This is a genomic window from Pseudomonas moorei (assembly GCF_008801475.1).
Lineage (GTDB): Bacteria > Pseudomonadota > Gammaproteobacteria > Pseudomonadales > Pseudomonadaceae > Aquipseudomonas > Aquipseudomonas moorei.
In genome coordinates this window covers 1-57,671 of record NZ_VZPP01000015.1, presented here as the reverse complement: position 1 = coordinate 57,671, position 57,671 = coordinate 1, and the positions used below count along the sequence as shown (strand labels likewise).

Sequence of the window (57,671 nt, the reverse complement as noted above, 5' to 3'; positions counted from 1 at the left end):
GAGCCCAGCATGCCTGGCGTGCGCACCACGCCAGGCGCGACGTTCCCCTTCATCCTGCGGTAGCGCCTGGCGCGGATGTGCTTCACGAATCCGCAGACAATGGAGAACCCCATGAACCAACCCGTAGACCTGCCCCTGCCCGTCGGCCATTACGCGACCCTGCCCAACGGCCTGCGCCTGCACTATCTGGATGAGGGCGCAGGCCCCGTGGTGCTGTGGCTACACGGCAGCGGGCCGGGCGCCAGTGGCTTCAGCAACTTCAAGGGCAACTACCCACAGCTTGTCGCCGCGGGCTATCGCAACCTCGTGCTTGACCTGCCGGGCTTCGGTCGCTCGGACAAACCCGAGGACGTCCAGTACAACCTGGATTTCTTCGTCGACTGCGTGGCGGCGTTCCTCGAGTCCGTTGGCGTGCAGCGCTGCACGGTGCTGGGTAACTCGCTGGGTGGCGCAATTGCCCTGGGTCTGGCCCTGCGCCTGCCGCAACTGCCCCAGAGCCTGATCCTGCTGGCACCGGGCGGTGTCGAGGAGCGGGAAACCTACTTCAAGATGGAAGGCATCGTGCGCATGGTCAGCCTGTTCAACGCAGGCCCCATCGGCATGCAAGAGATGCGCAGCATGATGAGCCTGCAGTTGTTCGATGATTCGATCCTGCCGCAAAGCCTGCTGCAAGAACGCGTGGCGGTGGCCGTAACGCAACCGAAGAGCCTGTTCAGCACAATGATGGTGCCGAACATGGAAGCGCGCCTGGGTGAAATCCAGTGCCCGATCCTCGGCTTCTGGGGCAACAACGATCACTTCAACCCGATCAGCGGCGCCCAGCGCATCATCGACGGCGCACCGAATGCCCGCTTCATCGTGCTCAACCGCTGCGGACATTGGGTTCAGGTGGAACACCGCGAACTGTTCAACCGCAGCTGCATCGAGTTCCTGCAGCACGGCTAACCCTCAAACTGTCGGAACGAGCTTGCTCGCGAAGGACTCAAAGACAACGCGTTCATCCAGCAACCACGCGTTATCGTTAACGACCTTCGCGAGCAAGCTCGCTCTTGCAGGGGATGATGGAGGTTAGCGATCTGCCGCCTTCTGGCTGTTCAACATGGCATCGCCGGGCTGCCCCAGGACGCAGGAGGTACCGCCGGGCGTGTACATCATGGCCACGCAACGGTTGCAGGCAGTACAGATCGAGTCGCGACTGACGCCGCTGGCGAGTTTGTTGACGTAGTCATTTTCGGCCAGCAACACCCGGCCCAAGGCAACCAGGTCAAAGCCCTCAGCCATGATCTGCTCGATGCTCGCCAGGCTCTTGGCACCGCCCAGGTAAGCCAAAGGCATTTTCACCGCCGCACGCACCTTGCGCGCGTGTTCCAGCAAATACAGCTCACGGAATTCCACAGTCGGTTCTTTGCGCCGTTGAATGGCCATCGCCAGGGCGATGATCCGGTTCTTCTGCTGCACGCGGTTTTCCTTGGGAAACGAGGAGCCGAACATGGTGGTGATCGACTCGGCATTCATACCGGCGCTGAGCACCAGCAGGTGCGCCCCCTCCTCTTCCAGCATGCGGGCTATCTTCGCTCCGTCTTCAGCGCTGTTACCGGCTCTCACGCCTTCCGTAACGCTGTATTTGCAGATCACCGCCATCTCCTGGCCAACCGCATCGAGCACCGCACGCAGTACCCGACGCGGAAAGCGCAAGCGATTTTCCAGGCTGCCGCCGTACTGGTCGCGGCGCTTGTTGTACATCGGCGAAATGAACTGGCTGAGCAAGTAACCGTGGCCCATGTGGATTTCCACGGCATCGAAACCGGCCTGGCGCGCCAGACGCGCGCCTTGAGCGAAATCTCGCACCACCTGCTGCATATCGCCTTCGTTCATCGCCTGCTTTAGGAACATGCCGCTCATCAAGCCGATTTTGTTGAAGCCGCCGCTGGCCGACAGCGGACGCTTGGTCGAGCGCTCGCGGATAAAAGTAAAGCAGCCACCATGAGTGATCTGCGCGCTGGCCAGGCCACCGCACTGGTGCACTGCGTCGGTCAGGGCCTTGAAATGTGGCAGGCTGGATGGGCTCAGGGTCAACTGGTTGGGCAAGGTGCGGCCATCGCTGCTGATTGCGCAATAGGCCACCGTGGTCAGGGCGGTGCCGCCCTCGGCCAGGGCTGCATGCAGCTTGACCAGTTGTTTGGAAGGTACGCCTTGGGCACTCATACCCTCGTTGGTGGCGGATTTGATAAAGCGGTTCTTCAGGGTCAGTGGGCCAATCGCGATAGGGCTGAACGGTGATGGGGTCGAACGAGGGTTCATGACGGGCCTCTCTTTATTTTTATCAGGCTGCAAATGAAGGCCGCGTCGCCTTGTCGCGACGCAGCCATGATCATCAGAAGGTGTATTTGGCGTTGAACGACAGGTAATCGCGGTCAGCCAGCAACCGGCCCTGGGCAACATCCGGCGAACTCAAGTAGGCGACATAGGTCATGCCGACCTGGAAGTTGCCCAGGTACTTGAAGTCGCCGCCCACGGTCAGACGCTTCTCGTCGCGGCCCATGCCCTGATAGGCACTGCCGTCGACATTCTGCGTCCACACCACTTTGGTGCTCAGGTCCAGGCCGGTGGCAACGGACGGGTAGTCCATGTAGGCGCCGATACCCAGCAGGGTCGAGCCCCGGGTCTGTATCGCCGATTCGAACTTGTTGAACGTACCGTCCACGCCAGGCCCACCACCGGTGATCGTCAGGCTGTCCACCCCGGCGATGTACTGATGCACGACTTCGCCCATGAACGTGGTCTGCTGGGCGAGCATGCTTGGACCGAGGATGTACGAAGCGTTGAGGTTGCCTTGCCAGATCTGTCCGGTGGTCGGCGCGCCGTTGTTCAGGTAGACAGAAGCGCCATCGCGGTAGCTCAGGTCACCGGCGTACTGCACCGAATCGCCAACCTTGGAGCTGAAACTGATGCCTGTCAGCTTGACGTCTTCGAAGTAGCCGAGGCGATAGACCGGCGCGCTTCCGTCATGGCCGATGCTCTTGAGCGAGGAGTATTGGGTGGTGCCGGTGAAGTCGAAAAACAACGAGCCGACGCGCTCGTTATAGCGGTAATGGAACAACCCGACTTCAGTGTTCTCGGTGATCCGGTAGCGCACGCCAAGGCCCCATTGGCCGCTGTCGCTGGGGTCTTTGGCACCGCCATAACCGACCGCCACGCCGCTGGGCAAGTTGTTGACCTGTCCACGGCCCAGGCGAAAGAACTCGGCACCGGGACCAAACGTATCGCTGCCGAAATAGTCACCTACCGGGTTGAGCTCGGTCTTTTCCCACTCGTACTGGTAGTAGCCCACCAGCGCCAGGTCTTCATTGAGCGACCACGACCCGGACACCTGCCCTACCGGCAGGTACGAGTCCTTGGCCTCGGTCCCCGGCACGTTGAACTTGGTGGCATCCACCGGCGCCTGGCCCTGGCTGATGTTGGACCAGAACAGGCTCTCGCCCCAGGCCACCAGATGCCGCCCGGCCTTGAGCGACAGGTACTGCGTGTCGCCAATATCAAAGTTGCCGTACACATACGCATCGAGCAGGCGCGCGGTGCTGCCGCTCAGCCGTCGGGTTTCGTCACTGAAGCTATCGTTGCGCCCTAACTTGTTCACTGTATCCGGTGAGTCGTTGGCGTTGCGCTGGTGGTAGACATCGTCATAAAAATCACTGCCGCGCAGCACCGCGCCGAGGTTGTCGTGTTTGAGCTGCAACTCGCCGAACAGACTCAGGCGGTTGTTGATCAATGAACCACGCTTGAAGTTGCGTGTGCCATCGTCGTTGTTCGGATCATTGAGGTATTGGCTGGCCTGCCTGGCGGTACGCATGGAGGTTGTGTAGTTGACCGTAAGCGACGAATCCAGGGTGGTGTTCTCCCCCAGTTCGATGGTCGGCGCAGCATTGGCCGTGGCACTGGCAACCGTGACGACCGTAGCCAACAGGCCGCGCCCCCCCAACAGATTCCCCGGACGGCGCGCAACAATGTTTCGCATAAACTTGCTCCTCTCCTTGTTGTTGTTTTTACTGGTGCGACCACAGCATGAAAAAAACCGCTGCGGCGCACATCGTCCATTTGGCGAGATGAGCGCTCCTCATGCCGGAGCGCTGTTGGCGACCATTGCACGCAGTTCGTTCTTCACGACCTTGCTCGACGGGTTAAGTGGCAAGGCGCTGAAGAAGCGCACCTGACGCGGCACCTTGTAATTGGCCATTTGTTCACGGCTCCAGCCGATCAGTTGAGCCTCGTCGAGTTCCTTACCCGGGCGCAGCACCACGCAAGCGCATCCGACCTCGCCCATGCGTTCGTCAGCGATGCCGATCACCGCCACCTGTGCAATCGCCGGATGCTTGATCAACGCCGCTTCGATCTCCGCCGGGTAGCAGTTGAAACCGCCGACGATGAACATGTCCTTCAGGCGGTCGGTGATGATCAGGTTGCCCGCCTCATCCAGGCGCCCGACGTCGCCGGTGTGCAGCCAGCCTTCGACGTCGATGGTTTCGTGGGTCGCTTGCGGGTTCTGGAAATAGCCCTGCATGACGTGGAAGCCACGCAGACAGATCTCGCCGGTTTGTCCTGCGCCCAGCGCCTGGTTGTGCGGGTCGCGGATGCTCACTTCAGTGCCGGCAATCGGCCGTCCGCTGGTGCCGGCGATCACCTGTGCCGAATCTTGTGGATTACAGATTGTTGCCAGCCCGCCGCACTCGGTCAGACCATAGGCCGTGGTGACCACGGCAAACCCCAACTCGCTGCGCATGCGTTCGATCAGGCTCGGCGGAATGCTCGCCGACCCTGTCACAGCGATGCGCAGGCTCGACAGGTCAGTCTGTTTGAGCAACGGATGGGCCAGCAGCGACAGGTACAGGGTCGGTGCGCCGGGCAGCACGCTGATGCGCTCACAAGCGATGCGCTGGAACACCTGTTCTGCGTCGAACACCGCATGTGGCAGGATGGTCGCCCCGCCGATCAGGCAGGTCAGCCAGCCGGCCTTGTAGCCGAAGGCATGAAAGAACGGGTTGACAATCAGATAGCGGTCGCCCGGCACCAGGCCGATGACCTTGACGTATTCGGTGAAGGCCCGCAGGTTTTGACCATGGCCGCTCATCACGCCCTTGGGTTTGCCGGTGGTGCCGGAAGTAAATAACAGGTCGCACATGGCGTCAGGACCAACCGCCAATGCCCTGCGCCTGGCGCTATCGACATCAATGGTTGCCGCGCCCACCAGGAATTGCGCAAGCGTCAGGTCCGCCGACAACTCAGGCGTGTCGCCATCGACAATCACCAGATGTTCGAGACTGGCTGGCCGGTGGGGGGCGAGTAGCGCCGGGTAGTCAACGTCGAGAAAGCGCTGCTGGACAAACAACAGTCGACAGCCGCTACGCTCCAGTACATCGGCAGCCTCCAGGCCCTTCATGCGCGTGTTGATCGGCACCAGCACCGCACCGGCGCAATGAATACCCAGCGCCGCGAGGATCCAGTCACCACTGTTCGGCGCCCAGATACCGACCCGGTCGCCGGTCTGGATCCCCAGGGCCATCAAGCCCCGGGTAAAAGCCATGACGCGCTCGGGCAACTCGGCGTAGTCGATGCATTGGCCGTTGTCCTCGATGGCCGTGCGTCCGGCAAAACGCTCGGCACTGCTGAAGACCAACTGGGCAAGGGTGGCAGGGGCTGCGCTCGCGGGCGCGGCAAGGTTCAGGCTCTGATTCATCGTGGGCTCGGGTTCATCAATCGGGAAAGCGGATACGCAGTTGTGCGCTGGTGGGCACCGCCTGACAGGCAAGAATCCAGCCCTCGGCCAGGTCGCCTGCATCCAGTGCATCGTTGTGCAACAACTCGACGTCGCCGCTTTCCAGCGTGCACATGCATGAGGCGCAGCCGCCGACACGACAGGCGCTGGGTGGATTGAGGCCGGCACGCTCCATGGCGGCCAGTACGGTCTCGCCGCTGTCGCAGGCCAGGTGGTGGTCCGCGCCATCCAGGCGCACCGCCAACTGCGCGGCCACCGCAGCTTCGCTGCTGACGGTCAGAGGCAGTTCGCCTTCACCGGGTAGCGAGACGAAGCGCTCGACATGCACCCGGCGATCCGGCATGCCCAGGCCCTTGAGCGCGTTGACGGCCGCATCCATGAATGGCCCCGGACCACAAATGAATGCCTGGGCATCGATAAATGGCCGCGCCAGTTCGGCCAGTTGTCCGACGCTCGGGATGCCCTGCACCGAGTCAAGCCAATGGACGATCTGCAGGCGCTGTGGATGAACGCTGGCCAGGGCCTTGAGTTCATCCTTGAAAATCACCGAGGTCTCATCGCGATTGGCATAGATCAGCAGGATCCGGCCTGTGCCCGCGAGCAACGCCGAGCGCAGGATCGACAGCACCGGGGTCACGCCGCTGCCGCCACCGAACAACAGCAAGTCACCGTCGAGGCTACGGGGCACAAACACCCCGGCCGGAGGCAACACCTCCAGGGTCTGCCCGGCCTGCAACTCGCCGCACAACCAGTTCGAGGCGCGCCCCTCTTGCACGCGCTTGACCGTGACCCGCAACGGCTCATCCAGCAACGGCGTGCTGGACAATGAATAACAACGGGGCAGCCAGCCATCCTCGAAGGGCACGCGCAAGGTCAGGAACTGGCCGGGTTGATAGCGAAATCGTTCGCCCAGATGCTCCGGCACGTCGAACACCAGGGAACGCGCATCGGCGGTTTCCTCGATCACTCGCGCCACGCGCAGGGCAAGATAATTGTTCATAGGTCAGGTACTCATGACCACCTGCCCGCGTATTGCGGACAGGTGTAAACCCAGGGGGCGAAACAGGGTGGGACGGCCTCAGACGTAGGGATCCGGGTTGGGCAGGCCCAGCATCACCGCGCCATAGCTGCGTCCGTAGGCCAGGTAGTTGTTGGCGATGTGTCCGCGCGCCTGGTGCAGGTCACGGAACAGCCGCGCCACCGGGTTGGTGTTGTACAAGCCCGAGGCCGCCATGCTGCGCAGCAGGTCGTTGGCCCGTTCGGCGCAGATGTTGGTCACATAGGCCGACTGGTAGCGATACAGCAGACGAGTCTCGGTGTCCGGGTATTGGCCGGCACGAGCCAGACTCATCAGATGTTCGTAGTTGCGCTCCAGCACCAGACGCAAGCTGTCGACGGTGATCATTGCTTCGGCAATCGCGGTTTGCGCCACCGGATCGTCAGCGGTGCGGGCACCGTGCTTGCCGATGTGCCTGGCGGCGTTATCGCGGAACTCGTTGATCGCGCCTTGCAAGGCGCCGATGGCTGAAGTCGATACCGCACGGGAGAACACTTGGGCGAAGGGGATCGCATAGATCGGGTTGGTGTTGACCTGGCGCCCGGGCGTTGCTTCGAGGGTCCAGTTATTGGTGCGTTGCACGCGATGGGCCGGGACAAATACATCGTCGACCACGATGTCGTGACTTCCGGTGCCGCGCAGGCCCATCACGTCCCAGTTACGTTCGATCTGATAGTCGTGACGCGGCAGCAGGAAGGTGCCGTGCTCGGCGGCCAGTTCGCCATCGGGTGGCAGTATGCCGCCGAGAAACACCCATTGGCAGTGCTCACTGCCGCTGGAGAAACCCCAACGTCCGCTGATGCGGTAACCGCCCTCGACCACCGTGACCCTGGCCGCCGGCATATAGGTCGAACAGATCAGCGCACCGTGGTCATCCGCCCAGACTTCGCGCTGCGCTTCGATCGGATAACGGGCCAGTTGCCAAGGGTGAACGCCCATCACTCCGTAGATCCAGGCCGTTGACATGCAACCCTCGGCAAGAATGGTCTGGATTTCGAAGAAGGTGCGCGGGTCCACTTCATAACCACCGAACGCCCGTGGCTGCAACGCCCGCAGCAAGCCGGCGGACTGCAGTTCGGCGATGGTCTCCTGAGGCACCTTCAAGTCCTTGTCGGCCTGCGCCGTACGTGCCTTGAGTACCGGTACCAGGCGCCGTGCACGTTCAAGCAGATCACGTTCGTCCTGGGTCTTTTCTCGCATGCTGTGCATCACTCAATTCTCCCGATCTCACTGCGCCACTGCGCGAGTTGTGATGGATCATCGGATCGAGCGGACAATCCTTCATCGTCAATGCGGACTAGGGGCAAGCGATTGCTTTTGCAGGGATCACGGCCTCGGGCGGCGACGGCAAGACCGTTTTATGTTCAGCCCCTCAGCGGTGCAGCAACCCTCCAAACGGACGATGTCGCGGTCCCGCGCGTTGCCAGGTTCAAGGACAAAACAAGAGAGGGGCAATCTGCGGGTCGAGGCCAGCGATTCGGTGGTTGAGAGCCATCGTCGCGGTTCGCTAGTCCAATGAGACGATGCCCACCCACGCGACGCCAGCGATAGTGGACTCATCAGCAATCAACCCCACGGAGCAAGGGTCCATGAGTATTTTGCAACGTTTCTACATGCACGGCAGCGTCGCCATTGTCACTGGCAGCGGCCGCGGCATTGGTCGGGCGATTGCCCTGGCGTATGCCGAAGCCGGCGCTGATGTCGTGTGCTCGTCACGCTCGCTGGACGAAGTCCAGGCAGTGGCCGAAGAGGTTCGAGGCCTGGGCCGGCGCGCCCTGGCTTTTACCTGTGACGTCAACGATGCCGAGCAACGCCAGGCGCTGGTGCGTCAAAGCGTTGAACAAATGGGCCGGATCACTCATCTGGTGAACAACGTTGGCGGTGGCGGACCGAGCGATGCATTGATCACGACACCTGAACAGTTCGCCCAGATGCTGGATTTCAACGTCACCACCAGCTATGCCTTCTGTCAGTTGTGCGTGCCGCTCATGCGCGACGCCGGCGGCGGCAACATCATCAATGTCAGCTCGGTGGCCGCACGCTATGCCCAGCGCCACTTCAGCGCCTACGGCACGGCCAAGGCCGCCCTCAGCCATCTGACCCGCTTGCTGGCCCAGGACTTCGCGCCACAGATCCGGGTCAACGCCGTGGCGCCCGGCCCTACCCTGACCGAAGCGCTGAACGGCGTAATGCCTGCAGCCATGCGCGAGGTGATGGAGGCCAACACCCCACTCAAGTGCCTGGGTACCCCGCAAGACATCGCCGCCGCCGCGCTGTACCTGGCCAGCCCCGCTTCGGCCTGGGTGACCGGCAAGATCATTGATGTCGATGGCGGTGCCGAGACATCGGTCTGGCCCGGCTGACCGACTCCTTTGGGCCCGCCCCTGATGACGTTGGGGCGGGTCTTTTTTTTCTCCCCCATCTGGAGCCCTCGCCATGGATGCTCATTTGATCAACGCGCTCGGTGACGAGCTGTTCAATGCCCTGCGCAACCGTAAGACCCTGGCCCCCCTGACCCAGCGTTATCCGCAGATCACACTGGAGCAGGCCTATCGGATTTCCCTGCACTTGCTGCAACGCCGCGAGGCCCTGGGCGAGCGGGTGATTGGCAAGAAAATCGGGGTCACCAGCCGCGCGGTGCAGGAAATGCTTGATGTCCATCAACCGGACTTCGGTTTCCTCACCAATTCCATGCAGGTCGAGGACGGCAGCGATGTCAGCCTGGCCCGTTACAACCTGATCCAGCCCCGGGCCGAAGGCGAAATAGCCTTTATCCTCGGTGAAGACTTGCAAGGCCCGGGCATCAGTGCCGAGGACGTGCTGGCCGCCAGCCAATGGGTGGCGCCGTGCTTCGAAATCGTTGATTCGCGGATCGACGACTGGCAGATCCGCATACAGGACACCGTGGCCGACAACGCTTCCTGCGGCGTGTTTGCCCTCGGCACCCAGCGTATCGATCCGCGCTCGCTGGACCTGGCCGCCGTGCACATGCAAATGCTGAAAAACGACCAACCCGCCGGCACGGGCCTGGGCTCGGCGGTGCAAGGCCATCCTTGTGCGGCAGTGGCCTGGCTGGCCAATACCCTGGGCGAGTTGGGCATTCCGTTTCGTCGCGGCGAAATCATTCTCTCCGGTGCCCTGGCGCCGCTGGTGCCGGTGGTTGCCGGCGATCGCATCAGCCTGTCAATGACCGGGCTCGGCGAAACCAGCCTGCGCTTTGTCCCTTGATTTCCCCTTACCTCCCCAGGAGCCAAAGACCATGAGCAAAAAGATCAAATGCGCGCTGATCGGGCCGGGCAACATCGGCACCGATCTGCTGTACAAGCTGATGCGCAGCGAGGTGCTGGAACCGGTGTGGATGGTGGGCATCGACGCCACTTCCGAAGGCCTGTCGCGGGCTCGCGAGCTTGGCCTGAAAACCACCGCCAATGGCGTCGACGGCCTGCTGCCCCATGTCCTCGACGATCAGATCCAGATCGCCTTCGACGCCACCTCGGCCTACGTGCACGCGCAGAACTCGCGCAAGCTCAATGCCCTGGGCGTGTTGATGATCGACCTGACGCCGGCAGCCATCGGGCCGTATTGCGTCCCTCCGGTCAACCTCAAGGCTCAGTTGGGCCTGGGTGTGATGAACGTCAATATGGTCACCTGCGGCGGCCAGGCCACCATTCCACTGGTGGCCGCGGTGTCCAGTGTGCAGGCGGTGGAATATGCCGAAATTATCGCCACCGCCGCTTCAAAATCGGTGGGTCCCGGTACCCGGAAAAACATCGATGAGTTCACCCGCACTACTTCCAGTGCAGTGGAAAAGGTCGGCGGCGCGAAGAAAGGCAAGGCGATCATCATCATCAACCCCGCCGAGCCACCGCTGATCATGCGTGACACCGTGCATTGCCTGACCGCCAGCGAGCCCGACCAGCCGGCGATCACGGCGGCCATCGAGGCCATGATCAAGCAAGTGCAGCGCTACGTGCCCGGCTACAAGCTGGTCAACGGTCCGGTGTTCGACGGTAACCGGGTGTCGATCTTCATGGAAGTCGAAGGCCTGGGCGACTACCTGCCCAAGTACGCCGGCAACCTCGACATCATGACCGCCGCCGCCGCGCGCACCGCCGAGATGTTCGCCGAGGAAATCCTCAAGGGCGAGCTGGTGCTGAAAGCTTCCGTCCAAACCGCCCACGCATAAGGAGCCGACCATGGATCTTCGCGGCAAAAGCATCACCGTTCACGACATGTGCTTGCGCGATGGCATGCACCCCAAGCGTCACCAGATCAGCCTGCAACAGATGAAGGACATCGCCTGTGGCCTTGATGCGGCCGGCGTGCCACTGATTGAAGTCACCCACGGCGACGGCCTGGGCGGTAGCTCAGTGAACTACGGCTTCCCGGCACACACCGACGAAGAGTATCTGTCGGCGGTGATCCCGCTGATGAAAAAGGCCAAGGTCTCGGCCCTGCTGCTGCCGGGCATCGGCACCGTCGATCACCTGAAAATGGCCCATGAACTAGGGGTCAACACCATTCGCGTGGCAACCCATTGCACCGAAGCCGATGTCAGCGAGCAGCACATCTCCCACGCCCGCGACCTGGGTATGGATACCGTCGGCTTCCTGATGATGGCCCACATGAACAGTCCCGAAGGCCTGGTCAAGCAAGGCTTGCTGATGGAAAGCTACGGCGCCAACTGCATCTACCTGACCGACTCGGCGGGCTACCTGCTGCCCCACGATGTCAGCGCTCGCGTGGCGGCAATGCGCGCAGCCCTCAAGCCGGAGACCGAGATCGGGTTTCATGGTCACCACAATTTGTCGATGGGCGTGTCCAACTCCATCGCCGCGATTGCCGCCGGGGCCAAGCGAATCGACGCTGCCTGCGCCGGCCTCGGTGCCGGTGCCGGCAACACGCCGATGGAAGTGCTGGTGGCGGTGTGCGACCGCATGGGCATTGACACAGGCGTCAGCGTATTTGGCATCCAGGACGTGGCCGAAGATCTGGTGGTGCCAATCATGGACTTCCCGATCCGCAGCGACCGCGACGCCTTAACGATGGGCTACGCCGGGGTCTATGGCTCGTTCCTTTTGTTCGCCAAGCGCGCCGAGAAAAAATACGGCGTGTCGGCCCGGGAGATTCTCGTTGAAATGGGCCGTCGCGGCATGGTCGGTGGTCAGGAAGACATGATCGAAGACACCGCCATGACCCTCGCCCGTCAGCGTCGTCAGGCGTAAGCCCGACACCGCCAGATCCGCTGCTTTCGCGAGCAGGTGGAAGAGACCATGCCAGTCGCCATCAATGGCGACTGGTTCACTTCAGGGGATGTCAGCGCCAGTCGGCGACAATTCCGTGCTCCAGCGCAAAAGGCTGGGCGGCGATGGTCCGGCGTTGAAACTCGGGCGCTTGTTGCGCAGTGGCCAGCCACAGCATCACGGCCGCCGGTACATGGGGTGGGGCGCTGCCGGCGCGCAAGGCGATCAGGCCTTTGTCACCGATGGTGGCCTTGAGGGCTTCGGTGGTGACAACGCCTGGATTGAGGGTATAGGCACGCACGCCGGCCGCGCCCAGTTCCGTGGTCATGACCCCGGACAGACGCGACACCGCCGCCTTGCCCGCGCCATAGGCATAACCCCAGCCCCCCTTGCCCGCTGCCACCGGGGGGTCGCTTTCGCCGGCACCGGAGGTGACATTGATCACCACCCCGCCACCGCGCGCCACCATGTGTTCGGCCACCGCTCGCGTCAACAGGAACGGGGTGAGAATGTAGCCCTGGAACATCCGCTCCAGGGTCTGCGCTTGCAGATCCATGAAACCGGTATTGAGGTCACTGCCCTGATATATCGCATTGTTGATCAATACGTCGATACGCCCGTACTCGGCCAGAACCGCCTGGCAAGCGGCCAGTGCCGAGTCGCTGTCGAGCAGGTCCATCGGTACCACGAGCACCCGACAACCGAGATCGCGCAAGGCCTGCGCAGTACCATTGAGACTGCCGGCCAACGGCGCCCCGGCGGCGTCGCGCAGGGCATGTTCATGCTGTTCGCCCTCATTGAGGGTGCGAGCGCTGATCGCCACATCGAAACCGGCGCGGGCGAATGCCAGAGCCGCCTCGCGACCGATACCACGGCTGGCGCCAGTGATGAATGCCACTTTGTTCATGCTGGTTCCTTTTAGAAGCGCGAGGCGCGGACCATGGCGTCCATACCGCCATCGACGAATACCACGCTGCCATGGACAAACGACGCTTGCGGCGATTGCAGGAAAGCCACCATTGCAGCGATCTCGTCTGGGTGTGCGGAGCGGCCCATGGGTGCGACGAAATCACGGGTCGCCTGACCAAACCGTGCATCGTCCAGCGAAGCCTTGTGCAACGGGGTTTCTACTGCGCCCGGTGCCACCACGTTCAAGCGTATGCCCTGCTTGCCCCAGCTCACCGCCAGGTTGCGGGCATGCCGGCTGATGGCGTTTTTGGAGGCGGCATAGGCGACGTGGGGATGGCCGAGGTTGTTGGCCAACAGCACCGCCTGCTCCTCATCGCCTGCGAGCATAGCCTCAACCAACGGCTGGCCGTCGGGGCCCGAATGAGTCGATGCCACCGAGCCGATCACCAGTGCCGCCGGTTGTTGGCCCTTGGCCAACGCACCTTGCAGACCGTCGAGCAACTGGCTCACGCCAAAGTGATTGACCGCCAGGATCAGACCGCAGGAAGGTGCCGTGACACCAACACCGGCGCAGCAGATCAGCCCATCGAGGACCCCGCCACTGAGTTGAAGTACTTGTGCGATGGCCGCGTCACGCCCCTCTGGAGTGGACAGGTCGGCGATCACTTCGGCGTTGCTGCGATCGATACCGATGACCTGGTGACCAGCGGCGCGCAGGGTGGCGGATACGGCGGCGCCGATTCCCGAGGCACTGCCGGTGATGGCTGTAATAGGCATTGTGATACTCCGTGATTGGTCCACCCAGTATCGACAGGGCGATCACGCGACGGCATCGTCTGTGCGGACTACAAACGGGCTGCCTCAGTTACCGTCACGCCGGGCAACCGATGCCCGGTGGTTGATCTGCAGAATCAGGCGTGGCGATAGATAGGCACCGCCAGTTGCAGTGTCGGCACCTTGATTTTCTCGGTCACTTTCAACGCCAGTTGCGGCTTGCCCAACGCCACCACACTGTTGAGCATGATGCGCACCAGTTCGGTCTGGCGCCGCACACCGGTCTTGGAGAAAATCGAGCGCAAGTGCGCCCGCGCAGTATTACGCCGGATATTCAGGACCTCGGCCGCTTCCTCCAGGGACAAGCCATTGGCGAGTTCCATCGCCAGGGCGGTTTCGGCCTTGGTCAGGTTGAACAGCTGTTTGGTCACCACCTCGCTGGCCAAGGATCTGCTCGACGCATCACGAATGTACACCAGCGCCGCTGGCTGCCCCTTCTCCTCGGCCCAGTCCAGGGACGGAATCGATTCGACCACCACGCCGAGATTGACCAGCCCCGAAGGCCGCGTCACCGACATGGCCTCGGCGCTTTTCGGGGCATCCGGGCAGAATGCGCCGCGAATCAAGCGTTGCAGTTCACGGTTATCGCTGGGGTAAGTCGCCTCCAGGCGCCCGCCCACCAGTTTCAGGCCATCGGAACGGGCCAGGATTTCCTGGGCCACCGGGTTGATTTGCAACACACTGCCACTCTCGTCGAGCACCAGGGTCGCCACCGATAAACGGCTAATGGCCTGGGAGTACAACTCACTCAGCGATTCACTGCGGTCCAAAAGGTTGTGCAACTGTGAGGCACGACGCAGATGTGGCAGGAAACTGGCGCAAAGCGACCGCTCGCTGGCAGAGAAGTTGGGGGCAGTTTCGGGGCGGGTGACGCGAAAACGCAGTTTGCCGCCGTCCGGGGTGGAAATGTCTGCGCACATCACGTGGTACACATCATTGGGGCCGCAGAACGCCTTGAAGTAGGCACTGTGTTCCCATTCCGCGGAGCTCATGATGTCATCGACCGTGAATACACAGTCCAGCGGCTGGTTGGAGAACGGCGAATTGGTTTGCGGGTAAGTCATGTAGCAGACATCACCGGCCCCCTCGATGTCACCGGCGATAATCATCACACCGGTATCGGGCTGATCCGGCACCCGCAGGATCAGGGTGACAAAGTTGGCATCATAGAGCTTGAGAAAGCTTTTGAGTGCGTGGGCCATCAGTTTCGGATCGAGGGCGCCTTCGTAGATTTCGCCCACCAACTGGTTGTAGCGCGTAAGGTCGAGGCCAAGGCTGGCCAGGGCTTCATGGGTCAAGACACCATCTTGCATAGTCCTATCCTCGCTCGGGTAAGGACAAATCCCTTCCCTTGTTATTTTTATAATTTCGGCTGGAGGGAGCTCAGGGCTCCCCCTCTTGACTACTGCTTGCCTGCGAAACATTCACAGGGGCCTGCGCATCAGTTTCCCTATCGCTTGCGAACTCCACAATAGACCCCTCAGGTTTATTTTTGGTTATCGGGAGTCCCGCGCAGCCGGGCTGTTTTTCAGCCGGAACTGACCTTGCGGCGCCGCAGGCTGACGTACCCGTTCGGTGACCAGCGGTCGTCCGCGATTGAACCAGGCCGCCAACGCCGGCAGGAGGAAAATCGCCCCCAACACGTTGACCAGGAACATGAACGACAGCAACACGCCCATGTCAGCCTGGAACTTCAACGGTGCGAACGCCCAGGTACAGACGCCAATGGACATGGTCACGGCGGTGAATACCGCGGCCGTGCCGCGTTGGCACATGGCCTCATAGAACGCTTCACGCAGGTTGGAACCGCGCAGCATTTCGTGCTGGATGCGTTCGTACAGGTAAATGCCGTAGTCGACGCCCACACCTACGCCCAGCGCCATCACCGGCAAGGTGGCGACTTTCAGGCCGATCCCGAGCATGGTCATCAGTGCATTACACAGGATCGCGACAATAGCCAGCGGCACGAGAATGCACAGCACCGCACGGATCGACAGGAAGGTCAGCCAGCAAAACAGCGCCACCGAACCGAACAGCGCCCCCAGCATGATGACTTCAGCGCGCTTGACCGCCTCGTTGGAGGCCGCCATTACCCCAACGTTGCCACCGGCCAGGAGGAACTCGACTTGCGGCGAGCTGACCTGGGTAATAATCCGCTTGGCTTCGGCAATCGCATGACTGACGGTGGAGCCTTCGTGGTCGGCAAGGAACACCAGGATCTGCATCTGCTGGCAGCCGTCGGTGACCATTCCGTCATCCGGCATATAGGCTCGCGCACCCTGACTCAGGCCACGGGGCGACCCTGGAATCGCCGCCCAGCGAGGATTGCCTTCGTTGTTGCCGGCAATCACCCGCTTGCCCATGTCCGCCACGCTCTGGATCGACTGCACGCCCGAGACCGTGCGCATACGGAAATCGAAGGCTTCCACCGCACGCATCACCGTTGGCGACAGGCAACCTTCGTCGACCCCCTTGACCTGGACGAACACCGACATCACATCGAGCCCGATGGAGTAGCTGCTGATGATCTTGCCGTTGTCCGTGTTGTAGCGCGAATCGGCCCGCAGCTCCGGCGCGCCCGCGCCGATATCACCCACGGCCAGGTCACGAGCCTTGTAGGCCCCGGCCAACAGCAACAGCAGACTGACGGCAAATACCCCGAGTGCCGGCCCCGGTTCAGCCAGCGCCGACAGGCGCCACCACAGGCGATGCTTGCCCGCCGGCCGGGTTTGTGCCCGGCGCAACAGCGCGGGTTCCAGGCTGAGGTAGGAAATGATGATCGGCAACATCAGTTTGTTGGTGATGATCATCAACATCACGCCGATGCAGGCAGTCACTCCCAGTTCGTGAACGATCGGAATGTCGATCAGCATGATCACCGCGAACCCCAGTGCGTTCATCAGCAACGCCAGGGAACCGGGGATGAAAATCTTGCAAAATGCCGAGCGCGCCGCTTCCCTGGACGCACTGCCAGCCAACACGTCCTGCTTCCAGGCGTTGGTCATCTGTACCGCATGGGATACACCGATGGAGAAGATCAGGAACGGCACCAGGATCGACATCGGATCAATGCCTAATCCCAGCATTGGCAACAGACCCAGCAACCAGACCACCGGCAACAACGCGACCAGCAGTGCCACCACGGTCAGGCGCAGGGAACGCGAATACAACCACAACAGCAATCCAGTGATCACGAACGCCACGACAAAAAAGCCGATCACCGTGTTCAGCCCTTCGACCACATCGCCCACCAGCTTGGCAAAACCGACGATGTTGATCTCGATATCAGGACTGTCGTACTTGGCGCGGATTTCTTCCAGGCGCTTGGCGATGTCGACATAGGAGACCGGCTGACCGGTCTTGGGGTCGGTGTCCTGCAGGTCGGCGCGGACCATGGCGGACTTCAGGTCGTTGGCCACCAGGCGGCCGACCTGCCCGGAGGCCGCCGTGTTACTGCGCACCTGCGCCAGATCCTCAGGGGTGCCGCTGAAACGCGGTGGCACCACCACGTCGCCAAAGAATCCTTCCTCGGTGATTTCGATGTAGCGCACGTTGGCGGTAAACAGCGACGTCACGCTGGGGCGACTGACCCCGGAGATGAAAAACACGTCGTCGGTGACTTTACGCAGGGTATCAAGGTACTCGGCGTTATAAATGTCACCCTCGCCTTTCCAGCGCACGCTGACCAGGAAACGGTTGGCGCCGGTGAAGTAACGGCTGAACTTGAGAAAATTGATCATGTATTCATGACGCACCGGGATCTGCTTGTTGAATCCCGGATCCAGTTGCGTATGGGTGGCGCTGTAACCCAGGCCCAGTGTCACCAGAACAAACAGCAGCAGCAGTCCTTTGCGCCAGGCCATCAGGTGATCCGCACACGTTTCGACGCAGCGCGTCACCCAGTGTTTTCCTTGATTCATTGCCTGCCTCTCTTTTACTGGGTGACCTGTGTGGTCAATACGGCAGCGACGCTGCCACCTGAACCCTGCAATACCCCACGCTCGCCACCCACCAGCAGACGCGAGCCAACCATCGTCGCCGAGGTCAACGTACCGAGTCCGGCCAGGCGCCCGGTACCGACCAGTGCACCCTGCGCATCCAGACGTACCACTGAACTGCCGGCACCGACGATCACCAGCCCCGAGTGATCGGGCAACAACACATGGCCGTACAGCGGCAATTGATTGCCCACATTGATCTGGGTCCAGCTGTCGCCGAAATCGTGGCTGACGAATACATGCCCGCGCATGCCGTAGGTCACCCAGTTATCCGCACTCAGACGCACGATGCCGAACAGCGAGCCGCTATAGAAGGCCGGCAAGGTCTGCCAGTGCTGGCCGGCGTCAACCGTGCGCAGTACCAGGCCCTGCTCGCCCACCAACATGCGCCGGCCATCATTGCCACCGGCCATGCTGTTCAGGTGCGCGTTATCGATGTCCAGGGGCTGCGCAGTCCAGGTCTGCCCGGCATCGAGGGATTGATAGAACTTGCCGAAGCTGCCGAACGCCATGACGGTGTCGCCACCGCCAGTCCAGATGCCCAGCAGCGGTTCGCCCAGATCGCTGTCGTGGCGCATTTCCTGCCAACTGCTCCCGGCGTCCAGGGACCGCAGGATCCAGCCGTCATGCCCGACGGCCAAAAGGCGTTTGTCATCCAGTGCCACCACGGCAGTCAGGGTGGCATTGCGTTGCATTTCGATGCGGGCAGGCTGCCAGCTAACGCCCTGATCATCACTGAGCAGGATGCTGCCACGCTCGCCCACGGCGACCACACGCGAGCCAAGATTGAGCAGGCCGTTGATCTGCACCCGGTCGGGGCGCGTGGCCAACAGTTCCTCTTGCGGTGGTTTTTTGGGGGAAAACGTGTAGCCAATGGTCAAGGCGACCATCAGGCAGACTGCATAACCGATCATAGAGCGCATAAGGAACACTCCTGATCAAGGCACATATGCATCGGGCAAGTCATAGGGCCAATCCTCTTGTTTTGTCACGCACCAGGGCATGCGAGGCAATCGAGATGGGCGTTGCCTCTGGGGAAATACTCGGCGCAAGGCCGGGGTGACACATCGTCCAAATGGCTTATGCAATGGCACAAATGGCGTGGGGTTGGAGATGGGGGATATTTATGCGCAAACCGATCTGATTGCCGTGGAGCCCTGGAACTGGCTTGCCAGCGAAAGCGGTGAGTCAGCCGATAGATTCGTCGCCTGAATGAACGCCATCGCCGGCAAGCCGGCTCCTGCAAGAGATCTGCGGCAGAAGCAGGATGCCCCGCCATCAGGCGATGTAGAGGATCACCAGATCATTGATCACCGAGGGCCGGTCCTGGCCCACCACATGAATGTTGAGCTCCAGGGTCATCTGGGTGCCACGGGGCAGGATCTCGACTTTTTTCACCCGGGCCCGAGAATGAATGCGTGAGCCGGCCGGCACCGGCGCCGGGAAGCGCAGGCGATCGGAGCCATAGTTGATCTGGGTGGTGAAACCGCTGATTTCAAAGCCCAGCGCCAGCTTCATCCGTGATTGCAGCACCTGTACCAGTGCGCCGTGGGCGATGGTGCCGCCGAACGGACTTTGCAGGCGTGCCCGCTCCGGATCGGTATGGATCCAGTAATCGTCGCCCGACAACCGGGCAAAGGCGTCGATCAGTGCCTGGTCGACCAGTACCACGTTGCTCCAGTCGCTGTACTGTTCGCTGACCAGTGCCTGCAATGCCGGCCCATCGTTGAAATCAATCTGCCGTGCGGGTGCTTGATCCGCTGCCGCAGGCGCCGGTTCACAGTCCTGAGCAGGCAACGACTCAAGGCTCGGCGCATCCTTGTCGACCCCGGTGAAGCGCAGCAAACGATTGCCCTTGGCATCGACTTCGGCAAACACCGGCTGCAACGGCATGCCGATCTCGATTTCGCCCTCGTCCAGGCCGACCAGATTGGTGTTGATGCGCACCCCTTCGGCCAACTCGACCACCGCCAGCTTCTGCGGCATTTCATCAATGAAGTCGGGCAAGGTGGCAATACGTGTCACGGTGTAGCTGTACAGCGTCGCGGCGCCGTCGACTTCGCGCCAGGACAGATCATGTTCCAGGCATACCGGGCAATGCCGGCGCGGGTAGAAGTTCCAGTTTGCACAGGCGTTGCATTGCTGGATCAACAGGCGGCGAGCCTTCAGGCCCTCCCAGAACGGTGCGGAGATCTGCGTCGCGACCGGCATCGGTTTGTTGTTGGACATGTGCTTATGCTCCCTGAAGTATCAATGCGCCCTGCTCGCTCATCACGCCACCGGTGCCGGAGACGTAGACGCTGTCGCAGCGCCCCAGTTGACGCTCACCGGCAGTACCGGCGATCTGCGTCACCGCCTCGATCACCTGGCTCATGCCTCCGGCCGAGGCCGATTGGCCGAAACTGAGTTGACCGCCATGTGTGTTCATCGGGAAGTCTCCACGCCAGGTCAGGTCATGTTCACGGACGAACGCCATGCCCTCGCCCTTGGCGCAGAAGCCGGCATCTTCCAGTGTCAGCAAGGTGGTGATGGTGTAGCAGTCGTAGATCTGCGCGGCGTCGACGTCTTTAGGCTTGAGGCCCGCCATCGCAAAGGCCCGCTCAGAGGCCGGACCAATTGGCGTACGCAGCATGTCCTCGGAATAGGACGGCGACTTGAATGCCAAGTGCTCGCCAAACCCGGTAATAAATGCCGGACGTTTACGCGCCCGCGCCGCCACTTCCTTGTTGGTGATGATCATCGCGGCGCCACCGGCCACCGGCATGACGATTTCCAGGACGTGCAGCGGGTCGGCAACCATTTTGCTGGCCAGCACCTGTTCGATGGTCAATGGCTGGCCGTAGAACATCGCTTGTGGGTTGGCCAGGGCGTTGGTGCGCTGGTCGACGGCGATCTTGGCCATTGCTCGCTGGTCATAATCGTACTGTGCGGCATAACGCTGGGCGATCATCGCGTAGCCGGTGTTCTGGCCCATGTGCCCGTACGGCAGGTCGAACTCGGCTTCGGGCGCGCCGAATGCCGTGCTATGTCCGCCAAAACGCATGGACCGGGCCATCCAGCCTGGATCCTCGTCCGGCCCCAAAGGCGCCATGCGTGCGGGAATGACGCACAGCACTGCCTGACATAGCCCCAGTTCGATCGCGGCGGCGGCGCGCCAGACCATGCCCACCGAGGTGCAGCCGCCCAGGTCCACCACTTCGGCGAAGTTCAGGCGAAGGCCCAGGTACTCGGCGGCCATCGCCGGTACGAACACCGAAGCTTCATGAAAATGCGGACCGTTGATCACTAACCCGTCAAGGTCCGAGGCCTTGAGCCCGGCATCACGCAGCGCCTGGGCCGCCAGGTCGGCGACCTGCTCAAGGTGAAACATCCTCGGCGCAGTCGCGTATTTTTCCGGTTTGTATTGTGCGGTACCGACAATCGCCGCGTGCCCTTTGAGCCCCATAGTGCCTCCATGCCGCAGCGTTACGCTGCGGTCATTTTCAAATAGTTTGACGGGCCGGGCGCGGCAAAGCGCCCCGGTCCTTGAGTGGTCGATCAGAAGGTGTATTTCATCGAGAACGTGGCGTAGTCGCGGTCAGCGAATGGACGATGAATCGGGTCCGGTTCACCCAGGTAGCCGATATAGGTCAGGCCCATTTCCAGGTTGCCCAGGTACTTGAAGGTGGTGCCCACGCTCACGCGTCGGTCGCCCTGCACCCCTGAGATGCTCCCGGCCATGGGCGTCGATCCGCTGAACACGTTGGAGAATCGCACCGGCACTTCCAGATCCCAGCCTTGGAAAACTCCCGGATAACTGAACGATGCCCCCAAGGTGTAGGCGCTGGAAGACTTTGTGCGAAATCCTGCTTCGGTGCTGTAGGTGTAGTCATTGGAAGGCGCCACTAGTGCGGCCACGGAGGGCAGCAGGTTCAGGCCTTGCAGGTTGGGTGCCGCCGAAGTGGATTCGACGCTGTCGACCTGCACGCGGATGATTTCGGCAGTCAGGCTGGTCTGGCTTGCCCAGGGACGGTCGCCCAGGATACGGATCGCCGACAACTGCATTTGCTGGCCCTTGCCCTTGGCCGGCACCGCACCCAGGCCGGTATTGACCATCACCGGCGCACCGTCGCGGTACGACCACTCGGCACCGAACTGAGTGTCGCCGATCTTGGTCGATGCGCTGATGCCGGTCAGCTTGATGTCTTCGAAGTACTTGATCCGATAACCATTGGTGGCCAGGGCGTACCTGCCCCCGCCGACCGGCAACGGGTCATAACCGACCAGCGCGGTGGCCGGGTTCTTGTCGTGGTAGTTGACATGGAACAGTGACAGCTCGACAGCCGGTACCGGGCGATAGCGCACCTGCACGCCCCACTGGCCGCCATCGCGCGGATCGTCAGTGCCAAGGTAGTTGATCTTGCGGCCGTTGGCGTAGATGAATTCGCGCCCCGGTCCCACCACGTCGCTGCTCGACAGGTAGCTGCCCACTGGTGGCAACTCGGTGCCCTTCCATTCGTACTGCACATACGCACCAAAGGTCACACTGGGGTTGAGGCGGAACGAGCCGGAAAACTGGCCCACCGGCAACAATATTTCCTTGACCTCAACACCCGGCTGGGACGCCTTTACCGCATCGGAGGGGTTCTGCACGCCACTCACGCCCGGGTAATACAAACTCTCGCCCCAAGACTCGATGTGTCGCCCGGCCTTGACGTCGAGCAGGGTGTCGTTGTCAAAGCGCCAGCCGCTGAACACATAGGCATCCAGCAGTCTGGAACGACCACCGCTGTAGTAGCGGGTATCGCTGGTGAACTCGTCGTTGCTGCCGTTTTTGTTCACCGTGGCGGGCGAATCGTTGTCGTTTTCCTTGTGATAGACGTCATCGTAGAAGGTACTGGCTCGCACCACGGCGCCGTAGTTGTCCTTGCGCAGGATCATTTCGCCCAGCGCGCCCACGCGGTCGGTGGTCAGGCTGCCACGATCGAAGTTGCGGTTGGCATCGTCGGCGTTGATCGTCATCAGGCGATCGCTTTGGCTGCCAGTGCGTACACCGATGCCGTAGCTGGTGGTCACCGACCAGTCCATGGTTGCCCCATTGTCGAACTCGACCGTGTCACCGGCCCATACCGGCGTGGACACCAGCGCAATGGCAGTCGCCAGGCTGGTGACTTGAAACACGCTCGAAGCCATGACCGTAGAGTTATTTTTGTTTTTCTTGATCACACTGACTCTCCTGAAAGGCAACCGATTGGCTGCCTGGAATGTTCAACATTGCTGCCATGCCGCCCGCTCAAAACACCTTGAGCGAAGGCGCCGCGCACGCTCCCCTTACAGCTACAGCACACCGGTAGCGATATCGCCCCCACTCCTCTTCCCGCTCCAGCGCCCCTTGGGCCACCAGGTAGTTGGCATGGGCCAACGTTTCGCCAAGTGCCATCAGTTCGTCGAAACGACCCGACAACCTGGGAAACAACTCGGCCATCAGTTCGAGCACGGTGCGCGGCTCGTCACAGTTGGCCAGCATCAGCGCCAGGTGCCCGTTGTGATGGGCCTCCAGTTGATCCAGGCGCTCATGCAAATTGAAAAACGGCCGTTCGTGCGCCGGCAGCACCAGCACGCTGTCGGGCAGGCTGCGCAAATGCTCGATGGAATCGAGCCAGTCACGCAGTGGATTGGCCATCGGCTCGGTGGCATGCACACCGACCGTAGACGTGATGCGCGGCAGCACCTGATCGCCGGAAATCAGCAAGCCGTCATCGGCGGCATACAGACAGGCATGCTCCGGCGAGTGGCCGCGACCGATGACGACCTGCCAGGTGCGGCCACCGATATCCAGGACGCTGCCCTCGCGTAAACGGCGGTAATGGTTCAGTGGCGCAGGCAGAAAATGAGCGTTGCTCATCACCGCAAACATCTCGGTGCTTTGCTCGTCAGTCACGCCAGCCTTGCGGTAGAAATCGAGGAAATCCCAGCCCGGCGCCTGATCGGCGGGAAACCTGACATGCAGTGACTGAAACTCGCTGGAGGTCATGTACACCGGGCAATGAAAACGCTCCGAAAGCCATGCGGCCACCCCGGCGTGATCGGAATGAAAGTGAGTGCAGACCACTGCCAGCAGTGGCAGGCCAGCACACACTTCGCTTAGCACCCGCTCCCAGACTTCGCGGGTCTGTTCGGTGTTCATGCCGGTGTCCACCACCACCCAGCCATCGGTATGGCGCAGCAGATAGAGGTTGATGTGGTCGAGGCGAAACGGCAGCGGCATGCGCAGCCACCACACGCCCGCCGCCACTTCGCGCACCTGCCCGGAGTCAGGCGGTTGTGGCCAGGGATAACGCAGACCGCTGCGCAGTTCGTGACCGTTGGCGTCAAGATCAGTCATTGAGAGTCACCGCGAAGGGCGTGAGGCCAACCCGAGTCAGGGCCTCTACCGAATAGGGCACATAGGTGCGGGCTTGTTCATCGCGGATGAACAACGGATCGCTACAACGCGTCGGGCAGTAGCCCTGTCGCTGCAGATCGACCTTGCGCAGCTTGTAGCTGGCGGTCAGGTCTGCCGACTGAGTGACGCGCACGAACACCGGAGCCGCATAGCGGGGAAGACGGGCCTCGGTCAGGGCATACAGGGCCCCTGGATCGAACTCGCGACCGACCTGCATCAACACGGCGGCCATGCCGGCGCGTCCTTCGTGACCCGGCACCAGGACGCCATAGACGTTGATCAGTTCCAGACCCGGCAGATCGCCCAAGGCGTCGGCCACCTCCAGGGTCGAAACGTTCTCGCTCTTCCAGCGATAGGTATCGCCAATGCGGTCGACGAAATAGCAGTAACCGTCGGCGTCTTCGCGCAGCAAGTCGCCGGAACTCCAATAGGCGTCGCCATCGCGAAACACATTACGGCGGATCTTGCTCTCGGTGGCCACGGCGCAGGTGTACCCCTCGAAACGGCCGCCGCCGATGTCCGGGTGATCGACGATAAAGCCCATGGCCTCGCCTGTTTCTCCCACTTTGCAGACTTGATAGAAGCCGTTTTCATCCCGTGGATGGCAGTCGTTCTCGATGTCGTAACGCACCAGCCGCAGGTTGGTTTTATTCCAGTCAGGCACGCGTCCGCAGGAACCGAAATAGTTGTCGACGTTGATCACCGCGGCATTGGCCTCGGTGGCGCCCCAGCCTTCGAACACCTGGATCGGGCCGAAGCGCTCCAGCCAGCGCTGCCAGGAGTCGGGCGACAATCCGGCACCGAGCATGCAACGCAGACTGTGCTCGCGCTCGCCCGTTTGCACTGGCTGGTTGAGCAGGTAGCGGCAGATCTCGCCGATGTACTGGAAGATGCTGATCTGATGACGCGCCACGTCTTTCCAGAACTCACGCACGCTGAACTTGCGACGCACCACGATGGCCGCTCCGGCGCGCAGCGCAGTAGAAGTCACCGAAGTAGCAGCTGCGCCGTGGTATAGCGGCAGGCAGCAATAGAACACATCCTCGCAAGTGACTTGCAGGGTGGCTTCCATCACATCGCCCGAGGACATCCAGCGCATGTGGCTGTAGCGCGCCGCTTTGGGCAAGCCGGTGGTGCCCGAGGTAAAGATCAGCAGAGTTGGCGTCTGCGCCTCGATGTGCGCACGGATATCTCGCGGGAACGGCGTGCGCGGGGCTTTCTCCAGGCGTGCATCGAAATGCCCGTCGACGGCTTTGGGCAGCGGCTCTGTCCACGGGTTTTCCGGGTCGTGAATCAGCCAGCACGGCAGATCCGGAAAACCTTCGGTGACCTGCACATTGGCCAGGCATTCTTCGCCGACCACCAACGCTTTGGCTTCGGTGGTTTGCAATGCGTGCAGCAGTGGCCGGCCACTGACCTGGGTGTTGATAAAGGCCACTACCACCCCGAGCTTGACCATGCCGAACCAGGTGCAGAAGAACGCCGGGCGGTTTTCCATGGCCAGGGCGCAGACATCACCGGCACGCAGGCCATTGGCATAAAAGGTGTGGGCCATTTGATTGGCTCGCGCCTCGACCTCGGAGTAGCTCAAGGTCTGCTCGCCGTAGATCAGGAACGCGCGCTCACCGTGATCACGCGCCTGTTGTTCCAGGCGATCGGCCAAGGTGTAGTGGTCGCCGGGCTTGATCAGCCCGGCGGCGGCCGAGCGTTGGTCGAGCAACGCCTGGGTCTGCTCCCGTGGCACCGGGCGGGTCGGCAAGACGCGGGTCAAGTCATTCAGATTCATTGCGCCACCTCCCGGGCACCGGCCTGCCAGGTGAGGTAATCCGAGTAGCCGGCCGAGCCCGGCGTGTAGAGAGTCTTGCGGTCAAAGCGACTCAGCGGCAGGCCACGCTTCAAGCGCTCCACCAGATCGGGGTTGGCAATAAAGTGACGGCCAAACGAAACGGCGGCACCCTCGCCCGACGCTAGAGCGGCGCTGGCCGAAGGGCCATCAAAACCATCATTGAGAATCAAGGCATGAGGGCTGTGCCGACGCGCCAGCGCAAAGGCATCGAGGTTGGCCAGTGGCGAACGCATGATGTGCAGATAGGCCAGGGACAATGGAGCAACGGCTTCACACAAGGCAGCCGCCGTGGCAGCCGGGTCGTGGTCGTCGATATCGTTGTAGGGGTTAGCGGGGCACAGGCGGAAGCCGACGCGTCCAGCACCGATCGCGCTGGCCATGGCTTCGATCACTTCCTTGGCAAAACGTACACGCCCGGTCACATCGCCGCCGTAGGCGTCGTTGCGCTGATTGCTGCCCGAGGCCATGAACTGCATCGGCAGATAACCACTGGTGCAGTGCAACTCGACACCGTCAAAGCCGGCCTGGCGCGCATTCATTGCGGCCTGGCGATAGTCTTCGATGACGTCCTGAATACCTTGCAAGGTCAGCGCCTGCGGCTCGTCAGTGTCCACCAGGCCCGCAGCGTCACTGAACACCTGGGTGCGCGCTCGGAACGCAGATGGCGCCACAGTGATCGCCCCGGCCGGTTTGTTGTGTTGACTGGCTGCGCGGCCGACATGCATCAACTGCAGGACGATACGCCCACCCTCGGCATGCACCGCCTCGGTGACCCGCCGCCAGCCCGCCATCTGTTCGACGCTATAGATCGCCGGGGTACGGCAATAGCCCAGGCCACTGGCAGACGGCGCAGTACCTTCGGCCACGATCAGCCCGGCACCCGCACGCTGACGGTAATACTCGACCATATCGCTGCCGGGTACCGCATCGGCAAGGGCACGACTGCGGGTCATGGGCGCCATGACAATGCGGTTGGCCAGTTGCAGCTCGCCCAGGGTGACCGGCTCGAACAAGACGCTCATTGCAATTCCTCAGCTTCTTATTGTTTTCTGGCCGTCGGAGGGCTTGCCACAGCTTGTGCAAGCGCTGACATGCCAGCGAATATGGGCTGAATGATTGACTTTGATCACGAGCGAAACATCGTCCGACAAGACTAGTTTCGCTATCGGGCATGGCAGACCGGCTTACGCACCGAAAATGGTCTGAACGGACGATGAGAAAAACCCGTAGCGAGACGAGCATCACGCCAACCAGAACAAAACCGGGAGCACCCGCAGTGAACCAATCCCCTGTGACATGGCGAACGCACTACGCGCTATTCGTGCTTGCCATGATTTATGTCTTCAACTACATCGACCGTCAGTTGATGGCGATTCTGATTGAGCCGGTGAAGCTCGAGTTCGGCATTTCCGATACCGACATCGGCCTGCTTTCGGGGGTGACCTTCGCGGTGTTCTATACGGTGTTCGGCTTCCCGTTGGGACGCCTGTCAGACCGCATCGGGCGCAAACCAGTGATCGCCTTCAGCTGCATCGCCTGGAGCGTGATGACCATGCTCTGCGGCGTGGCCGGCAACTTTCTGACCCTGGTCCTCGCACGCGTTGGCGTCGCTGTCGGAGAGGCCGGCGGCACGGCGCCGTCGGTGGCCATGGTCTCGGATTTGTACCCGGCCAATCGCCGCTCCACGGCCCTGGCATTCCTGATGCTCGGCTCCAGCCTGGGAGCGGTTGTCGGCCTGGGTCTGGGCGGCTGGATCGCCCAACACCACGGCTGGCGCTACGCCTTCTTGTTGATCGGTGCTCCCGGCATTGTCCTCGGCCTGCTACTGCTGCTGACTGTGCGTGCGCCCAAGCGGGTCGTACCACCGGGCAGTGCCGCACTGCAGCATGACGGTTGGCTCAAGACCCTCGTCGAGCTGTTTCGCATGCCGTCGTTTCTGTGGCTGGTGCTCACCGGCGGCGCGGCGGCCATTGCCGGCTACGCCATTGGCACCTGGAGCCCGAGTTTCCTGATCCGCTCCCACGGCCTCAACATGCAACAGGCCGGATTCCTGGTAGGCGTGGTAGGCGGCGGTGGAGCGGCCATTGGCACGCTGATCTGCGGCATGCTCACCGACCGCATGGCGAGACGCAATGTTGGCTGGCAAATCGGTGTGCCGCTGTTGGGCACACTGATCAGCATTCCATTCGCCCTGGCGTATTTCCTCTGGCCTCAAGGCACGGCGTTCCATATCGGCAGCATCGCCGTGCCGCAAGCATTCCTGTTCTACAGCGTGTTTGCGTTCTTTGGTGTGTGGTGGGCAACACCGTGCCTGAGCGCCATTACCCACCTGTTCCCGGCTAAGCGGCTGGCTCAGGCCACGGCCATTTTTGTGATGTCCATGACCCTGCTGGGTGTCGGTGTCGGACCGCTGCTGGTGGGCATGCTCAGTGATTTCTTCAGGTCGACCCTGGGCACCGAATCGCTGCGTTATGCGCTCGCCTCATCGGTGTCGATGCTGGTGCTGGCCAGCGTGTTCCTGACCCTGGCATTGCCACGTTACCGGCAACAGATCAAGAACCCCGCCCCGCTTGTCACACCGGTCCAGGCCGCGACAGCCTGATCTCCTTTCCCCACCTCTCGCAGCTGCAACCCTGTCCGGTTCCAGCGGCTTTTTTTTATGAGGACCACCATGAGCACCAGCGCCATACACATCAGCAACTTGCTCTACCGTTATGCCGAATGCCTGGACGCAGGCCAACTGATCGAGGCCGCCGAGCTGTTTTGTCATGCCCGAATCAAGGTACAAGGCCAGAGCGACTATCTGGATCACACAGCCCTGCTGGGTATCTGGCAGCAACGAATCAGGATTTACCCCTGCGGCACACCCCGGACCAGGCACATCATCAGCAACCCCATCATTGACATCGACGAAGACGCTGGAACCGCAACGATTCGCTCCTGTTACACGGTGCTGCAGGCCACCGCTACCCTCCCCCTGCAATCCATCGCCACCGGGCGTTATATCGACGAGTTCGAGCGTGTCGATGGGGTTTGGCGATTCAGCTTTCGTGACTACTCGCACCTGGAAATGATCGGGGACTTGAGTGAGCATTTGCTGATGCAGGTTCACTGAATGCAAGGAAGCCCAACAATCCCGACATCGAGGTATCAGGTGTTGGGCTTCGCGCTGCTTCACCTCAAACCACGGGACGCTCCCCTGACGAAAACCGGGGAAAATCACCCCACGTTTCACTCACGCGCGGTACTGGCGAACCACCTCATTGATCGCCCGCTGGATGTCACCGCGAACATAACCCAGCAACGCTGTCTCCGAGATGTCTGGCTCGTAGCTCACAGTGCTGCCGCGCCCCGTGTAAATCGCGGAGTCCGGCAACATCGGATGCTCCTGGTCCAAGGCCGGCACTGGCGCCTCGTTGCCAACGGCACGCAGGAAGCTCTGGAAGTATTGGGCGTAGCTGAGGTTTTCGTCCCCCACCAGGTAAGCCTTGCCCGAATCGCCACGCAGCAGCGCACCGAGGATCGCCTGGGACAATGAGCGGGTGGATATGAAGTTACTGCCACCGGCCGGACCGTAATACGGCAAAGGCGCGAACTGACCTTCGGCATAACGGGTATAGGCTTCGAACATCTCCACTTTCAGCCCCGGCACCGCGCCAACCACAAAGGGTGCGTTGATGCTGCACACCTTGAAATCGGCAGTAACCAGGGCGCGCACGCCCTTGTCCGCCAGGTGCCGCGAGCGCACATAAGGTTCGGTTTCAATCAATTGCGGTGCCACTTGCGGGTAGAAGCTGCCCACCAGCACTGCCCGCTTGATGCCCGCATCGCGTGCCAGCTGGAAGAACCGTGGAATGGCCTCGACGTTGTTCCGCTGCCAGTGGGCGTCGACATTGCCATCCTGTGGAATGTGACGGACATCGTTGCCCGCAGCGAACACAAGGGCATCGAAGCCGGCCAGGTCATCCAGAGTGAAAGTACCGGCGACGTAATCGCCCTGCAGTTGCTTCAATTCGGCCAACGCGCTACCAGCGGCAGCCGGCTTGCGTCCAGCAATGGTCACCTCGTGGCCATTGTCCTTGAGATAGAGAGCGGCGTGACCGCCGATCAGGCCAGTCCCCCCAATCACCAGAATATTCATTGAGTGTTTACCCTTGTTTGAACCCGAGCCCGGGCCAATTCGATAGGAGTACCCGGGCGATGCCGGGCGCGAAAAAAAATAATCAGTGCAGCACTTCGCGGTGGTTTTTCAGAAGTTGAAACCGTTGCCGCTCATCACCGGCACATTGGTCCAGGTGCCTTGGGGGTCGCGGTACCAGCCCGCAGCGGCCAGCGCTCCGCCGTCCACGTGCAAAGTGGTACCGGTCACCCAGGCCGCCAACGGACTGGCAAGGAATAGCGCGGCGCCGGCCATGTCCTCGGCCTTGCCGAAGCGACCCAGGGGAATCCAGTGGGGGATTTGCTCCCGGTGCTCTGCACCAATCATCACCGACACCGGCAGTTGTGGTGTTTCGGTGGTCTCGGGGGCAATCTGGTTGACACGGATACCCACGGGGCCCAGCTCCAATGCCAGGCTCTTGGTAAAGCCGCCGATGGCCGACTTGAAGGCGGCGTAGATACTCAAGTTGGGAATGCCCCGGAAGCCTTCGATCGACGAAACGCTGATGATGCTGCCACCGGCACCCTGACGGCGCATCAGCGGCAGCATCGCGCGGGTCACCCGGAAAATATGCTGCAAGTTGACGGCGTACAGACGATCGATATCGTCGTCGCTGTAGCTGTCGAATGGCTTGGCGATCATCAGTGAATCGCCAACGTTATTGACCAGGACATCGAGTCCGCCGAACCGCGACTGGACCTGTTCGGCCAAGGCAGCCACCTGTTCCTTGCAGGTGACGTCGCCCCCGACAACCAAGGACTCGACACCGGCAGTCGCCAACCAGTCGCGCACCTGCGCGGCCCGTTCGGCATCCACTTCAGCTACCACCAGGCGTGCACCCGCGCGGCCAAACGCTTCAACGATTGCCCGCCCTATACCCACGCCACCACCGGTGACCAGAACTGTCTTGCCTGTGAAATCGATCATGCTGCCATCCTTCTTTTTATTGTGTGATTGATAGGCCCGCGGTTGATTCGCAACTCACTCAGATAAAGATTTGGTGCACAGTTGGCATGGAAATACTTGCAGCCACCCGCCAGCCCGGCATCGTCCGACAGGACTACCCCAGAAGGGGAATGAGGCTTTGGAGAAGGTTCGCTGGCGACCGCAGGCCGCCAGCTCATCAGGCTTGAGGGGTAAGCGCGAATGGCTGCAAACCGATTCTGTCCAGCAATTCCTCGGAGTACGGTTGATAGCTGCGGCTGCTTTCATCGCGGATGTACAACGGATCGTTGAAGGCGGTCGGCGCATACCCCTGGCGTTGCAGATCAACCTTGCGCAACTTGAAAGTACTGGTCAAATCGGCCGCGGCGGACACCCGCACGAACACCGGCGCGGCATAGCGTGGCAGGCGCGCTTCAGTCAGTGCGTAGAACGCTTCGGGGTCGAAGTGCCGGCCCTCTTGCATCAGCACCGCTGCCATCCCGGCACGTCCCTCATGCCCGGGAACCTGCACGCCGTAGATATTGATCAGTTCCAGCCCCGGAAAATCGCCCAATGCATCGGCGACCTCCTGAGTTGAAACGTTCTCGCTCTTCCAGCGGTAGGTATCACCGATGCGATCGACAAAATAAAAGTAACCGTTCTCGTCGTAGCGCAGCAGGTCACCCGAGCTCCAATACGCATCGCCCTGGCTGAAGACATTGCGCCGAATCTTGCTTTCGGTGGCCTGCGCCGAGGTGTAACCCTCGAAGCGACCGCCACCGATTTGCGGATGATCGACGATGAGGGCCATGCCCTCACCGACCTCGCCGACCTCGCAGAGTCGATAGAAGCCATGCTCGTCCCGTGGATGGCTGTCGCTTTCAACGTCATAACGAACCAGGCGCATATTGGTTTTGTTCCAGAACGGTACACGACCGCAGGAGCCTGGCTGGTTGTCCAGATTGATCAGGCTGGTGTTGGCCTCGGTGGCGCCCCAACCTTCGAGAATCCGCACCGGACCGAAACGCTCCACCCAGCGCTGCCAGGTCTCCGGAGTCAGGCCCGCGCCCAGCAGGCAGCGCAAGCTGTGTTCACGTTCGCCATCGACCACGGGCTGATTGAGCAGGTAGCGGCAGATTTCTCCGATGTACTGAAAAATGCTGATGCGGTGGTCACGTATGTCCTTCCAGAACTCGCGGACGCTGAACTTGCGGCGGACCACGATGCTCGCGCCGACACGCAGGGCGGTGGCCGTCACGGATGTCGCTGCGGCACCGTGATAGAGCGGCAGGCAACAATAGAACACATCCTCGGTCCCACCCTCGAGGGTCACTTCCATCACGTCGCCGATCGACAACCAACGCATATGGCTATAGATCGCAGCCTTGGGCAAACCGGTAGTGCCAGAGGTGAAAATCAGCATCGCCGGCGACTCGGCCGGCACCTCGGCCCGCAGGTCCCGCGCAAACGCTGTGCGTGGTGCAGCCGCTACCTGTGCGGCGAATCCTGTATCAGCCCTGGCTCGCAATGCTTCACTGGCGGGGTTTTCGGCGTCCGGCATAAGCAACCAGGGCACGTCCGGCAAGCCTTCGGTAGACAGCAGATTGTTCAGGCACTCCTCGCCCACCACCATGGCCTTGGCTGCCGTGGACACCACGGCATGCGCCAATGCCCGGCCGCTCACCTGAGTATTGATAAAGGCCGCTACCACACCCAGCTTGGCCAGGCCAAACCAACTGAAAAAAAACTCCGGACGATTCTCCAGGGCGATGGCGCAGACATCGCCCGGGCGCAAACCGCGGGCGTGGAAAACGTGCGCCATCTGGTTGGCGCGTGCATCCACCTCGGCGTAGCTCAACCGCTGTTCGGCATAAATGAGGAATGGGCGCTGGGCGAAACGCGAGGCTTGCTCTTCCAGCCGGTCGGCGATGGTGTAGCGGTCCGCCGGTTTGATCTGCCCCGCGGCCACTGCCCGCCGATCAAGAAGACGCTGAGTCTGTTCGCGGGACACAGGGCCGTTGTCGAGCATCGTCGGTTGATGCGGTGTATTGAAACCGTTCATTCCTGACTCCGTAGAAAACCTGCCAATAAGTAGCGGCAGATACTTAACGCTGCTCGCCACAACGACATCGTCCGATAAGACTAAAAAGGTTCGGCACAGGACCACGTGGAAACGCCCCCGCCCGCCACCGGTGACTTGTTGCGCCGGGCGGGTGCTGCAAGGCAGTAGTCTGAACGGACGTCGCTGCCCCCCCCGGCCAGGCGGACGATCACGCGTACTAAAACAAGAACCGGAGTACCCGTTGTGATGTCACCCATCCGCACCACCTGGCGCACGCACTACGCATTGTTCGTGCTGGCCTGTATTTATGTCTTCAACCACATCGACCGGCAGTTGATGGCGATCCTGATCGAGCCGGTAAAGGCTGAGTTCGGCATATCCGATACAGAAATCGGCTTGCTTTCCGGCGTGACCTTCGCGGTTTTCTACGGCCTTTTCGGTTTCCCTCTGGGACGTCTGTCCGACCGTATCGGCCGTAAGCCGGTGATCGCCGCCTGTTGCATCGCCTGGAGTGTGATGACCATGGCCTGTGGGATGGTCGGCAGCTTCCTGACACTGGTCCTGGCGCGGATGGGCGTGGCCGTCGGTGAGGCAGGCGGCACTGCGCCTTCGGTGGCCATGGTTTGCGAACTGTATCCGCCTGAGCGCCGCTCAACGGCCCTGTCGATACTGATGGTCGGTTCCGCCCTAGGTACGATTTTCGGTCTTGGCCTGGGTGGCTGGATCGCCCAGCATCACGGCTGGCGCTTCGCCTTTCTAGTGTTCGGTGCACCGGGCATCTTTCTCGGTCTACTGCTCTGGCTGACGGTAAGGACGCCAAAATCCGCCGCTGCAGCGCCAGCACATCTCGCACAGGACATGGGCACCCAGGATGGCTGGGCCAAGACGCTGGCGCGATTATTCCAGACCCCGTCCTTCGTCTGGCTGGTGCTTACCGGAGGCGCCTGGGCGATTGCCGGTTATGCCATCGGCACCTGGAGCCCGAGTTTTCTCATCCGCTCCCACGGTTTGAACCTGCAGGAAGCAGGAGTTCTGGTCGGCGTAGCCGGTGGCATCGGGGCCACTGTCGGCACTTTGACCTGCGGCATGCTGACCGACCGCATGGCCCGGCGTGATCCGGCCTGGCAGATCGGCGTGCCGCTGCTGGCCACCCTGATCTGCATTCCCTCGAGCCTGGCGTTCTTTCTCTGGCCACCCGGCATTGCCTTCCATATTGGCGGCATGCAAGTACCCACAGCTTTCCTTTTCTACAGCGTGTTCAGCTTCTTTGGCACCTGGTGGGCGACACCATGCCTGGGGGCGATCAGCCATTTGTTTGCACCGAAATACCTGGGCCAGGCCTCCTCCATCTTTGTCATGGCAATGACCATGCTTGGCGTCGGTTTCGGTCCGCTGGTCATCGGCATGCTCAGTGACTACTTCGCACCAAGCCTGGGTGGCGAAGCACTGCGTTATGCACTGGCGGCGTCGGTCTCCCTGGTGTTGCTTGCCGCGCTGTTCCTGGCCATGGCCCTGCCCCGCTATCGCGCACAACTGATCCGACCAGGCGAGCTCATCGCCGAGCCGGCGAGCGCTGCCGCCACTGTCTGATTTGCCTGGCCTTCGTTTTTGTAAAATCGCCAGCTCTTTAAACCCAAAAAAAAGCCTGCCTCCATTCCCGGAAGCAGGCCCGCGCACACGCGTGTGGGGTCTACAGGCCGTGAGCATAGAAATGCGGGTTGTCCAGGCCGGGCTTGCCATAACGCAACGCATCGCCGGCAAGGGTGCGAATCTGTCCACCGGCAGCGACAAGCACCGCATGGCCTGCGGCGATATCCCACTCCATGGTGCGCCCCAAGCGCGGATAAAGGTCTGCCTCACCGGCAGCCACCAGACAAATCTTTAGCGATGAGCCGGCGCTTTTCAGTGATCGCACCTGGCGCCCGTCGAGGAATTTATCCAGTGCCGTGGCATCGCCATGGGAACGGCTGGCGACCACGTCCAGGCCCTCTTGCGTCACCGCACGGCAGCGGATGGGCCGACGCTGCCTCGCCTGTTCGATAAAGGCTCCACAACCACGGGCACCGGCGAACAGACGCTCCAGCGCGGGCGCGAGAACCACCCCAAGCACCGGTTCACCGTTATCGATCAGGGCGATATTGACGGTGAACTCGCCATTGCGATTGATGAACTCCTTGGTGCCGTCCAGGGGGTCAACCAGCCAGAAACACTGGCCCACCTCGGGCACCTGGCCGGCGGCAGCGGCCTCTTCCGAAATCACCGGAATCTGCGGCGTACGCGCCGCCAAGGCCTGCAGAATCAAAGCCTCGGCACGCTCGTCAGCTTCGGTCACCGGGGAGGCATCGACTTTCCCCCGCACCTCGAAATCCGAGCGGTACACCTCCAACACCAGTTCGCCTGCTGCGCGGGCAATATCGATGACGTCTTCAAGCAGGACAGTCACTGACTCGTTCATGGGAATTCTCCTGTTTTTGTTCTTCGTATGGTCCATTCGGCCTATGCGCCGTTTTCCGGATCCGGGAACAGTACAGACATCCACACCCGCGCCACTCAGCAAATGGATGTTTAACAGGAGTTCCTGTGTCCCACGGCAACCAGTTATCCGTTGCACAGATCAATAAGCTCCGTCTGCGCGCCGTGCAGTTGCGCATCGCTGGCAGCACGCTCAAAGCCATCAGTCAGGATACCGGGCTCTCATCGCCGACGATCATCTCTGCCTACAAGGCGTGGCAGGCCGGTGGCTGGAATGCCGTGCCCGTAAGGGAGCGCGGGCGTAAGCAAGGTGAAGGCCGCAGTCTGTCTGCCGAGCAGGAACAGAACATCTACCACTTGTTGGTCAGCACGCCGCCGGAACGGCATCAGTTGCCGTTCCGGCTATGGCAACTGGAAGCGATGCAGGCACTGGTCAAGCGTCTGCACGATATCGACTTGCCAGAACGCACCGCCGCCCACTATTTGCAACGCTGGCAGCTCAATGCCGAGCGCCCGGCCAAGCGTGTCGCGAATGCTTCGCTGGCGGTGCAGCGTTGGTATCGCAGCACCTACCTGGACATCCTCGAACAGGCTCGTACGCAGAACGGCGAGATCCACTGGATCGATGACTACGGTGCCCGTAACGATCAGGGCAAACTCAGTTACGGGGTGCTGCGCGCGGTCAGCAATCGCGGCAAGGTGCTCTGGCTGCCATACGAAGACAGCTTGCGCGCCCCGCACCTGGAAGCGTTCTTCGACCGTTTGTATCGCTCGGTCGACCGCAAAGTCTTTGCCCTGCTCTCGGGCATGCACTGGCAACGCGCCGCGACCTTCATCACCTGGGCCGGCGAACGCGCCGAACGCCTGCATCTGTTCCATCTTCCCGAAGCCAGCGCAATGCTCGACGGTGCCCGCGAACTGGCAACCCACATCAGTCAGCAAGCCGTGCGCGTCTGTCCTGAAGATGGGCGCGAACACGCGCCTGCCGTAGTCGCCAACACCCTGCACCGCGATCCCATGCTGCAGATGTTGCACCTGATGTTAAAACATCAAGTCGCGCATAAGTCCGAATCGCAGCAGTTGTACGTTGATAAACGACAACAACAAAAAGCGAGAGGAAAATCTATGACGCTTACCCACCTGCAACGACTGGAAGCCGAAAGCATCCAGGCAATGCGCGAGGTTGTCGCAGATTCCGACAACCCGGTCATGCTCTACTCCATCGGCAAGGACAGTGCGGTCATGCTGCACCTTGCCATGAAGGCCTTCTACCCGGCCAAGCCGCCCTTCCCATTGCTGCATGTCGACACCACCTGGAAGTTCCAGGAGATGTATCGCTTCCGCGATCAGATGGTCGCCAAACTGAACGTCGACCTGCTGACCCATACCAACCCCGAAGGCATTGAAATGGGCATCAGCCCGTTCAAGCACGGGTCGCAGATCCATACCGACATCATGAAAACCGAAGGCCTGAAACAGGCACTCGATCACTACGGTTTTGACGCGGCCTTCGGCGGCGCACGCCGCGACGAAGAAAAATCACGTGCCAAGGAACGGATTTTCTCCTTCCGCTCCGATCAGCACCGCTGGGACCCGAAGAACCAGCGTCCAGAGCTCTGGCACCTGTACAACACGCGTAAACACAAGGGCGAGTCGATCCGCGTGTTCCCTTTGTCCAACTGGACCGAGTTGGACATATGGCAATACATCTATCTGGAAAATATCCCGATCGTACCGCTGTATTTCGCCGCGCCGCGCCCGGTGGTCGAGCGTGACGGGATGCTGATCATGGTCGATGACGCCCGTATGCCACTCAACCCGGGTGAAGTACCGATGATACGCAATGTGCGCTTCCGCACTCTGGGTTGCTACCCGCTCACCGGCGCCGTCGAGTCCAATGCCGACACCCTGCCCAAGATCATTCAGGAAATGCTGCTGACCCGCACGTCCGAGCGTCAAGGGCGAATGATCGACCACGACTCGGCTGCATCGATGGAGAAGAAAAAACAAGAGGGGTATTTCTGATGGCACACGTATCTGACTTGATTGCCGAGGATATCGGGCAATACCTCAAGGCCCACGAGCACAAGAGCCTGCTGCGTTTCATTACCTGTGGCAGCGTGGACGATGGCAAGAGCACGCTGATCGGACGCTTGCTCTACGATTCGAAAATGCTCTTCGAAGACCAGATGGAAGCGCTGGAAGCCGACTCGAAAAAAGACGGCACCCAGGGTGGCGAACTCGACTTCGCGCTGTTGGTGGACGGCCTGGCCGCCGAGCGTGAACAAGGCATTACCATCGACGTGGCCTACCGTTTTTTCTCCACGGAACGGCGCAAGTTTATTGTTGCCGATACACCTGGCCATGAGCAGTACACCCGCAACATGGTCACCGGTGCTTCCACGGCCGACGTGGCCGTGGTGATGATCGACGCCCGACGCGGCGTGCTGACACAGTCCCGGCGCCATAGCTTTCTGGCTTCGCTGATCGGCATTCGCAAGGTGGTCCTGGCCGTCAACAAGATGGACTTGATGGACTACTCGGAGAAAGTCTTCAACGCCATCGTCGATGACTATCGCGCCTTCGCCAAGCAGATCAATCTTCAGGATGTCACCGCCATCCCGATGTCCGCGCTGCGGGGTGAGAACATCACCGAGCAGAGCGAGCACATGCCTTGGTATCGCGGCACCACGCTGATGGGCTACCTGGAAACCGTCGAGATCGACGAGGCGCACCAGCAGAAACTGTCGTTTCGCATGCCGGTGCAGTGGGTCAACCGCCCCAACCTCGATTTCCGTGGTTTCACCGGCACCATCGCCAGCGGGATGATTCGTCCTGGCGACCGGGTACGGGTGTTGCCGGCCGGACAAGAGAGTCGAATCTCGCGCATCGTGACCCTCGATGGTGATCTGCAGCAAGCCGTGGCCGGCCAGTCCATCACCCTGACCCTGACCGACGAAGTCGATTGCAGCCGCGGCGATGTTCTGTCCACTGCAGAAGACCCGGCCAGTGTGGCCGATCAGTTCCAGGTCAGCCTGATCTGGATGCACGAACAGCCTATGCTCGCCGGCCGCCCCTACCTGATGAAGATCGGCGGCAAGACGCTGTCGGTCACCTTGGCAGTGCCCAAGTACAAGGTCAACGTCAACACCATGGAGCACTTGGCGGCCAAGGAACTGGCGTTGAACGAGATCGGCGTGTGCAACCTCTTCACCAGCCAGCCGATCGCTTTCGATCCCTACAAGAGCAACCGTGAAACCGGCAGCTTTATCCTTATTGACCGTCTGTCCAACGCCACCGTCGGCGCCGGCCTGATCGAGTTCTCCCTGCGTCGCTCACAGAACATCCATATGCAGCACGTGGATGTGAACAAGAAGGCACGCGCCGAACAGATGGGCCAGCAGCCGGTACTGCTGTGGTTCACCGGCTTGTCGGGCGCTGGCAAATCGGCTATCGCCAACCTGTTGGAAACCCGCCTGTACGCACGCGGCCGGCACACCTACTTGCTCGACGGCGACAACGTGCGTCACGGTTTGAACCGCGACCTGGGTTTCACTAATGCCGACCGGGTAGAGAACATCCGGCGGGTGGCCGAGGTGTCCAAGTTGTTCGTGGATGCCGGGATGATCGTGTTGACCGCCTTCATCTCGCCGTTCCGCTCCGAGCGCGAGATGGCGCGTGGACTGCTGCAGGACGGCGAGTTCATCGAAATCTTCGTCGACACGCCGCTGGCCGTGGCTGAAGAGCGCGACCCCAAAGGCCTGTACAAGAAAGTCCGCCGTGGCGAGTTGAAAAACTTCACAGGCATTGACTCGCCTTATGAGGTGCCGAGCAAGCCAGATATCCATATCCAGACCAGCAAGCTGACGCCGGAGGGTGCAGTGGATCGGATCATCGCGGTGCTGATCGAGCGCGGCTTCATCAGTAAGGAACTCTAACCCCGGCGCCCGGTTCGCCGGGCATTTGAACGCGCCCTGTCAGGGGCCGATGAATCTGGCTCGGGCGCCTCTGCGGGGGTGCTTTCAGCCCGGATTCGCCTAATCAAGAGAGTCTAACAATGACAATCAGCTCTATTGACGAACAACAGTTGTTGAGTGGCCAGACCTGGGCCATGTTCTGCGATCACCTAAAGCGCTGCGGCGAGCAGATTCTGCGCCCCGAAGCACCCGCCGATGCAGCCACCCGCGCCGAAGGCTTCCGCTACCTCACGCGCTTGCTACGCATTGGCCTGGAGATGCACATCGAATTTGCCGATCCGGCATTTCCCAGTTTCTTCAAGACCTCACACGAGACCGCTAAAATTGGTGCCGACAACCCGGACAACCTCTATGAATACTCGCGCCTGAACGGCACGTTGGACTATCGCATCAAAGGCCAGCGCGGCAGTGTCGCTTACCTGAGCTTTGGTACCCAGAAAGGCGGGTATGAAACCGACGGCACCCTGATCCAGACCGGTTTCATCGACGCCAGCCAGTTACAGGTTGATGCCCAGGGTTACTTCGAAATCACCCTCAGCCGCGAGCCGCAACCTGGCAACTGGCTGAAAATGGAAGACACCACCAACGCACTGATCGTGCGTCAGACGTTTCTTGACCGTGGGATCGAAGTGCCTGCCAAGCTGAGCATTGAACGGATTGGCACCGATGCCAGGCCGCAAGCCCTTGACCCGGCAACTTTTCAGCAAGGCCTGGCTCGGGTCTCCAGCTTCGTGGAGAACACCGCCAGGTTGTTCGCCGACTGGAGCGAAAGCTACCTGCCGCACAGCAATCAACTGCCCCCGGCCAACCAGGCGCTCTGCCAGTCAGTGGGCGGTGATCCGAACATTTTCTACTACCACTCGCACTGGGCGCTGGGCGCCGATGAAGCGCTGGTCATCCATATCGACAAGGTGCCGGAGTGCGACTTCTGGAACTTGCAGATCAATAACTACTGGATGGAATCGCTGGACTACCGCTACCACAAAATCTGCTTCAACAAGCACCAGGCCCGCTACGACGATAACGGTGGAGTGACCCTGGTACTCAGTGAGCTGGACCCCGGGATAAGCAACTGGCTTCAAACCGCCGGCGTACGCCAAGGCACCCTGTGCCTGCGCTGGGTCGGCGCCCAGGAGCAATGCCACCCCACCACCCGGGTTGTAAAAGTGTCTGCAGTCGCGGAGGTCTTATGAGCGCACACGCCCTGATTAACGAGTTGACCGTCGATAACCTGCTGGCCAGCGCGATTTCGCGTACCAATGGCCTGAGCAATTTTGGCGATGACACCTATCGCGAGGCGCTGCAGGCGCTACTCGATGCCCTGGCTGCCGAAGCCGAGCTGTCGAAAACCGGTCTGCATTTGCTGCAGGAAAGACTGGTGGGGCAACTGGTCAACCGTCTGGTAATGGAGGACTACCTGAACCGCCATCCGGAAATAACCCAGATACAGATCGACGATCCGTTGGTCATCCTGGGTCTGCCACGCACCGGCACCACCATGCTGCAGCGCACCCTGGCGGTTGACCCGCGCTTTTACTCGGCTGCCTGGTGGGAGACCCGCTACCCGGCACCGCTGGCAGACGAAACCCTGGCCGCGCCGGCCAAGCGTATCGCCCAGGCCAGGGCCGAGGTCGAGTTGATGGCCCAAGCCATTCCACAGATCCTCGCCATCCATCCGCTCGACGCCATGCTCTGCGATGAGGAGTTCATGCTCATGGAGCATTCCTTCATGTGCGCCATGGACGCATACGTCAACGTACCCAGCTATACCCGCTGGCTGGATCAACAAGATCAGCGACCGGTCTACACCCAGCTGAAAAAAATGCTGCAGTTCCTGCAATGGCAGAAAAACCAGCGGGGTGAACCTGCGCGCCAGCGCTGGCTGCTGAAAGCGCCCCAGCACTTGCACACCTTGCACCTGTTGCTCGATGTTTTCCCCAAGGCGCAGGTCATTTTTACCCATCGCGATCCCACTCAGACGATCCCCTCCATGGCCAGCATGGCCCACACCCTGTGGCAGATGTACAGCGACAACCCGGATCCGAAAGCCGCCGGCGAGCAGTGGAACAGTCGCATGGCACGTGGCATTCGGCACACCATGCAGGTCCGTGAACAACACGCTGCCGAGCGTTTTCTCGACATCAACTTTGCCGACACCGTGACCCAACCAATGCGCGTGCTGGAAAGGGTTTACGCCTTTGCCAATCTGCCGCTTACCGACAAGGCCCGCGCCGACGCTCAGGTCTGGCTTTCACAGAACAGCCGGGAAAAACGTGCCAGCCACGACTACAGCCTGGAACGCTTCGGTCTGAACGAGGCGCAGATGAGCCAGGACTACAGCGAATATCGCGCCCGTCATCTGAGCCTCAATCACTGAACGCAGGCTGGAGAACTCATGGAAAAAATCATGTTGACCTTGTGGAAGCCGCCACAACCCAGCGCCGAGCAATGGCGTTCGGATTTGCTCGGTCTACGCGACACACTGGCTGCAGCCGGTGCAAACAACATTCGCGTCATGCTGGTCGATGAGACTGTGGCCGCCGCTTCCACGCAGCGCATCACCAATAGCGCCGTGCCGTTGGATGGTCTGCTTTCGTTGTGGCTGGACAGTGCCTCGCAATGGCCCGTCATCAAAGCACTCGTGGCGCCGTTGACCAGCCGCCTGGAGGCTTATCTGGTGGTGGAATCCGAGCCTTACCCCGAGGAGCGCCAGGCCCGTGCTGCCCGGTACCGGGTGCCGGTCGGCGAGCGCACGCCTGGCATGAATCAGGTGGCGTTGCTGCACAAGCCAGATCGGATGAGCTACGAGCGTTGGTACGACACCTGGCGCAATGGGCACGGACCCAACGCCTATCCACTGCAATCGATCTTCGGCTACCGACAAAACACCGTGATTCGGGCGCTTTCTTGCGGTGCGCCGGTGCTGCACGCCATCGTCGAAGAAAACTTCCCGCCCGAGGCCATCGGCAATCCGCAAGGATGCTTCGCCGCCCTGGGCGACCCGGAAAAATGCGCGCGGCGTCAGCAGGCCATGTACGAATCGACCAGCAAATTCATCGACTTCGAGAAGATCGACTGCATCCTCACTAGCGAGTACCAGCTCAGTGTCTGAGTGTCCCCCCAGGAGGCTTCACATGTTGGATCTAGAAGCAATCGAGCTGATCAAACAGCTCAAGGCGCGCTATTTCCGCGCCATCGATACCTGCAACCTCGAGATGCTGCAGGGCATGCTCACCGAAGACGTCGCCCTGTCGTTCAAAAGCCCAGCCTACCAATTCCACGTCAACGGCCTAGGAGATGCGCTGGACTTCTACCGAACCTCATTCACCAAGACCCGCCTGGCGAGCCACAACGGTCACACCCCGGAAATCGAAGTCGATCGCGACCAGGCCACCGCCCTCTGGTACCTGAGCTACGTGTTCATCAACCTCGAGGAAAACACCCATATGCACGGCAGTGCGATCTACCAGGATTGCTACATCAAGCGCGGCGAGCGCTGGATGATCGCCGAGACGGGCTATGAAACCCTGCTCGAGACCGTACAGCCCTTGAGTGAACACCTGCAGATCACCTCCAGACCCATCAACTGAATGCACAACAGGAGACAGTCATGGCCAAAGCGGAAAACATAGTGACCTCCCACACGGTGGAAATTAATGCCCCTGCCCGGGTGGTCTGGGAAGTGCTCATCGATCTGGACAATTACCACCAGTGGAACAGCTTCTGTCCGAACATTCGGTGCGGCCTGCAGATCGGCGACGAGGTGCATATGCAGGTCCTTTCCCCCGATACCGGTGAAACCGTTCCGGTCTTCGAATACCTCGTGGCTTGCGACCCCGAGCAGCTGTTGTCCTGGGAGCAGCGTCCCGTCCCGGACAACATGGACGCCGCCCGTCGCGATCAGTACATCCAGGCCATCGATGCCAACCGCTGCCGCTACTTTACGACTGATATTTTCCTGGGCCTGAACCAGGACACCATCATGCGTGAACACGGTGCCTGGGTAAAAGCCGGTTTCGACCAGATGGCCCTGGATCTCAAACGCCGCGCCGAAACACTGCACGCCAGCGGCGTCTGAGCGGCCCATTTCCCACCATAAAAACAAGAAGGTAATTGCCATGTTGCTGAAAGATAAAGTCGTCATCATTTCCGGTATTGGTCCTGGCCTGGGCATCAAGCTGGCCGTGCGTGCCGCCGAGTTCCAGGCCAAAGCCGTGGTGTTGGCCGCGCGGACGCCAGCCAAGCTGGATCAGGCCGAAAAAGCAGTCCGCGACGCTGGCTACAGCACGCCGATCCTGAAAGTCCCTACCGACATTACCCGGCCCGAACAGTGCCAGACGCTCGCCGACCTGACGATCGAGCACTTCGGCCGGATCGACGCACTGATCAACTCCGCCTACGCCCATGGCGCCTGGGGCACCTCTTCCGAGTCGGCAATGGACGACTGGCGCAACGCGATGGACGTCAACCTGTTCGGCACCATGCACATGACCCAAGCCGTGCTGCCGCAGATGAAGAAACAGAAGTCGGGCAGCATCGTCATGATCAACACCATGGCCACTCGCACCCCCAACCAGTTGGAATCCGGCTATGCCGTCTCCAAGGGCGCATTGAAAACCGCCGTGCAATACCTGGCCCAGGATCTCGGCCCGTTCGGTATCCGCGTCAACTCCACCTTCATGGGCTGGATGTGGGGCGCTCCGGTGATCGGTTACTTCAAGAACGAAGCCAAGCGCCTGGGCGTCACGATGGAGTCGCTGAGCGACCAGATCGCCCAACAGATTGCGCTGCGCAAAATCCCCGAAGACGGTGACTGCGCCATGGCCGCCCTGTACCTGGCGAGCGACTACGCCAAGGTCATTACCGGCGCGCAACTGGATGTCAACGGCGGTCACTTTCTGCCTTGCTAAATAGCCCGAGGCGACAGGGATGTCGCCTCATTCAACTACTTACAGAATGGTCGTGTGACCATCACCTCCCCCGGAGATTACTGAAATGATGGATCTCGTTGCCATCGAGCAAATCAAACAGCTCAAGGCCCGTTATTTCCGAAGTATCGATACCTGCAACCTTGACCTGCTGCGCAACATCCTGGCACCTGATGTGAAGATCAGTTTCGACAGCCCGACCTACCAATTCGAACTCAACGGGCTGGAGCAGGCCATTGAGTTCTACCGCTCCAACTTCACCAACCGCCGTTTCGGCATGCACCACGGCCACACCCCTGAAATCGAGGTCAACGGTGACGAAGCGAAAGGGCTTTGGTACCTGAACGACCTGTTCATCAACCTCGATGCACAGACCCTGCTTAACGGCAGCGCAATCTACGAGGATCACTACGTCAAAATGCAAGGTGAGTGGCGCATCCTCCGTACCGGTTACAAAAGGCTGCTGGAGATGATCGGCCCACTGGATGCCCAATGGTCAATCACCTCTCAGCCGATCAACTGACTGACCACCTGACAGTCCAAAAAAAGCCCCATCGGAATCCGACGGGGCTTTTGTCATTGCAACGAAGCAGGGCTTACCGCCCGATAGCCCGCGCCGCATCCGCGGTGTACTGGTCCGGGGTGAATTTGCCTTCGTTGAGGATCGGACCCTTCTTCGACTCGTTAGTCATGCCATAACCGGTGTATTGGCCAGAGTTCAAGTCCATGAAGAACTGTGATCCCGCCTGCCAGCCACTCATGTCAGGGTGGTAGTAGTAGTTGACCATGGCGTGCTTCCACAGTTGCCCACGGGCATCGTAGTTGTCGGACATGACGGCGTTCCAGGTGTCTTCGTCGATGAACATCACGCGCTTGCCATAGACATGGCGATAGCCTTCCTTCAGATCCGCTTCCAGCACCCACACGCGACGCAACTCATAACGCATCAAATCGGGGTTGGGATGGTTGGGCGTCAGCATGTCGGTGTACTTGACGGTCCCGGCATTAGGTTTGAACGCGTTGGCCGGGCTGTAAATCTCGCGCTTGCCGATGAGTTTCCAGGTGAAACGCTCCGGTGAACCGTTGTACAAACGGTCTTCGTCGATGGTCATGGTGCCGTTGGTACCGATCATCGGCTGATCGAAACCATAGCCCGGTAGTTGCCGCACGCGCCGGGTCGATGGGCTGTAGGTCCAGGCCTGGCGCGCATCGGTGCCGAAGTTGTAGGGCTCATGGGAAATGCTGATAGTGCCGTTGTCGCGGGCCGGCTTGAGGGTCATGTTGTTGCTCATGGCCGCAATCTTGTCTTCCGTCCTGGAGTCGGCGATCGGTGAGTTGGCCAGTGCCAGGTTACGTGCGTAGGCTCGCCCCCAACCAATGCTGCCATTGGGCAGGACCGAGGCCAGGTCGGAGGTTTTTTCCTCGGTGTAGGCACGTGCCGGCAGTTGGTGATTCCACAGCAATTCCATGCCGTTCTTGGGGATCGGGAACGGCACTTGGCCTATTCCAGTGAAACCTGCACCGTCGTTGACCAGCTTGGCGTGCAGTGCGTTGTCCATCGCGCGACGGCAGACGTAATCCGGATAGCGGAAATCCCGATGGCCTGGGTAAATGTTCATCTTGTAGGTGGTCGGGTACTTCTTCAGCAGGGCTTTCTGGCCTTCGGTCAGGTGCGACTCGTATTGGCTCATGTTCTGCGCAGTGATCACCAGGATCGGCTTCTCGGCAGCGTAAGGATCAACCGGCTGGTCACCGGAGAACTTCACATGATTCCAGCCCGGCACCTCGCCCAGGTACTTGCCGGTGAAAGGCGGAATGGTGCCCTCGGCGTTACCCGCTTGCTCGGCGCCGACACAGGTCAGCTCCTTGCCCAGTTTGGCGGCTTCCTGCGGTGACACCTCGGCTTGCGCATTACCCATCAGCCCGCTATTGGCTGTGACTGCGACCGCGAGCATGAGACCTGTTCTTGTTATTTTCATGTATTGCCTCCTTCGCTGATAAGGCTTTGTGGAATGGACTCATTGTTCGTGTTCTGCCGGCCCCAACATCGTCCGGAAAGACTAAGGAAGCGTTATGCGCCCAACTTTTCTTGCAGTTGTGCCTTGAGCACCTTGCCCGTGGCATTGCGTGGCAACGGCTCGCGTACCCGATAGACCTGCGTCGGTACTTTGTAGGCAGCCAGGCGCTCGGAAATGAATGCGCAGATCTGCGCTTGCTGAGGCAGCGTCGATGCCTGGCCATGCACGGCCAACCCTACCGTTTCACCCAGCAACGGGTCGGCGATGGCGAATGCCGCCGCTTCGAGGACACCTGGCATATCGAGAATGCAAGTCTCGATTTCAGCGGCGGAAATCTTTTCGCCACCGCGGTTGATCAACTCCTTGACCCGGCCAGTGATATGGAGGAACCCCTCATCGTCGAGGTAGCCGATATCGCCGGTGTCGAGCCAACCGTCGCGCAGGCTTTGTGCGGTGGCTTCGGGCAGATTCCAGTAGGCGCTCATCAAGGTTGGCGAACGCAACCAGATCACCCCGCGAGTGCCCGCCGCCTGTGGCTGGTCAGGGCTTTCACCGATATGTATATCGACTATCGGCAGCGCCCAGCCCGCTGTCGCCGGTTTGTACACGAACGGATCGCCACCGATGGCAGCGCCGATGCCATTGCTTTCGGTCAGGCCGTAGCCGGCACCGCCGATGACGTCGGGCTTGAGCTTGAGCATGTCCTCAAGTACCCCGGCGGACGAAGCAGCACCGCCCAGCCCAAGCCCGAACAGACTGGCAGTGTGCTCGCTGCCAAAACGCGGTGAAGCCAGCAGTTGCTGCATCATCACCGGCGCCCCGTTGAACTGGGTGCAGCGTTCATCGCGAATGAGATCGATGGCGCGCTCGACATCCCACTTGTACATCAGCATCAGGCGTCGGCCGCCGCGCAACGCCGACAGGAACTGCGCATGCAGGCCGCTGACATGAAACAGCGGAACCGCCGCCAGCGTGGTTGGCGGGTAGCCGCTGTTGATGACCACGCCGATACGTTCGGGCGAACTCATGGCGCAAAACGCGCTCTGGAAATCCAGGGCAAACAGCGCCTGGGAGATTGCCCGGTGACTCGACACGGCGCCCTTGGCCCGGCTGGTGGTGCCCGAGGTATAGAGGATCAGCGCTGGCGCGTCGGGGTCGATATCCAGCGCCGGCAACGGCAATGCCGGGGCGCTGATCAAGTCCTCGAAACGCAGGCAGTGCCCGGGCAACGCTGCTTCGTGGGCCCCGACGACAATCGTGGCTCGCTGCTCACGGGCCAGATCTTCGTGCAAGGTATCAAGGCGTGCTTCATCACACAGCAGCACGCGTGAACCGCTGTCTTGCAGCGCGTACTGCAACTCGTCGCGCAGCCCCCAGCTATTGAGCGGCACACACACCGCGCCGCAGCGCACGATCGCGGCGAACGCCACCAGCCACGCCGGCTGGTTGCGCATGGCAATGGCCACCCGCTCCCCCGGTTGCAAGCCAAGACGTGCAATCATCTGCCCGGCCAGGCGATCGGCCTGATCGAAGAACTGGTTGAAGGTCAGGCGTTGCGACTGCCAGACCAGGAACTCACGGTCGCCGTGAACCCGGCCCGCGTCCATCACCTGCTGCAGATTGTGCGCAGCGTGACGGAAGTAGCGTGGAGCGCCGTCATCGGGCGTCACCACTTCAAACGGCGCACCGGGGGCGATCAGCTCGCGCCACGCGGTTTGCCAGCGTTCAATGCTCATTATTATTTTCTCCAGAACAGCCTAAAGACCCGTAGCAGCAGCCCATTCGTCATCGCGGGAAAGCCCGCCCCCACAGGGTCGGGTTACACCAAAGGGAGCGTCCTGCAGCGGTTCTACGCGTTGGCCGAATAGCGTTCGCAATGGAAATCCCGATCACCGAGGCAGCTTTGGGCCACGCGGACATGCTTGAGGTACAGGCCGACATCCAGCTCGTCAGTGACGCCAATGCCGCCATGCATCTGCACCGCTTCGTTGGCTACGTTGATCGCCGTGTCGCCGGCCTTCCATTTCGCCAGGCTGACCAATCGAGCGCGAACCCCGGCATCGATGTCGGTTTCATCCAGAGCCGCCAGTGCGGCCATCAGGGCGCTGCGGCTCAGCGCCAGGTCGATGTACATCTGTGCGGCGCGATGTTGCAGGACCTGGAAGGTGCCAATCGCCGTGTCGAACTGCACGCGGGTCTTGAGGTATTCCAGGGTGGTCTCGAACAATTGCTCGGCCATCCCCAGCAGCTCCGCCGCGAGGCAGGTTCGGCCACGATCCAGCACGGTTTCCAGCGCGGTCCAGCCTTCATCCAGGGTGCCCAGCAGCGCTTCACTGCCCACCTGCACCCGATCCAGTTGCAGGCGTGCGCTGTTGCGCGAATCGATCAGCGGCAAGGCGCTGACGGTCAAACCCTGCGTATCGGCCGGCACCAGGAACAGGCTGAGGCCTTGCGTATCGCCAGGCTGTCCGGACGTACGAGCAACCACCACATAGGCATCGGCACCCAGGCCGTCGACCACCCAGAACTTGTCGCCGTGCAAGCGATAGCCCTGCCCTTCAACCTTCGCCTCAAGAGCAATGCGGCTGGGGTCGTGGCGCGCACGTTCGTCCACGGCAAGCGCCAGGCGCCGTTCGCCACCGATGACCGCTTGCAACCAATGCGTCTGCTGCGTCGAGTCGCCCGCCAGGTGCACCAGCGAACCACCGAGTACCACGCTGGACAACAATGGTGTGGCAGACAGATTGCGGCCCATTGATTCGAAGATCGGACCCAGGCCTTTGCAACCGAAATCCAGACCACCAAACTCTTCCGGAAACGGAATCGCGCTCCAGCCCAACTCCACGGCGTCACGCCAAAGTTGCGGTTCAAAACCAAGGGCCACCGCTTCATCACGCAGTCGCCGCTGGGCGCTTACCGGGCTACGGGCGGCGAGAAAGTCCCGTGCGCTATCGGCCAGCAAACGTTGTTCATCGCTATAACGCAGGCTCATGGGGTGACTCCTTTCTTGGCGTCGGGCAAGCCCAGCACGCGCTTGGCGATGACGTTCAGCTGGACCTCCGAGGACCCACCGGAAATGGTTAGCGCATAGCTGTTCAACCAGGATCGGGTGACCGACAGTTGCTGCTCGCTGAACGCAGTACTCTCCCAGCCGAAGGCATGCCCGGCCATGGCATCGAGCAGGACTTCGAACTTGTCGCGCTCCTGTTCGGTGTGCACCAGTTTCATGATCGACATCAGACCGCCGATGTCATCACCGGCCCGCGCCTCTTCGCCCATGCGTTGCACGGTCAGGTTGTAGGCATGCTCGTTCATTGCACAGGCCGAGGCCCGGGCGTGCAATGCGTGTTCGCTCTGAGTCTGTGGCGCCGGTACGTATTCGCGCGTCAGGGCCAGCAGGTCGACGTGCGACGGCAGGCTGAACTCACCGAATTTCGACATCGCCTTGCGTTCGTGCTGCAACAGGTACTTGGCCAGATTCCAACCGCCGTGCAACGGCCCGATCAACTGGCTCTTGGGCACTCTCACGGCGTCGAAGAACACCTGGCAAAACGCCGATTTGCCACTGATCAAATCGATCGGCTGCGGCGTGACTCCGGGGCTGCGCATGTCGAGCACGATCAGGCTGATACCTTCGTGTTTCGGCGCGCTGAAGTCGGTGCGCACCAAGGCATACATCCAGTCGGACTTGTCGCCGTAGGAGGTCCAGATCTTGCTGCCGTCCACCACAAAATGATCACCGGCATCACGGGCGGCCATTTTCAGACTGGCCAGGTCAGAACCGGCGTTCGGCTCGGAAAAGCCCTGGCACCAGCGCACTTCGCCACGGGCGATGGGCGGTAACAGATCGCGTTTCTGTTGCTCGCTGCCGTAGGCCAGCAACACCGGCCCGAGCATCCAGATACCGAGATTGATCTGCGGTGGCCGGCACTTGAGGCGACGCATCTCGCTTTCCAGTACGGCCAGCTGTTCATCGCTCAGGCCGGCACCGCCGTATTCCTCGGGCCACTCGGGGCAGAACCAGCGCTTGTCACGCATGCGCTCAAACCACAGACGCGCGTCTTCAGAAGGAAACTGCGGATGTTGACTGCCCCACACCACATCGCCTTCAGCCATGCCGGTGCGCATCGACAGTGGGCAGTTAGCTTCCAGCCAGGCCCGGGTTTCATGCCGGAATTGCTCGATAGTGCTCATGAATGTCCCCTTCGACTCGCCCCGGTGTCGGGGCGAGTACGCGTTTTATTTTTGATGGACGGTCAGCGTTGGGTGCGCGGCATGCCGAGGCCAAACTGGGCGATCAGCTCGCGCTGGATTTCATTCGTGCCACCACCAAAGGTCAGGGTCGTTGCAGAGCGCAATTCATACTCCAGATCTCCCTGCAACAGCGTCGCCGCCGAACCGCTGCGCATCGAGCCATTGGCACCGGCGATCGCCGCCAGCTTGCGCAGGATTTCGATGGCCGACTCCGAGCCGTATACCTTGGTGGTCGAACTCAGCGCGACGCTCATGCGGTCGAGCTCGAGGTCGGCGGCAATGCGCATGTTGATCAGGCGCATTGCCTCCAGGCGTGCATAACACTCGGCCAGCGAGCTGCGCACCCAGGCTTTATCCATCGCCCGACGGCCTTGTTCATCGCGGGCCCGCGCCCACAGGTAAACCCGGCGAAACAGCGCCACGACCTTGTCCGACCAAGTGCCCAGGCCGAGACGTTCGTGATTCAGCTGCGAAGTGATCAGTTTCCAGCCACCGTGCAACTCACCCACCAGCATCTCGTTGGGCACCCGCACGTTGTCGTAGTAAGTGGCCGCAGTCGGAGTGCCGACGGTGCGAATCAGGGTGTGAGAGAAGCCTGGTGTCTTGGTGTCGACGATCAGCAGCGAAATGCCTTTGTGTCGCGCCTGGGTCTGATCGGTGCGGGCCGCCAACCAGATGAAGTCGGCCGATTCGGCACCCGAGGTCCATAGTTTGTTGCCATTGACCACGAAGCCCTCAGCGTCCTGGCGGGCGCTGGTTTTCAGCACCGCCAGGTCGCTGCCGGCCCCCGGTTCCGAGTAGCCGATGGCGAACATGATCTCGCCCGCGGCGATGCCGGGCAGGAAACGTTCTTTCTGCAATTGACTGCCGTGGGACATCAAGGCCGGCCCAACGGTGCTGATGGTTACGAACGGCAGCGGCGCCCCGGCGATGTTGGCTTCTTCGAAGAAGATCAACTGCTCGGTGGCCGAATAGCCCTGCCCGCCATGGATCTTGGGCCAGCCGACCGCGAGCCAGCCGTCGCGCCCCATCTGGCGGATGGTCTGGCGAAACAGATCACCGCCTTCCTTGCCGCGCAACTGGTCGCGCATGTCCGGGGTCATCAAGGCCTGGAAATAGTCCCGCACCTTGTGGCGCAGGGCATGTTGTTCGGGAGTAAGGTCGACGAACATATACTGCTCCTTAGGCTGCGCCGAGAATCAGGCCGCTGGTGGGTACGCCGGTGCCGGCGGTGACCAGCACGTTCTGCACATCCGCCACCTGGTTGACCGCCGTGCCACGTACCTGGCGCACCGCTTCGGCGATGCCGTTCATGCCGTGGATGTAGGCTTCGCCCAGTTGTCCGCCATGGGTGTTGATCGGCAGTTTGCCGCCACGCGCGTGGTGCCCGGCGCGGATGAATTCCTTGGCTTCGCCGCGTTTGACGAAACCGAACTCTTCCAGTTGCGGCAACACGAACGGGGTGAAGTGGTCGTAGATAATCGCGGTCTGGAACGCCTCCGGACCGAGGCCCGACTGGCGATACAGCTCGCGGGCGACCACACCCATTTCCGGCAGCCCGGTGATGTCCTCGCGGTAGAACGACGTCATGCTCTGCTGACCATGACTGATGCCCTGAGAGCCAGCCTTGATGGTCACCGGTTTGTGCCGTAGATCTCGGGCGCGTTCGGCCGAGGTGATGACCATCGCCACCGCGCCATCGGATTCCTGGCAGCAATCGAGCAAGTGCAACGGTTCGCAGATCCAGCGCGAGGCCTGGTGTTCTTCGAGCGTGATCGGCTTGCCGTGAAAAAAAGCCTGGGGGTTGGTGGCGGCGAAATTCCGCGCGGCAACCGCCACCCGGCCGAAGTCTTCGGACGTAGCGCCATAGGTATGCATGTAGCGCTGGGCGAACATCCCGACCCAGGCTGCCGGCGTATGGAAACCGTGCGGCATGTACCAGCCGTAGTTGACGTTGTCGAAGGTCGGCGTCGAAGCGAAGCCATAGCTGCCGGTGCCGAAGCGATACCACGAGCGCTCGTTCATGGCGCGGTAGACCACCACCACTTTTGCCATCCCGGTCGCCACGGCCATGGCCGCGTGCATCACCGGTCCGCAAGCCGCGCCGCCGCCATGAGGCACTTGCGAGAAAAATTTCACGTCTTTGCAACCGAGCAAACGGGCAATTTCGTACTCCGGGACCTTGTCCACGGAATAGGAACTGAAACCCTCGACCTCGCTCGGATCAATGCCGGCGTCCTTGAGCGCGCTCAAGGTGGCCTCCAGCGCCAGGCGCAATTCGGTGCGTCCGGAGTTCTTGGAAAATTCGGTCGCACCCAGACCAACGATCGCGGCACGCCCGGAAATCGATGAATCAGTCATCTGTATCTCTCCGGCTGTCAGGGCAGGACCAGCGCGACCGTTCCGGTCACGTGGTTGCCCATGGAATTTTTGCCGCTCAAAGTGATTTCCACCGAGCGGGTGTCCGCATCAACCCGGGTAACGCTGCCACTGAAGGTCATGCAGTCACCGGGATAGTTCGGCGCGCCGAGCTTGATTTTCAGCGCGGTGAATTTCGCCAGTGGTCCGGCCCACTGCTCGATGAATAGCTGCACCAGCCCATTGGTGGTGAGAATATTCATGAACACGTGGGGCGAACCCAAGACACGGGCCGCATCCGCGTCGTGGTGGCCGGGGAAGTAGTCACGGGTGGCAATCGCCCCGCCGTTGATCAGAGTCACCGTGATTGGCACCGCCAGTTCCGGCAACACTTCGCCGGGGCGCACGTCTTCAAAGCGCTTGGTGTTCTTCGAGGTCATATTTCCATCCCAGCTTGTCGTTATCGTTGAGCCAGTCACCCAGGCGTTCCAGATTTGCTGCCGAACCCCCCAGGGCAAGACAGAGGCCACGGCTCCAATAGAGAAAACGGTGGATCGGGTACGTCAGGTCGACGCCGATCCCGCCATGCACGTGTTGTGCGGCATGGCCGATGCGGTGGCCTGCTTCACAGGCCAACCAGGCAGTGGCCAACGCTTCGCAGGGCGCCAGCAAGCCGGCGTCGATGCGGTAAGTCAGTTGCCACAGCGCCGTACGCAAGGCTTCAATGGCGATATGGTTGTCGGCCATGCTCATCTGCACGGCCTGGAAACTGCCGATGCTGCGCTCGAACTGCTGGCGCTCGCTGACATAGGCCACGGTGCGGCGGATCTGCTCTTCGCTGACCCCCAATTGCAAGGCAGCCAATGCCGCCACGCTACGCAGTTCCAGCCAGTCGACAGCCTCGGCCGGCAACAGCGCCGCAGCGTCCACGGTCAAGCCTTCGATGTGCAGGTCGGTCACCGCTTCGCCGTGGGTGAGCACTGCAGATACCCGTTGTATTTCGGGTGCCGACAGGTCGAGCAGCAGCATGCGCGGATGGCCCTCGGCCTGGACCAACACCAGTGCGGCCCGGGCCAGATCCCCCAGGGACAACGCCGCAACCCGGCCACTGATCATCCAGCCTTCGGCACACGGCTGCGCTTGCAACTCGATGCCCAGTGCACTGCTCAGGCCATCGACAGACAGGCTCAGCAGCGCCTCGCCGGACGCCGCCTTGGCGATCCACCTTGCACCGCCGCTGGCATCGAAACGGGCCAGCGTCGCAGCGGCCAGTTGATGGCGCCACAACGGCACCTGCGCCAGGGACTTGCCCTGGGCCTGCAGCACCAGCATCAGCTCGGTCATGCCCAGGCCGCTGCCGCCGTGTTCTTCCGGAATGGCCAGGGCATGCAGCCCGGTGTCGATGCACAAGGCCCAAAGAGACGCCATCATCGGCTCGCCGCTGGTGTCCCATTGGCGCATGTAGTCGTCATGGCAATGGTCGACAAACACGCCATCGGCCATTTGCGCAATGGCGCGCTGGTCTTCGCTCAATTCGAAATCCATAGTGGCTCCTATGCCTCTGCCAGGCGGAACAACGGCAGGGTCAACTGGTCATCGAAAGTCTGGAACTCGACCTGCAAACGCTGGCCGATCTGTAGTTGCTCGCGCTCGATACCGACCAGCCCGGCGATCAGGCGCACGCCCTCCGCAAGCTCGATCAGGCCGATGGGATTGGGGTAATCGAACGGCGGCACTTCGGGGTAATGCATCACCACGAACGAATACAGCGTGGCGCGGCCACTGGCCTCAACGGTGTCCCAGTCGAAGCTGTGGCACTCGATGCACACCGGCGCCGGTGGATGGCGCAGGGTCTGGCACGCCGTGCAGCGCTGGATCAGCAACTGGCCCTTCTCGCAGCCCTCCCAGAAAAACCGCGTGTCGTCGCTGATACCCGGTAGCGGACGCTTGGCGTTGACCGCTGCGGCTTCAACTTTGGCGGGCGCCTGGACATTGGCCGGGCGGAACTTGAACACGCGAAACAGCAACTCACCTACCGGCTCATCGCCGCCGGCCTTTTCGACGAAATGGCTCATCACCAGGGTGACGAAGAAGCCAGTACCAAGGGCGGTGGTTTTCTCATCGCCAACCGAATCCAGGCGGGTTGTGTAGTAGAGCTTTTCCCCCAGGCGCAACGGGCGGGTAAAGCTCAGTTCGGAGTTCACCGCCACGGTCGAGGCATAACCGTAAGCTTCCATTTCCTTGAGAACCTCATAAGGGTTCTCGTCGGTGGAGCCCGACGGATAGTTGTTGGCGTGCAGACCCTCCATCGTCCACACCTGCAACATCGCGGGCGGAGCGATCAAGCCCTCATGCTCGGTGCCCAAGGCAAAAGCCGGGTCGGTGTATAGCGGGTTGTCCACGCCCATGACCTCGCACCACTGGCGAATCATCGGGGCATTGACCTCATCCCAGGCATACACGCGGCCGTATTGGCGCCCCACCAGCGCGCGCACATTGGATAGCAATTGTGGATCAGCCAAAGTCGTCTCCTTCACATTGAAGGCGGCCACCGAACCCGGTCGCCGCAATAGGTCGATCAGGTGGGCAGAACCTGCGCGGCACCAAGAAATGCCGGACGTTCACCACCGCCATGCAGCAGCAGGTTGCAACCGCTGGCGTAACTGGCCAGCGGTGAAGCAATGAAGAGGCAGGCGTTGGCGATGTCATCGGCCACCGCCATGCGAGCGGCCGGAATGCCGGCAGCGACAGCAGCGATACCGGCCTCGGAGCCGTAGTGCAGATGCGCCTGCTCGGTCAGTACCAACCCCGGACTGACAGTGACCACCCGCACCTTGGGCCCCCACTCCACCGCCAGCGATTGCACCAACGCCAGCACCCCGGCCTTGGCCGCGCCATAAGCCGCGGTGCCCGGCGAGGAGCGCAGTGCACTGATGCTGCCGATGAAGACGATGCAACCGCCTTGCGCTTGCGCCTGCATCAGCCGGTTGGCGTGCTGGGCGACGTTGAGCGGTGCAGTCAGGTTCAGACCAATGATGCTTTCGTGAAACCTTGGCGAAGCCGTGGCCGCTTCGGCAGCAGGGCTGCCGCCGGCGTTGTTGATCACCACGTCGAGGCGCCCGAAGTCGCGCTCGATGGTGGCGAACAGTCGTTGCAGGGAATCATGGTCGCGCACATCGGCGGCAATGAAGGTCGCGCGCTTGCCATCCGATGTCGGCACCTGTTCAGGCTCGCGCCGAGCACAGACGACCACCCGTGCGTTCGCCGCCAGAAACCCCAGCGCGATGCCGGCGCCGATGCCCTTGGTGCCACCGGTAACCAGCACCACCTTGCCGCTGTAATCAAGACCCGAATTCAGCTCCATCATGTGCTCCTTTTCTACTGACAAGGGTCACTCTAGGGACGAACTCGGGGTCAAACTACGTCTGAACGGACGATGAAAGTTTCACCTCGCGAACAGGACACTGGCGACCATTCACCCTTTGTCAGGTCATCGAGGATGCCCATGTCCGACTCATCCGCTGCATCGGTTCTACTCGAACGCCCACTGCCCGGCGTGGCTTTGCTGCGGCTTAACCGCCCTCAGGCGACCAATGCCTTGAGCCTGGAGTTGCAGGCACTGCTGTCGCGTCATTTCAGTGAGCTGGGGATTGACCCCGAGGTGCGCTGCATCGTGCTGACGGGCGGTGACAAGGTGTTCGCTGCCGGTGGCGACATCAACAGCATGGCCGGGGTGGGCGCTATCGATATTTACAAGCGCCACACCGAGCGGGTCTGGGGGCCAATCCAGCACTGTCCGAAACCGGTGATCGCAGCCGTCTGCGGCTACGCGTACGGTGGTGGATGCGAGCTGGCAATGCATGCCGACCTGATTGTCGCCGGGCGCAGCGCGCGCTTCTGCCAACCGGAAATCCGCATCGGCATCATGCCCGGTATCGGCGGTACCCAACGGCTGGTGCGGGCAGTAGGCAAGGTCAAGGCGATGCGCATGGCACTCACCGGGCAACCCATCAGCGCCGAGGAGGCCTGGGTCGCCGGGCTGGTCAGCGATCTGGTGGACGATGACCAGGTGCAGACCCATGCCCTGGAGCTGGCACGTGCCATCGCGGCGATGCCGGCGCTGGCCGCTGAACAGATCAAGGAAGTGATCCTCGCTGGCATGGACGCCCCGCTGGAGGCCGGCCTGGCCCTGGAGCGCAAGGCCAATGCATTACTGTTCGCCTCACGGGATCAAAAGGAGGGCATGCAGGCGTTCATCGACAAACGCGCGGCGCAATTCGAGGGGCACTAGGCGCTCGCCACCCAAGGCCCGCTCCCACATCTATGGATATCCCCATTTCTGCAATACTGTTTTCGATGCGTGCTTGGCTTGCTTTCATCTATCCGGCGTCTGGGTGGCGACCCTGCGCCTCGATGAGAATCGCGCCCGACGGCCCTT

Annotated in this window: 48 protein-coding genes; 18 read left to right on the top strand and 30 right to left on the bottom strand. The window is 61.3% G+C overall.

Annotation, left to right across the window (positions count from 1 at the left end; genetic code table 11):
* Positions 1-111: 111 nt before the first annotated feature.
* On the top strand, positions 112-945 hold the full coding sequence (locus F7R06_RS25395) for an alpha/beta fold hydrolase (RefSeq protein ID WP_090323637.1): 834 nt from the start codon (positions 112-114) through the stop codon (positions 943-945).
* 123 nt (positions 946-1,068) lie between these two features.
* Here F7R06_RS25395 and F7R06_RS25390 read toward each other — a convergent pair whose 3' ends face one another.
* The 5 genes from F7R06_RS25390 to F7R06_RS25370 all read right to left on the bottom strand — a co-directional run bounded on the left by F7R06_RS25390 (position 1,069) and on the right by F7R06_RS25370 (position 8,036).
* A complete protein-coding gene (locus F7R06_RS25390; RefSeq protein WP_090323639.1) occupies positions 1,069-2,301 on the bottom strand; it encodes an NADH:flavin oxidoreductase in 1,233 nt (410 codons plus the stop codon).
* A 73-nt stretch (positions 2,302-2,374) separates the two neighbouring features.
* On the bottom strand, positions 2,375-4,015 hold the full coding sequence (locus tag F7R06_RS25385) for a DUF1302 domain-containing protein (RefSeq protein ID WP_174552479.1): 1,641 nt from the start codon (positions 4,013-4,015) through the stop codon (positions 2,375-2,377).
* A gap of 99 nt (positions 4,016-4,114) precedes the next feature.
* On the bottom strand, positions 4,115-5,731 hold the full coding sequence (locus F7R06_RS25380; protein ID WP_090323640.1) for a FadD3 family acyl-CoA ligase: 1,617 nt from the start codon (positions 5,729-5,731) through the stop codon (positions 4,115-4,117).
* Between the two features lie 16 nt (positions 5,732-5,747).
* Positions 5,748-6,770: a ferredoxin--NADP reductase gene (locus F7R06_RS25375; protein ID WP_090323642.1), complete on the bottom strand. Its 1,023-nt coding sequence runs from the start codon at positions 6,768-6,770 to the stop codon at positions 5,748-5,750.
* Positions 6,771-6,848: 78 nt separating this feature from the next.
* Positions 6,849-8,036, bottom strand: coding sequence for an acyl-CoA dehydrogenase family protein (locus F7R06_RS25370; RefSeq protein ID WP_090323643.1), 1,188 nt, complete (start codon positions 8,034-8,036; stop codon positions 6,849-6,851).
* A gap of 380 nt (positions 8,037-8,416) precedes the next feature.
* Between F7R06_RS25370 and F7R06_RS25365 the strand changes: the two genes are divergently transcribed.
* The 4 genes from F7R06_RS25365 to dmpG all read left to right on the top strand — a co-directional run bounded on the left by F7R06_RS25365 (position 8,417) and on the right by dmpG (position 12,052).
* On the top strand, positions 8,417-9,190 hold the full coding sequence (locus tag F7R06_RS25365; RefSeq protein ID WP_090323645.1) for a glucose 1-dehydrogenase: 774 nt from the start codon (positions 8,417-8,419) through the stop codon (positions 9,188-9,190).
* A 73-nt stretch (positions 9,191-9,263) separates the two neighbouring features.
* Positions 9,264-10,055 carry a fumarylacetoacetate hydrolase family protein gene (locus F7R06_RS25360; RefSeq protein ID WP_090323647.1) on the top strand — a complete coding sequence of 264 codons (792 nt, stop codon included), beginning with the start codon at positions 9,264-9,266 and terminating at the stop codon, positions 10,053-10,055.
* Positions 10,056-10,086: 31 nt separating this feature from the next.
* Positions 10,087-11,013 (top strand): acetaldehyde dehydrogenase (acetylating), encoded by a 927-nt coding sequence (locus F7R06_RS25355; protein WP_090323648.1) that lies wholly within the window; start codon positions 10,087-10,089, stop codon positions 11,011-11,013.
* Between the two features lie 10 nt (positions 11,014-11,023).
* Complete coding sequence (dmpG, locus tag F7R06_RS25350; protein WP_090323650.1) at positions 11,024-12,052, top strand: 4-hydroxy-2-oxovalerate aldolase; 1,029 nt, start codon at positions 11,024-11,026, stop codon at positions 12,050-12,052.
* Between the two features lie 91 nt (positions 12,053-12,143).
* On the opposite strand, the gene F7R06_RS25345 is transcribed toward dmpG, so the two are convergent.
* From F7R06_RS25345 to F7R06_RS25295, 11 genes are all read right to left on the bottom strand, one after another.
* Positions 12,144-12,977: an SDR family NAD(P)-dependent oxidoreductase gene (locus F7R06_RS25345; protein WP_090323652.1), complete on the bottom strand. Its 834-nt coding sequence runs from the start codon at positions 12,975-12,977 to the stop codon at positions 12,144-12,146.
* A gap of 11 nt (positions 12,978-12,988) precedes the next feature.
* On the bottom strand, positions 12,989-13,756 hold the full coding sequence (locus tag F7R06_RS25340) for an SDR family oxidoreductase (RefSeq protein WP_090323654.1): 768 nt from the start codon (positions 13,754-13,756) through the stop codon (positions 12,989-12,991).
* Between the two features lie 134 nt (positions 13,757-13,890).
* Positions 13,891-15,126, bottom strand: coding sequence for a helix-turn-helix transcriptional regulator (locus F7R06_RS25335; protein ID WP_090323655.1), 1,236 nt, complete (start codon positions 15,124-15,126; stop codon positions 13,891-13,893).
* 183 nt (positions 15,127-15,309) lie between these two features.
* Positions 15,310-17,733 carry an efflux RND transporter permease subunit gene (locus F7R06_RS25330; protein WP_090323657.1) on the bottom strand — a complete coding sequence of 808 codons (2,424 nt, stop codon included), beginning with the start codon at positions 17,731-17,733 and terminating at the stop codon, positions 15,310-15,312.
* Positions 17,734-17,747: 14 nt separating this feature from the next.
* A complete protein-coding gene (locus F7R06_RS25325; RefSeq protein WP_090323659.1) occupies positions 17,748-18,734 on the bottom strand; it encodes a WD40/YVTN/BNR-like repeat-containing protein in 987 nt (328 codons plus the stop codon).
* A 355-nt stretch (positions 18,735-19,089) separates the two neighbouring features.
* Positions 19,090-20,040, bottom strand: a complete 951-nt coding sequence (locus F7R06_RS25320; RefSeq protein WP_090323660.1) for a bifunctional OB-fold nucleic acid binding domain-containing protein/MaoC family dehydratase — start codon at positions 20,038-20,040, stop codon at positions 19,090-19,092.
* A 4-nt stretch (positions 20,041-20,044) separates the two neighbouring features.
* Complete coding sequence (locus tag F7R06_RS25315) at positions 20,045-21,256, bottom strand: thiolase family protein (protein ID WP_090323662.1); 1,212 nt, start codon at positions 21,254-21,256, stop codon at positions 20,045-20,047.
* Positions 21,257-21,348: 92 nt separating this feature from the next.
* Positions 21,349-23,016, bottom strand: coding sequence for a DUF1302 domain-containing protein (locus tag F7R06_RS25310; RefSeq protein ID WP_245706712.1), 1,668 nt, complete (start codon positions 23,014-23,016; stop codon positions 21,349-21,351).
* A gap of 67 nt (positions 23,017-23,083) precedes the next feature.
* Complete coding sequence (locus F7R06_RS25305; protein WP_090323664.1) at positions 23,084-24,175, bottom strand: MBL fold metallo-hydrolase; 1,092 nt, start codon at positions 24,173-24,175, stop codon at positions 23,084-23,086.
* Positions 24,168-26,021 (bottom strand): long-chain-acyl-CoA synthetase, encoded by a 1,854-nt coding sequence (locus F7R06_RS25300; RefSeq protein ID WP_174552480.1) that lies wholly within the window; start codon positions 26,019-26,021, stop codon positions 24,168-24,170. The genes F7R06_RS25305 and F7R06_RS25300 overlap by 8 nt, the downstream gene beginning before the upstream one ends.
* The gene (locus F7R06_RS25295; protein WP_090323665.1) at positions 26,018-27,103 is read right to left on the bottom strand and encodes an alkene reductase; all 1,086 of its coding nucleotides are present in this window, start codon (positions 27,101-27,103) and stop codon (positions 26,018-26,020) included. The genes F7R06_RS25300 and F7R06_RS25295 overlap by 4 nt, the downstream gene beginning before the upstream one ends.
* Positions 27,104-27,357: 254 nt before the next feature.
* Between F7R06_RS25295 and F7R06_RS25290 the strand changes: the two genes are divergently transcribed.
* Positions 27,358-28,683, top strand: a complete 1,326-nt coding sequence (locus F7R06_RS25290) for a spinster family MFS transporter (RefSeq protein WP_174552481.1) — start codon at positions 27,358-27,360, stop codon at positions 28,681-28,683.
* 69 nt (positions 28,684-28,752) lie between these two features.
* Entirely contained in the window at positions 28,753-29,196 is a 444-nt protein-coding gene (locus F7R06_RS25285; RefSeq protein ID WP_090323668.1) for a nuclear transport factor 2 family protein, read from the top strand.
* A gap of 120 nt (positions 29,197-29,316) precedes the next feature.
* On the opposite strand, the gene F7R06_RS25280 is transcribed toward F7R06_RS25285, so the two are convergent.
* The 3 genes from F7R06_RS25280 to F7R06_RS25270 form a co-directional block, all read right to left on the bottom strand.
* Positions 29,317-30,222: an NAD-dependent epimerase/dehydratase family protein gene (locus F7R06_RS25280; protein WP_090323670.1), complete on the bottom strand. Its 906-nt coding sequence runs from the start codon at positions 30,220-30,222 to the stop codon at positions 29,317-29,319.
* 108 nt (positions 30,223-30,330) lie between these two features.
* Positions 30,331-31,167 carry an SDR family NAD(P)-dependent oxidoreductase gene (locus F7R06_RS25275; RefSeq protein ID WP_090323672.1) on the bottom strand — a complete coding sequence of 279 codons (837 nt, stop codon included), beginning with the start codon at positions 31,165-31,167 and terminating at the stop codon, positions 30,331-30,333.
* 196 nt (positions 31,168-31,363) lie between these two features.
* On the bottom strand, positions 31,364-33,226 hold the full coding sequence (locus tag F7R06_RS25270; RefSeq protein ID WP_090323673.1) for a long-chain-acyl-CoA synthetase: 1,863 nt from the start codon (positions 33,224-33,226) through the stop codon (positions 31,364-31,366).
* Between the two features lie 246 nt (positions 33,227-33,472).
* On the opposite strand from F7R06_RS25270, the gene F7R06_RS25265 reads away from it, so the two are divergent.
* Positions 33,473-34,816, top strand: coding sequence for a spinster family MFS transporter (locus tag F7R06_RS25265; RefSeq protein ID WP_174552482.1), 1,344 nt, complete (start codon positions 33,473-33,475; stop codon positions 34,814-34,816).
* Between the two features lie 100 nt (positions 34,817-34,916).
* Here F7R06_RS25265 and cysQ read toward each other — a convergent pair whose 3' ends face one another.
* Positions 34,917-35,681 carry a 3'(2'),5'-bisphosphate nucleotidase CysQ gene (gene cysQ, locus F7R06_RS25260; RefSeq protein ID WP_090323677.1) on the bottom strand — a complete coding sequence of 255 codons (765 nt, stop codon included), beginning with the start codon at positions 35,679-35,681 and terminating at the stop codon, positions 34,917-34,919.
* Positions 35,682-36,118: 437 nt separating this feature from the next.
* Here cysQ and cysD point away from each other — a divergent pair, with 437 nt between their 5' ends.
* From cysD to F7R06_RS25215, 9 genes are all read left to right on the top strand, one after another.
* A complete protein-coding gene (gene cysD / locus F7R06_RS31315; protein WP_343287518.1) occupies positions 36,119-37,723 on the top strand; it encodes a sulfate adenylyltransferase subunit CysD in 1,605 nt (534 codons plus the stop codon).
* Positions 37,723-39,636 (top strand): sulfate adenylyltransferase subunit CysN, encoded by a 1,914-nt coding sequence (gene cysN / locus F7R06_RS25250; RefSeq protein WP_090323681.1) that lies wholly within the window; start codon positions 37,723-37,725, stop codon positions 39,634-39,636. The genes cysD and cysN overlap by 1 nt, the downstream gene beginning before the upstream one ends.
* A 119-nt stretch (positions 39,637-39,755) precedes the next feature.
* Positions 39,756-40,868, top strand: a complete 1,113-nt coding sequence (locus tag F7R06_RS25245; RefSeq protein ID WP_090323682.1) for a DUF1214 domain-containing protein — start codon at positions 39,756-39,758, stop codon at positions 40,866-40,868.
* A complete protein-coding gene (locus F7R06_RS25240) occupies positions 40,865-42,052 on the top strand; it encodes a sulfotransferase family protein (RefSeq protein ID WP_090323684.1) in 1,188 nt (395 codons plus the stop codon). The genes F7R06_RS25245 and F7R06_RS25240 overlap by 4 nt, the downstream gene beginning before the upstream one ends.
* Before the next feature lie 18 nt (positions 42,053-42,070).
* Positions 42,071-42,787, top strand: a complete 717-nt coding sequence (locus tag F7R06_RS25235) for an EthD domain-containing protein (protein WP_090323686.1) — start codon at positions 42,071-42,073, stop codon at positions 42,785-42,787.
* Positions 42,788-42,809: 22 nt separating this feature from the next.
* Positions 42,810-43,265: a nuclear transport factor 2 family protein gene (locus tag F7R06_RS25230; protein ID WP_090323688.1), complete on the top strand. Its 456-nt coding sequence runs from the start codon at positions 42,810-42,812 to the stop codon at positions 43,263-43,265.
* Between the two features lie 20 nt (positions 43,266-43,285).
* Positions 43,286-43,753: an SRPBCC domain-containing protein gene (locus tag F7R06_RS25225; protein ID WP_090323690.1), complete on the top strand. Its 468-nt coding sequence runs from the start codon at positions 43,286-43,288 to the stop codon at positions 43,751-43,753.
* Positions 43,754-43,793: 40 nt separating this feature from the next.
* Positions 43,794-44,585 (top strand): SDR family oxidoreductase, encoded by a 792-nt coding sequence (locus F7R06_RS25220; protein WP_090323692.1) that lies wholly within the window; start codon positions 43,794-43,796, stop codon positions 44,583-44,585.
* Between the two features lie 85 nt (positions 44,586-44,670).
* Complete coding sequence (locus F7R06_RS25215) at positions 44,671-45,126, top strand: nuclear transport factor 2 family protein (RefSeq protein WP_090323694.1); 456 nt, start codon at positions 44,671-44,673, stop codon at positions 45,124-45,126.
* 73 nt (positions 45,127-45,199) lie between these two features.
* On the opposite strand, the gene F7R06_RS25210 is transcribed toward F7R06_RS25215, so the two are convergent.
* The 10 genes from F7R06_RS25210 to F7R06_RS25165 all read right to left on the bottom strand — a co-directional run bounded on the left by F7R06_RS25210 (position 45,200) and on the right by F7R06_RS25165 (position 56,597).
* On the bottom strand, positions 45,200-46,582 hold the full coding sequence (locus F7R06_RS25210) for a DUF1329 domain-containing protein (protein WP_174552483.1): 1,383 nt from the start codon (positions 46,580-46,582) through the stop codon (positions 45,200-45,202).
* 92 nt (positions 46,583-46,674) lie between these two features.
* Positions 46,675-48,357: a class I adenylate-forming enzyme family protein gene (locus F7R06_RS25205; RefSeq protein ID WP_090323698.1), complete on the bottom strand. Its 1,683-nt coding sequence runs from the start codon at positions 48,355-48,357 to the stop codon at positions 46,675-46,677.
* 113 nt (positions 48,358-48,470) lie between these two features.
* The gene (locus F7R06_RS25200; protein ID WP_090323700.1) at positions 48,471-49,613 is read right to left on the bottom strand and encodes an acyl-CoA dehydrogenase family protein; all 1,143 of its coding nucleotides are present in this window, start codon (positions 49,611-49,613) and stop codon (positions 48,471-48,473) included.
* Positions 49,610-50,815, bottom strand: coding sequence for an acyl-CoA dehydrogenase family protein (locus F7R06_RS25195; RefSeq protein ID WP_090323702.1), 1,206 nt, complete (start codon positions 50,813-50,815; stop codon positions 49,610-49,612). The genes F7R06_RS25200 and F7R06_RS25195 overlap by 4 nt, the downstream gene beginning before the upstream one ends.
* A gap of 62 nt (positions 50,816-50,877) precedes the next feature.
* Entirely contained in the window at positions 50,878-52,047 is a 1,170-nt protein-coding gene (locus tag F7R06_RS25190; RefSeq protein ID WP_090323703.1) for an acyl-CoA dehydrogenase family protein, read from the bottom strand.
* A gap of 10 nt (positions 52,048-52,057) precedes the next feature.
* Positions 52,058-53,236 carry a lipid-transfer protein gene (locus tag F7R06_RS25185; protein ID WP_090323705.1) on the bottom strand — a complete coding sequence of 393 codons (1,179 nt, stop codon included), beginning with the start codon at positions 53,234-53,236 and terminating at the stop codon, positions 52,058-52,060.
* Positions 53,237-53,253: 17 nt separating this feature from the next.
* Entirely contained in the window at positions 53,254-53,673 is a 420-nt protein-coding gene (locus F7R06_RS25180; protein WP_090323706.1) for a MaoC family dehydratase, read from the bottom strand.
* Complete coding sequence (locus F7R06_RS25175; protein WP_090323708.1) at positions 53,645-54,778, bottom strand: acyl-CoA dehydrogenase family protein; 1,134 nt, start codon at positions 54,776-54,778, stop codon at positions 53,645-53,647. The genes F7R06_RS25180 and F7R06_RS25175 overlap by 29 nt, the downstream gene beginning before the upstream one ends.
* 8 nt (positions 54,779-54,786) lie before the next feature.
* Complete coding sequence (locus F7R06_RS25170; RefSeq protein ID WP_090323709.1) at positions 54,787-55,755, bottom strand: bifunctional MaoC family dehydratase N-terminal/OB-fold nucleic acid binding domain-containing protein; 969 nt, start codon at positions 55,753-55,755, stop codon at positions 54,787-54,789.
* 56 nt (positions 55,756-55,811) lie between these two features.
* The gene (locus F7R06_RS25165; RefSeq protein ID WP_090323711.1) at positions 55,812-56,597 is read right to left on the bottom strand and encodes an SDR family oxidoreductase; all 786 of its coding nucleotides are present in this window, start codon (positions 56,595-56,597) and stop codon (positions 55,812-55,814) included.
* Positions 56,598-56,738: 141 nt separating this feature from the next.
* Here F7R06_RS25165 and F7R06_RS25160 point away from each other — a divergent pair, with 141 nt between their 5' ends.
* Positions 56,739-57,524, top strand: a complete 786-nt coding sequence (locus F7R06_RS25160; RefSeq protein ID WP_090323712.1) for an enoyl-CoA hydratase — start codon at positions 56,739-56,741, stop codon at positions 57,522-57,524.
* Positions 57,525-57,671 lie beyond the last annotated feature (147 nt).

Coding starts and splice junctions, on each gene's coding strand:
- F7R06_RS25175 (WP_090323708.1), bottom strand. CDS start 54,778: ATGGATTTCGAATTGAGCGAAGACCAGCGCGCCATTGCGCAAATGGCC.
- F7R06_RS25330 (WP_090323657.1), bottom strand. CDS start 17,733: ATGAATCAAGGAAAACACTGGGTGACGCGCTGCGTCGAAACGTGTGCG.
- F7R06_RS25230 (WP_090323688.1), top strand. CDS start 42,810: ATGTTGGATCTAGAAGCAATCGAGCTGATCAAACAGCTCAAGGCGCGC.
- F7R06_RS25335 (WP_090323655.1), bottom strand. CDS start 15,126: ATGCAAGATGGTGTCTTGACCCATGAAGCCCTGGCCAGCCTTGGCCTC.
- F7R06_RS25160 (WP_090323712.1), top strand. CDS start 56,739: ATGTCCGACTCATCCGCTGCATCGGTTCTACTCGAACGCCCACTGCCC.
- F7R06_RS25220 (WP_090323692.1), top strand. CDS start 43,794: ATGTTGCTGAAAGATAAAGTCGTCATCATTTCCGGTATTGGTCCTGGC.
- F7R06_RS25395 (WP_090323637.1), top strand. CDS start 112: ATGAACCAACCCGTAGACCTGCCCCTGCCCGTCGGCCATTACGCGACC.
- F7R06_RS25360 (WP_090323647.1), top strand. CDS start 9,264: ATGGATGCTCATTTGATCAACGCGCTCGGTGACGAGCTGTTCAATGCC.
- F7R06_RS25210 (WP_174552483.1), bottom strand. CDS start 46,582: ATGAAAATAACAAGAACAGGTCTCATGCTCGCGGTCGCAGTCACAGCC.
- F7R06_RS25380 (WP_090323640.1), bottom strand. CDS start 5,731: ATGAATCAGAGCCTGAACCTTGCCGCGCCCGCGAGCGCAGCCCCTGCC.
- F7R06_RS25200 (WP_090323700.1), bottom strand. CDS start 49,613: ATGAGCCTGCGTTATAGCGATGAACAACGTTTGCTGGCCGATAGCGCA.
- F7R06_RS25185 (WP_090323705.1), bottom strand. CDS start 53,236: ATGACTGATTCATCGATTTCCGGGCGTGCCGCGATCGTTGGTCTGGGT.
- F7R06_RS25245 (WP_090323682.1), top strand. CDS start 39,756: ATGACAATCAGCTCTATTGACGAACAACAGTTGTTGAGTGGCCAGACC.
- F7R06_RS25165 (WP_090323711.1), bottom strand. CDS start 56,597: ATGGAGCTGAATTCGGGTCTTGATTACAGCGGCAAGGTGGTGCTGGTT.
- F7R06_RS25225 (WP_090323690.1), top strand. CDS start 43,286: ATGGCCAAAGCGGAAAACATAGTGACCTCCCACACGGTGGAAATTAAT.
- F7R06_RS25315 (WP_090323662.1), bottom strand. CDS start 21,256: ATGGGGCTCAAAGGGCACGCGGCGATTGTCGGTACCGCACAATACAAA.
- F7R06_RS25180 (WP_090323706.1), bottom strand. CDS start 53,673: ATGACCTCGAAGAACACCAAGCGCTTTGAAGACGTGCGCCCCGGCGAA.
- F7R06_RS25305 (WP_090323664.1), bottom strand. CDS start 24,175: ATGACTGATCTTGACGCCAACGGTCACGAACTGCGCAGCGGTCTGCGT.
- F7R06_RS25235 (WP_090323686.1), top strand. CDS start 42,071: ATGGAAAAAATCATGTTGACCTTGTGGAAGCCGCCACAACCCAGCGCC.
- F7R06_RS25190 (WP_090323703.1), bottom strand. CDS start 52,047: ATGTTCGTCGACCTTACTCCCGAACAACATGCCCTGCGCCACAAGGTG.
- cysQ (WP_090323677.1), bottom strand. CDS start 35,681: ATGAACGAGTCAGTGACTGTCCTGCTTGAAGACGTCATCGATATTGCC.
- F7R06_RS25300 (WP_174552480.1), bottom strand. CDS start 26,021: ATGAATCTGAATGACTTGACCCGCGTCTTGCCGACCCGCCCGGTGCCA.
- F7R06_RS25325 (WP_090323659.1), bottom strand. CDS start 18,734: ATGCGCTCTATGATCGGTTATGCAGTCTGCCTGATGGTCGCCTTGACC.
- F7R06_RS25275 (WP_090323672.1), bottom strand. CDS start 31,167: ATGATCGATTTCACAGGCAAGACAGTTCTGGTCACCGGTGGTGGCGTG.
- F7R06_RS25320 (WP_090323660.1), bottom strand. CDS start 20,040: ATGTCCAACAACAAACCGATGCCGGTCGCGACGCAGATCTCCGCACCG.
- F7R06_RS25365 (WP_090323645.1), top strand. CDS start 8,417: ATGAGTATTTTGCAACGTTTCTACATGCACGGCAGCGTCGCCATTGTC.
- cysD (WP_343287518.1), top strand. CDS start 36,119: ATGCAGGCACTGGTCAAGCGTCTGCACGATATCGACTTGCCAGAACGC.
- F7R06_RS25265 (WP_174552482.1), top strand. CDS start 33,473: ATGTCACCCATCCGCACCACCTGGCGCACGCACTACGCATTGTTCGTG.
- F7R06_RS25285 (WP_090323668.1), top strand. CDS start 28,753: ATGAGCACCAGCGCCATACACATCAGCAACTTGCTCTACCGTTATGCC.
- F7R06_RS25195 (WP_090323702.1), bottom strand. CDS start 50,815: ATGAGCACTATCGAGCAATTCCGGCATGAAACCCGGGCCTGGCTGGAA.
- F7R06_RS25240 (WP_090323684.1), top strand. CDS start 40,865: ATGAGCGCACACGCCCTGATTAACGAGTTGACCGTCGATAACCTGCTG.
- cysN (WP_090323681.1), top strand. CDS start 37,723: ATGGCACACGTATCTGACTTGATTGCCGAGGATATCGGGCAATACCTC.
- F7R06_RS25370 (WP_090323643.1), bottom strand. CDS start 8,036: ATGCACAGCATGCGAGAAAAGACCCAGGACGAACGTGATCTGCTTGAA.
- F7R06_RS25205 (WP_090323698.1), bottom strand. CDS start 48,357: ATGAGCATTGAACGCTGGCAAACCGCGTGGCGCGAGCTGATCGCCCCC.
- F7R06_RS25295 (WP_090323665.1), bottom strand. CDS start 27,103: ATGAGCGTCTTGTTCGAGCCGGTCACCCTGGGCGAGCTGCAACTGGCC.
- F7R06_RS25390 (WP_090323639.1), bottom strand. CDS start 2,301: ATGAACCCTCGTTCGACCCCATCACCGTTCAGCCCTATCGCGATTGGC.
- F7R06_RS25270 (WP_090323673.1), bottom strand. CDS start 33,226: ATGAACGGTTTCAATACACCGCATCAACCGACGATGCTCGACAACGGC.
- F7R06_RS25215 (WP_090323694.1), top strand. CDS start 44,671: ATGATGGATCTCGTTGCCATCGAGCAAATCAAACAGCTCAAGGCCCGT.
- F7R06_RS25385 (WP_174552479.1), bottom strand. CDS start 4,015: ATGCGAAACATTGTTGCGCGCCGTCCGGGGAATCTGTTGGGGGGGCGC.
- F7R06_RS25340 (WP_090323654.1), bottom strand. CDS start 13,756: ATGCCTATTACAGCCATCACCGGCAGTGCCTCGGGAATCGGCGCCGCC.
- dmpG (WP_090323650.1), top strand. CDS start 11,024: ATGGATCTTCGCGGCAAAAGCATCACCGTTCACGACATGTGCTTGCGC.
- F7R06_RS25280 (WP_090323670.1), bottom strand. CDS start 30,222: ATGAATATTCTGGTGATTGGGGGGACTGGCCTGATCGGCGGTCACGCC.
- F7R06_RS25345 (WP_090323652.1), bottom strand. CDS start 12,977: ATGAACAAAGTGGCATTCATCACTGGCGCCAGCCGTGGTATCGGTCGC.
- F7R06_RS25355 (WP_090323648.1), top strand. CDS start 10,087: ATGAGCAAAAAGATCAAATGCGCGCTGATCGGGCCGGGCAACATCGGC.
- F7R06_RS25375 (WP_090323642.1), bottom strand. CDS start 6,770: ATGAACAATTATCTTGCCCTGCGCGTGGCGCGAGTGATCGAGGAAACC.